Below are 56,207 nucleotides of genomic sequence, written 5' to 3'. Positions count from 1 at the left end.
GCCTAGGGGCAATTTACTCTTTGTTGCTCGGTTTTTACTTAGCCCACTAGGTTACAAACCTCACGCCGCGATTAAATCGCCCCTAGATTGAACAAATTTTAATCCTGAAAGGTCAACAGGCCCTAGAAAACTATTTTTTAGGACTTAACTTGTACATTTCCCACCAACATAGTTTTATCACATATTAAGTGGTTCAATTTTTGCATTCTAATTCGTATTATTCATTATTGTGTCAAAAAGCTGATGGAAACAAATCACCTCGATAAGCAAAACTTTTTTGATTTAGGTAACTTAGATTCTCTGCGTCGAGAAGCCTTAACGAGCGGTGATGCGTCAACGGATGCGTCTAAAGCTGCGCTCAAAAAAGCGGCGGCACAATTTGAAGCTATTTTTACGCAAATGTTGCTCAAAAGTATGCGCAAAGCAAACGAAGCATTTGAAGACAAAGAAAGTCCTTTTAATTCAAGTGGTGTTAAGTTTTTTGAAGAAATGCACGATCAGCAATTATCTACTGAGCTTTCATCTAATGGTTCATTGGGGTTGGCTGATTTAATTGTTCAACAGTTATCTCCGGACGGTAAGAGCTTTATGCCGGGGTCTGTACTTAGAACCACTAATGATATTTTTAGTGATAAACGAGCTGGTTCGACACTTCCTCATGAGCAAACAGCACAAGAAGCAACGTCTGCTCTTAATAACAATAAAGCAGAGGCTGAAAAATCAACAGTAACCACGCCTACGTTTGAAACCGCTGAAGAGTTTGTCAGTTCGGTTTGGGAACATGCTAAAACAGCCGCACAAAAAATTGGCTTGAATCCCGCTGTTATGGTTGCACAAGCTGCACTTGAAACGGGTTGGGGTAAACACATCATTAATAAAAGTGACGGTAATAGTTCATTCAACTTATTTAATATTAAGTCAGATAAAAGTTGGGAAGGCGAAAAAGCAAGCAAAGTAACACTCGAATTTGAGCAGGGCACGGCAGTAAAAAAACAAGCTAGCTTTAGAGCTTACGATTCAATAAAAGAAAGTGTTAATGATTTTGTTGATTTTTTAACACAAAACCCGCGTTACCAAGATGCACTACAAAATACTGCAAAACCGACTGAATTTTTAGATTCATTACAAAAAGCAGGTTATGCCACCGATCCAAACTATGCCAGCAAAATAAAGAAAGTGCTTAACAGTGATGAGCTAAAAGATATTGCGGCAAATGTAATCCGCCAAGGAGTAAAGTAACATGTCGTATGATTTATTTAATATTGCACGTTCAGGAGTCAGAGCTAATTCTGAATTGTTGCAAACGACAAGTAAAAACATTGCGAATGTGAATACTGAGGGCTACGTACGCGAGCGAACAGAATTTGCAACAACCTTTGATAATCAGGTGGGTAGGGATAAAACATACCGACTACTTAACGAATTTGCGCAGAAGCAATTAAATAGAGATACCTCTAATAAAACCTTTTTTGATCAATTTGTTGGTGAAGCGAACCGGATTGATACCTTGTTTTCGGAAGAGTCTAATAGCTTATCAACACGTATAAATTCCATGTTTAATAATGTGCAAGAGGCACTAAATCAGCCCTCGTCTTCGGTTGCTCGTTCATTAGTTATAAGCGACACAAAAAATTTACTCGATCAAATGAATAGACTTTCAGGAATTGTGTCAGAGCAAAAAGAAGTGGTGAATGAGCAGTTAGAAATATTTGCCGGTGAAGCCAATACGTTAATCCAAAGCATTAATACCTTGAATCAAGAAATTGCAGGGGTTAGCGGCACAAGCCAAGAGGCTAATGCGAGCTCTGCTTATAATGAACGTGATAAAGCAATTCGCGATTTATCTAAACTAATTGATATTGAAACGCTCGATGGCCCTAATGGCGAAAAGCAAGTTTTTATGGGCACGGGTGAAGCCGTAGTTATGCAAAATGGTTCATTTAATTTATTTTCAATAAGCAGTGATCCTGACGCCGATTTTAAAGAACTTCGTCTAGAGGTAAACGGTGGTAAAGCTGTGCCAATAGAAGTTGATGCGAGCAAATTAAAGGGCAAAATAGGCGGTTTACTCGCTTTTAGAGACGATATTTTAGTGCCTACTCAAAATCAAATTGGACAAATGGGAATTGCTCTAGCTGATTCATTCAACCAGCAGAACCGCCTTGGTATGGATGCCGATGGAGAGCTTGGCGGCGATATATTTAATATACCTACGGTTAACGGTTACGCCTATAAAGCGAACACAGGTACCGCAGGAATAACCGCAACGGTTGAAGCTGGAAAAGGAAGCGAGCTTCCAGCTAGTGATTTTATTATTACTTTTACTACAAACCCTAATGAAGTCAGTATTCAGCCTATTGATAACAAAGGGGAGCCCTTAGGTAATCCCTCTCTTGCAACTGTGCCTGCAAGTGGAATTGTCGATTCAGCCGCTATAACAAGTGGCGAATCGTTTGGTTTACAAATGAATATAGCGGGCGCGGGTGTTGCGGGGGATCAATTTCAAGTAAAACTAAACTCTGGAGCCGCCGGTAATATTACACTGACCACTGAAAGAGGTGAAGATTTAGCATTAGCATCGCCTGTAAGAACCAAAAATAATATTGATAATACTGGGAGCGCGGCTATTTCGGCGGGCGACGTAAGCAGTGTTACAGCCGGTGGATTTACCAATCTGCCTTTAGGGCTAACTAATGGTCCTATTACGCTAGTTAAAACAGCTAATACAAACGAGTATCAGGTAACAGATACGAGCGGTACGACCACATTCACTGTAACGCCACCGGCTAATAATATATTGGCGCAAGCTGGTGCACCTTATAGCACCTATGGTTTTGATTTTAATATAGATGGGGTTCCTGCAACGGGCGATACCTTTACATTAGAGTTTAACGAAGGGGGCTTTGACGATAACCGTAATGGTTTAAAACTTGCTGAACTTCAAAATGGCGAATTGGTTCGTCAAAATGTAGTCGCAAGTGCATCTGCAGATAACCACGGAACATTTAATCAAGCTTTTGCTGAGGTTGTTACAGATATTGGTGTGGTAACAGGTCAGGCGAAAACAAATGGGGCCGCGTTTGATGCGCTTGCCAAGCAATCTGAATCTTGGTACGAGTCGCTATCAGGTGTAAACCTTGATGAAGAGGCGGCAAATTTACTGCGTTTTCAACAATCTTATGCCGCCTCAGCACAAGTTTTAGCAGCAGCCCGTTCTATTTTTGAAACTTTACTTAGTGCCGCGAGGTAATTATGCGCTTATCAAATAACTTAATGTATCAAAACAGTATTAATAACATACTTAAAAATCAACAAGGTGTGGCAAGTGCTCAAGAGCGTGTAACTACCGGAGAAAAGTATTTAACGACTTCAGAAGCGCCAGCTGCGGTATCGCAAGGTATGCTGTACACCAATAAAATAGAAACAAATGAACAGTACACTAAAAATATTAATCAGCTCAAAGGTCGATTAGAGACTGAGCATAGTATTTTAAAAGGCATGAATGAAAACATTTTAGCTACGCAAGAATTAACCATTCGGGCGGGTAATGGTTCGCTTAGTAAAAGTGATTTGGCAGGAATTGCAGGTGAGCTACAAGAGTTACAAAAGTCATTGGTTAACTTAATGAACACCCAGTCAGAAGGTGGTAAATATATTTTCTCTGGGTATCAAGACAATATCCAAACTTATACTTTTAATAACGTCACTAAAAAATATGAGTATCAAGGCGATCAGGGCCAACATGAGGTGACTATTGCTAAAGGTGTTGAAATTAAATCCAGCGATAATGGATTTAACGCGTTTGAAAAAGTTGATGCCCGATTAGATGTAACCTCAAACAGAGGCACAGCTACAGGTACAATCACATCGGGCACTGTTTACGTTAGTAACCAAGGTGAGTTTGATAAGTTCCATAGCAATAATTACAACACGGACCCAGATCCTTTGGTTTCAGCAACTGTAAATACATACAACGTTAATGTATTACCAGGTGCAACAGCATCTTCCCCTGATACATACGAAATACTACGTGATGGTGTGCCACTTGTTCCTCCTGTTACAGGGGAGGTAACCGATGAGACAATTGAATTTGCTGGGATGGAAATTAAACTCGAAGGCGAAGCACCAGGGCAGTTAGATTTTAGTCTTGAGAAACCGCATAAAGAAAATGTACTCAATACTCTGCAAGGGCTTATAACAAGTTTAAAAGATGAAACGCTAGAAGGTGAAGACTTACAACAAGCGTTAGCTAGTGGCCTAATACAACTAAAAAATGCGAGTGAGCAAGTTGTATTTACGCAATCTAGTCTGGGTGGGCGAATGAATGTAGTTGATAAAGTAACTGATTCTAATAGTGCTGTAGATATAAATAACAAAGCGAGCAAATCAAGTTTAGTTGAAGTTGATATGGCAGAAGCTATTAGTGAATTAACTAAACAAGAAACTGGATTGCAGGCGTCGCAAGCCACGTTTGGCCGTTTGGCTAAACTAACATTATTTGATTATATATAAACCAAACTTATTCACGTTATTGCCCTTCATCAGTAAGGGTAATAACTTGCCCTTATTAAGCGGCAAAAAATTGTCACCCCTTTCTTCCTCTTTTATAAAATCAATTTAACTATTAACTAATACCCATTTTATTTTTGTTTTTCATGTTTAAAAACAATGCCTTAATGTTTTAATTTGAGTTGGCACAACAAATGCATTTACTTGATCATAGAAAAGTGTGGATTCTGCTAAAGAAAATTGAACCACATTCTTAATTAAAACTAGGAGATGGTAAAATGGCTTTAAGCGTAAATACAAATGTTGCATCACTTAATGGGCAACGAAATCTATCAAAATCTAGTATGGCACTAGAAACATCAATGCAGAGATTATCATCAGGCTTGCGAATCAATAGCGCTAAAGATGATGCGGCAGGTCTGCAAATTGCCAATCGCTTAACTTCACAAGTTAATGGCTTAACGGTTGCACAACGAAATGCAAATGATGGTATTTCAATGGCACAAACCGCAGAAGGTGCAATGCAAGAATCGGCAAACATACTACAGCGTATGCGTGACTTATCACTGCAATCAGCGAATGGCTCTAATAGTGCGGTTGACCGTGCTTCACTGCAAAAAGAAGTCAGTGCACTTCAACAAGAATTAACACGTATTTCAGATACCACTAAATTTGGTGGCACCAATTTATTAGATGGCACATTCGGTACAAAGCAATTTCAGGTTGGTGCTAATGCGAATGAAACAATTAATGTAAGCTTACGTAACGTAGCCGCAGATTCAATTGGCGCACATGAAATTAAAGGGCCTGCGACTGCCACTGCAGCAAATACTGCCTTGGGTGATGTACAAACTGTAAACTTAGCCACTAACCATGGCACCAGTGCTGATACGGTTAATATTAATGGTACAGATATTGTTGTTGCTGCTGGCTCTGGTGCGGCTGCTATCGCAGATACAATTAATAAGTCAGGCGCCGGTGTGGTAGCAGAGGCAAAAATTGTCACGACTTTCTCAAATATTACATCAGACAGTAAAGGCGTGATTGAAATTAAGAAAAATGGCGTGGTTGAGAAGTCATTTGACTTAGGTAATTATGGTGGTGAAAAAGAACGCTTGACTACCGATATGCAACAAGCTGGTTATGATGCTATTTATGACCCAGCAACTGAAGTGATTTCTTTTAAAGCAACTGACGTTGATGGTATTGATATCACAGGTACAGAGGTAGGTGATTTTACTTTAGGTGGAACGGCAGTAACAAGTACTGCTAACTCATTTAGTGTTTCTGCAGAGCTGAACTTATCATCGGCAAATAAAATAGGTATTTCAGGGACCACCGCGAATGAATTGTTTGGCACAGGGGCTGCTGCAATACAATCATCAGGCGGCTCTAGTTCATTAACAAGTATTGAAAGTGTTGATATTTCAGGTTCAACTTCAGAAGGCGCACAAGAAGCTATCAAAGCAATTGATGCAGCATTAGCACAAATTGATGCCCAACGTGCCGACTTAGGTGCGGTGCAAAACCGCTTTGGCTTTACTATTGCCAATCTTGCTAACGTATCTGAAAACGTATCAGCTTCGCGTAGTCGTATTCAAGATACCGATTACGCGCTTGAAACAGCGACATTGACTAAAAACCAAATAATGCAACAAGCAGGCACAACCATCCTGTCGCAAGCAAATCAGTTACCACAGGCAGCATTAAGCTTACTAGGTGGTTAAGTCACTGCCTTATAATAAGCATGAATCATTTAGCGCACCTACTTAGGTGCGTTTTTTGTAATTTAAAAAAACACCCTCAAAAAGCATTAAATTTAATAATCATAACCGCAATTAAATGTCAGTACTCTTACCATTCAATTAAATTACGCTATACACCTTGCTTTTCGAAAGCTATTGCATCTAATCTTTTGTACCTGTTTTATCAAGAAGTTGCTTGTTTTTTATCTAGTGATATTTTATAGTTTAATTTCAATTAACTAAGAAAAAGGAATTGTAATAATGAACAGTAAACTGAGTATACTTTGCGCAACGGTCTCTCTAGCTTTAACAAGCTTTAGCGCTGTAAGCGGTACGGGATTTTTTGTTGATTCGGGACAAGCGTTAGAGAGTCGAGGTGTGTTTTCACTAGCAATAGCTGATGTAGACAACGATGGTGATTTAGATATCGCTACCTCTATTCCTAGTGGTGCTCGTATTTTTTTGAATGATGGTTTAGGTAACTTTTCCGACTCAGGGCAAATAACTGATGTTAATGAACAAATGTATTCTTATTCTGTGAAGCTTGCTGACTTCAATGGAAATGGTTATGTAGATTTGGTTATTGGTAATGATAGCGGTGCAAACAAAGTTTTTTTTAATGATGGAGCGGGGGTTTTTACTGACTCAGGACAATCTTTAGGTGATAGTAAAACTCAAGCCCTTGCTGTAGGTGATATGGATAACGATGGTGATATAGACATAGTCGAGGGAAATTTTGGAAATTATAATCGAGTTTATGAAAATAATGGATCGGGCATATTTAATCGCTCCTTTAGCTTAAAAGAACCAAATAAGAGAAGCAGAACAAGAACACAAGCAATTGCAGTTGGAGATTTTAACGGCGATGGTCGGTTAGACATATATGCAGGTAATATAAATGAAGACACCGTGTATATGAGTAATGAATATGGGCAGTTTAGAGCGGTTAAAAAAACGGCTGGTGAATACCATGCTCCGGGTGTTGCTGTTGGTAATATTAATAATGACTCATATCAGGACGTTGTAACTGCGGGCTGGCTTACCCATAACAGAGCTAGAAAAGGCTCAGGGTTAGCTGTAAGCAGCAATATTGGAGAATATAATGATTATACTTGGGCTGTTGCCCTTGGTGATGTCAATGGCGATGGTTATGATGATTTAGTTGAGGCTAATGCTCTTGGTAATGCTAATAGAGTATATTTAAATAATGGTTCAGGTGCTTTTCGTGGCAATGGCCAATCGCTAGGTAATAATAACAGTAGAGCTATTGCTCTTGGTGATTTAGATGGTGATGGTGACCTTGATGTAGTGATAGGTCATCTAGATGCACCCGTTTCAATATATTTTAATAATAATTAAGTGCTAAAAAGCAAAATAAATTAAAATTGACTCCGCAAGTCACCAAAAGATATGCACTTATATTTATTTAAATGGTGACTTTGCGGAAATACTTTAGCGCTTGTGAGGTGCCTGCTGGTTTTCATCGCGTTGTTTTTAGTGCCGTAAGTAGATGCGGGATTAGCTCATTCAACAGCCCAATATTTTAAACTTAAAAGTAGGCGGTTAAACTTTGAGGTGAAAAATAACGTTAATCTTCTATTGTTTTAATTTCCTCTGAGCCTATAGCGCAATATCAAACAGATAACTTATGTAAAAATAACTAAAAATTAATTTTAAAAAAAGCTAAAGATAATTTTATAGCTGCCGTTAACTTAATCAGAACGGAGCTTGAACATATTTTATTGTGATGGCTCTTGGTGAAAATCAATTAGTTACATTACGAAAGTAATCAGGAGTTATAACATGGCTTTATCAGTAAATACAAATACAGCGTCTTTAAACGCACAAAGAAACTTGTCTAAATCAAGCGATGCACTAGGTACATCAATGCAACGTCTTTCATCTGGTATGAAAATTAACAGTGCAAAAGATGATGCGGCTGGTCTTCAAATAGCAAACCGTTTAACATCACAGGTAAATGGTTTAGGTGTTGCTCAACGTAACGCAAACGATGGTATTTCGATGGCACAAACCGCTGAGGGTGCGATGCAAGAATCATCGAACATCTTACAGCGTATGCGTGATTTATCACTACAATCAGCGAATGGTTCAAATGATGCGGATGCACGTGCAGCGCTACAAAAAGAAGTAGGCGCTCTTCAACAAGAGTTAACCCGTATTTCTGAAACCACTAAGTTTGGTGGTACAAGCTTGCTTGATGGTTCATTCGGTACCAAACAATTCCAAGTTGGTTCAAATGCAAATGAAACTATCAACGTAAGTTTACGTGATATGTCTGCTGATGCAATTGGTGCAAATGAAATCAAAGGGGCTGCAACATCAACTGTTTCTGCATTGGGAGACGCTCAGTCTACTAGTTTAGCTGCTAATACGGCCACTACAGCTCAAACAGTAAACTTAAACGGCGTAGATGTTGAAGTTGCGGCTAACTCTGGTGCAGCTGACATTGCTGCAACAATAAATGCTTCGGGCGCTGGTATTCAAGCTGAGGCTAAACTTGAAACTAAAATTACAGGCATTGATTCAGGGGCTAATGCCGTAATAACAGTAGGTGAAGATAAGTACGATTTAAGTAAAATTGGTGGTATGGAGAGTTTAGCCGAAAAGATGCAAGCTGATGGCCATGATGCTATATACGATGATAGTAGCAAAACCATTACTTTAAAAACCACAGGTGTAAATGGTGTTGATGTAGCGGGTGTTGCTGGCGGTGGTTCATTCACTGTGGGTGGTCAAACCATTAATTCGACTAAATTAACAGCGAGTGTTTCTTCAGAATTAAACTTAAGTTCAGCGGATAAAATAGGTATTTCAGGCAAAGCTGCGGATCAAATATTTGGTTCAGATGCAGGTACGGTTACATCTACCGGTGGTAGCAGTAAGTTAACAGCGATTGAAGATATCAATATTTCGGGTTCAACGTCGGCTGGTGCACAAAATGCGATAAAAACAATTGATGCGGCATTGGCTCAAATTGATGCGCAACGAGCCGATTTAGGTGCGGTGCAAAACAGATTTGGTCATACGATTAGCAACTTAGCGAATGTATCGGAGAATGTGTCAGCTTCAAGAAGTCGTATTCAAGACACCGACTATGCAGCTGAAACAGCTCAGTTGACTAAAAATCAGATAATGCAGCAGGCCGGAACGACTATTTTGGCTCAGTCTAACCAGTTACCACAAGCAGCCTTAAGTTTATTAGGCTAAACTAGAATAAAAGGGAGGTTTAACCTCCCTTTTATTTATTATTATAAAATTGTATCTCAGCTTTATGTTTAGGGGCGAGTTATGGAAACTTCAAACGTACCATCTCAAATTAATATTATTAATCACAAAGATATATCCAACCAGTCAGCTAACCAAGTTTCGCTTTATAATAATAATGGTAAGCAAAACGACACTGTTGAACAAGCAGAACAAACACAAACCGCTAGCAATGACGATTTATCTCCAGAGAAACTAGAAAAAGTGGCGCAACAATTGCAGACATTTATGAGTGATATGAATCGAAGTTTAGAGTTTCATGTTGACGAAGATTCTGGGCGTAACGTTATCAAAGTAATAGATAAAGAGAGTGGCGATTTAGTTAAGCAGTACCCTTCGGAAGAAGTTTTGCAAATTGTTTCTAATTTAGCTGAAGCAACAGGTGTATTAGTAGATTTTAAAGTATAACAAATTAAGTTTAATAGGAGGTTGAATTATGGCTCTTTCATTTACAGGTATTGGATCCGGTTTACAAGTTAACGATATTGTAGATGCATTGGTGAATTCACAAAAGGCCCCCTATCAAGCAAGAGTAACTCGTCAACAGGCGGCTCACACTACCGATATATCAGCGGTTGGTACGCTTAAGTCATCGCTTGAAGAGCTCAATAAATCTCTAGAGTCGCTAGGAACCACGGATAATTATCAAAAACGTTCTATCAGCGGTAACGATGACTTTATTTCTTTGAGTTCTGAAAAAGCGGCTCAAGTAAATAATTTTTCAATTAAAGTTAACAGCCTTGCAGATAACCATAAATTAGTAGCAGCAGCCGTACCGAGTGGAACTGCTGTTGGCGAAGGTAAATTAGCTATTAGCTCTGGTACTAATAAATTTGATATTGAGGTAAAAGCGACTGCTACGCTTACAGATATTAGAGATGCAATTAATGACTCTAATGATAATGACTCAGTAAGTGCAACCATTATTACCGATAGCACCGGTGAGCGTCTTGTTTTGTCTAGCAAAGAAACTGGAGAAGTTAATGCAATTAAGATTGTTGTTGATGACACTGGTGATGCAAATAATACAGATGCTAGCGGTTTATCTCGTTTTGCTTACGATCCAGATCCGGCCTCAACAACGTATGCTGAAAACTTAACAGAAGTAACTAAAGCTGCGGATGCATCGATAACAATTGATGGCCAATTAAATGCTACTAGCAGTACCAATGAGTTTGTAGATGTTATTGATGGCGTTACTATATCCGCTAAAAAAATACACGGTACTGATGACGATATAAGTAATGCTAAAATTACTGAAAATAATAATAATGTATCCGCTGGGCTTAAATCCTTTATAGATAAATTTAATTCATTTATTGATTTATCAAAGCAACTAGGTCGTTCAAGCAAAGAAGATGGAGTGGGGGCTTTAGCTGGTGATTCACTATTACGAGGCTCTGTAAATCAAGTGAGATCGATGCTAACCTCTGAATTTAATGTTACTGATGACAAAAAAGAATTTTTAGCTAACCTAGGGGTAAGAACTGAGCGTTCAGGAAAGTTAAGTTTAGATTCGGATGCATTAAAAGCTGCCATAGAAAAAGATCCAAATGCAGTCCAACGATTTTTTACTGGCGATGATGATAATGGCTTTGTTGCTAAATTTGATGATGTTATTAAAGGCTATACTGCGTCAGGCGGTATAATAGAAACTAGAATTGATGGCCGAGAAGCTCAAATAGATAAGCTTACAGATGAATCTGTTAGCTTTAATTTAAGAATGGCTGATTATGAAAAAAGGTTACTTAACCAGTATAATGCAATGGATTTACTCGTAGGTAATTTAAAAAACACGGGTAATTATTTAACCGCACAATTAGCTAACCTCCCAGGGGTAGTTAAGAAAAGTTAATGGAGTAAACCTTGAGCGTTAACCAACAAGAATTAACAAAAATGATGTTACAGGCTACGTTATTAGCTAATTTAGCGCTGATAAAAGAGCGTATGCCTGGTATTTATAAAGAATTTAAAGATTATCAACCTACTGATACCGGCGTTGCGATAGATGATCAAGGTCGTGCCAACCTATTTAATAAGAATAAATTTGTCTATGAGATAGACCCAAGAGAGTTTGCTAAGCAGCAAGTGACTCAGTTTCTAGAGCGCCCTCTTTATTTTAAATATACAGTAGAACATCAAGCAGATGAAGATATCTTTTTTAAGCATTCAGCCTTACTTAAATCTATTCATAATGTTCGGGTTGCTGAATCTGAAAACAAAATTGGCAACCCCGCAGATGAGGAACGAATTGATTTTATTTGTTTTTTTGGTGGTGGATTAGGTTATCAAATTGAAGAGCTACTAAATACGAAAGATGTCTTAAATGTTTTTTTATTTGAACCAAGTAAAGATAGCTTCTATGCCTTATTGCATTGTATTGAATTAAAACCTCTACTAGATAAGTGTACAAGTAAAGGCGGACAATTCTCTATTCGTATTTCGGGTAGTGAGGACGGGGTTGTAAATGATATTTCTAAATTTTTATTTCAACAAGGCCACTTTAACCTTAGCCAAGTGCTGTTTCTTAAGCATTACGATAGCCCATTAATAGAAAAAACAATTGCTAGAATAAAAGCAATTGGGCATCGCTGGTCTGGGGGCTGGGGATTTTTTGAAGATGAAGTTATTGGTATCTCGCATACACTCTCTAACTTAAGTGCCAAATTTCCGGTGGTAAAAAAGAGCAGTACATTTAAAAATCCCTTAGTAGATTACCCCGTATTTATTGTAGCAAATGGACCATCGTTAGATTTAGCAATTGATTTTTTGAAAGAAAACCAAAGTAATGTTGTTATTTTATCATGTGGTACTGCACTCAAAGCATTACTTATTAATGGGATAACTCCAGATATTCATATAGAAATGGAGCGTACTGCAGCATTACTAGACTGGGTAGAAGTTGTTGAACGCACTGAAGGTGTAACCACCCGATTAGACGAGCTTAATATAGTAGCACTTAATACGGTTTATGATGGAATATTAAAGCGCTTCAAGAGTGCTCATTTATTATCTAAAGTAAATGATGCCGGAGGACGTTTAATAAGTGCGATGGATGAAAAGCAGCTATATACCTATCCAGAAAGCAGTAACCCAAGTGTGTCTAATACTGGACTTGCCGTTGCCGCCGAATTGGGCTTTAAAGAGGTCTACTTAGTAGGGACTGACTTTGGTTTTGTATCGCAAGAACATCATCACTCTAAGCATAGTATTTATTTTGATAAAGATTTTAAGCATAAAGAGCTAATTAAAAAGAATATGCAAAGCGATATGGTTGTAAAAGGTAACTTTAGAGATGAAGTTCTTTCTACTCACATATTTGATTCCTCAAAAGGCAATGTTGAAATATTATTACAGAGTAACCCTCAAGTTACTGCGTTTAATACATCAGATGGAGCGTTTATTCGATTTACCACGCCTAAGCATATAGCTGATATTAGCCTTAAAAGTACGATAAAAAATAAGCAAAAAATGGTGAGTGAGTTACTCAAAAGAGCAGCCTCATTAGAGCAATTATCTTTAGGTAATATTAATAGTAAGATGACGACTATAAAAAGCGGCACTAAAGCTATTTTAGAGAAACTGCTGTTAATAACATCAACACACTTTAATACCAGAGAGTCTCTTGCTGATGCGTTCACTCTGCAAAATAAAATTTTGCTAATGCTGCGCGATGGGAACAGTAATGACCATGTTGTTTATTGGTTGATACAAGGAACATTCAGGTATTTTCAAGCTAACATAATGACTAACAGCTATTATTACCGTTGTTTAGAACAGCGAGCTGAATTTATGAATGCATGTATTGATGCATTTCACAGCCATGTAGAAGACTTGTATATAGAGTTTATTGAAAACTATAATAAACCTGCCAAAGTGTAATCAAAGTTAGTCGTTACTTATTTGTGACGACTAACTCAATAAAGTCATCCTGCGGTTTTTTGAATATTGACATGAACACTACATCAGATGGCTTACCATCTAAAATATAATGCTCTTTTAATATACACTCGCTCTCATACCCTGCTTTTACGAAGGCTTTTATACTCCCAATATTAGAGGTATATGCACTTGCAGTCAGCTTTCTTAGCCTCAACTTTTTAAAAGAGTACTGGCTTACAAGTTTTATTGCTTGACTAGCGTAGCCTTTACCCCAGAACTTTTTATCCCCTATAAAGAGGCTAACTTGGGCAACATTATGAATTGTATTGATGCTCCCTATTTTTATATTGCCAATATGCTCATTTTCACTTGTTCTTATTGTAAAAAGTTGTTCGAGGGGGGTTTTTAACTGTAAAGATATATAATTTTTAACAGAATCTATATCCTGCTTGTGAAAGCGTGTTTCTAAGTATTGGTTTACTTCTGAGTCATTTAACCAATTTACGTATGTATTTGTAACATCCTCCAACTGAATACTTTTAATAAATACATCTTGGATATTTCGACTTTTTATCGTTAATTGATTCATGAATTTCCTAAAATATAACTTTACCGAGCGCCTAGCTAGTGTATTTATTTTAAGGCATAAGGAGCGTGGATATTTCCTCTCCAACCTAGGGATGCCAACTCATGCTTTATTTCATCATGAAATGAAGATGAGATAATGATTGTTAGCTTTTTGTCTAAATCTTTATTTATGAGATCGTTAATTGTATCAATTGAATATTTAATCGTATAATTGAGGCCACAAAAGCGTTTCCCTGTTTTATTAGGGTTTCCATCAATAACAAACAGAGGCTTTAACCCTGTTAAAGCTAATATAGTTACAGCTCCAGTACCCGCTCCCCAGAAGATAAACTCTTTATCTTTACAGTAGCTTTTTAATGCTTGAATATCATTATCTATCTTTTGTTTTAGTTTGCCATTATCCGATGGTGCTAAAGGCAGTAAAGATTTTTGCTCTTTGTTTGTGAATGAAATAATTAAATTACCAGATGCAGTTACAGTGCTTTTATCTTTAAACCAGCCAAATTGATTTGCAAGGGTTACTAATGAACGCTCGGAGAAAACATGTATATGTTCAACATGAAAAGCTTGTGTTGAAGGCTGTGTGATAGACCAGTCTAAACTAGGTGTTTCTAAAATGAGCGTAGAAGTTGAGTGCCTTATCTTTGCTATGGCTTTGAAAAAACCTTTAAAATCAAAAATGTGTTCAATTACATGGCGAGAATAAATAAGGTCAGATTGAAAGCATAGGCTAGAGGCAATTTTTTCAGTGAAAAAGGCCTTCTCTACTATTAACTCTTTTTTTTCAGCTGCTATTGCAGTTTCTTCATTTGGCTCAATGCCATGGTACTCCACATTAGAGTAAATTGACTTTATTTCTGCTAGTACTTCTCCACTTGAACAGCCTATTTCTAAAATATTTAGCGTTTTTTCATCAATAATATTGTTTTTATTGATAAATTTTATAAAATCATGCCTAAATGATGCACCTATATTTTCAGGTGATGGCGTATAGTAATGATGCTTATATATAGCTTCTAGAATATCTTTATTGTAGTTTAACTGAAAAGCATGTGCGCACTGTTTACAGATTGAGTATTCAATATCAATAGCGTGTGGCAGAGGTATATTAGAGGTATCACTCATAGGATGCTGGTAAATAGGAAAGTTATTTAACTTAAGTAATAAAGTGTTTTTTTTATAATTACAAACAGGGCAATTCATAGCTATTCCTTCTTAACTAACTTTTCGTTTGAGCATAAAAGCTTCTGCATAATCAACACCGACAGTATTACCTCTCACTTTTGCCAGTGCTTCAATTGCATCAATAGAACGAGTGTGTGGTGGCTTACGCATTTCATTTTCATATATTAAAAGTAGCTTTTTCTTTTCTACTATATGTTCTGAGATATCGACAAAAAAAGTTGGTGAAAATGCAAATGCATTAATTGGAGTATTCCACTCTGTACTTGAATTAACTTCAAATGAATATATTGTTGGGGTTTTTACCAGAGGAATAGGTCTAAATGCAGTCATGACGGCTTGATGTACTATACGATGATCTATATTTAAATCGCCATAATGGTGTGTATAAATAATATCTGGCAATTCCTTTTTAGTGACAGACTCTATTGCTTGGATTACATCAATAAGTGCAACTGTGTCCATTTTGTTATCAGGGAAATTAAAAAAGTATTGCTTAGCAGACAAATACTCTCCCGCTTTTTTTGTCATTTTAAGGCGCTGTTCGCAATCTCCATCAGAGCTGTTTTTTCTTGCTGAAACGCCATTTGTCATATATACAATCGATATATGGTCACCTTGTTTTTGATGTTTTAATAAAGTACCACCACATCCAATAGCTTCATCATCAGCATGAGCCACAATAGCAAAAATATTTTTCTTCACTTATTAGTTTCCATTGTTAAATGTTTATTTGATAGTGCTGTTCCTCGGATGATGTCAGATGTAAATTTTTGTCCGATAACTAAATCATAATTATTAGGAGATAAGCCAAAACCAGGGCGTATTACTCTAATGTTTTCTGAGCTTACAGTATCTCCTTGCTTAACATTTTTTACAACGTAGATTGAGCGCCCATGCTCTTTACCTAATCTAGAACCCTTAGTTAGTATTTCGGTGCTACCTAATGCTTTCCATGTGTTGTGGCATGAAATTACTAAAGACTTTAATTCATCTGGTTCTATTGAGAATGTTGCATCAGGTCCGCCAAGTTTTCGATCTAGAATAAAATGTTTTTCTATTATTCTTCCACCCATAGCAATAGATGCGATTGCTGGGATATTTGAAAGACTATGATCAGATAAGCCCGTGATTATATTTAACCTTTTTAATTCGTTAAATGCGTTTAAATTCATCTGCTCAAATGATGCTGGGTATGAACTTGTACAGTGCAATACGGCTATTTGGCTACTGCCATGTTCTTTTAAATACTCAACACTTTCTCTGATTTCTTTAAAGTTAGATATACCGCTTGATAAAATTACAGGTTTACCAGTTTTTGCTATCGCTTTTAATAATTTAAAATCTTGCACCTCAAAGGAGGCAACCTTGTAAAGAGGGCAGTCAAATTTTTCTAATATCGAGACTGAGGCTTCATCAAATGGGGAGCTAAATAGGATAATATCATGCTCTTTTGCTTTTTGAAAAAGTGACTCTGTCCAGTCAAGTGGCATTGAGATTTCTTCATATAACTTATAATAACTTTGACCTTTCCAAGGCGGGCTTTTGATAATAAAGTCATCTCTATCGCAGTCAATAGTTAGCGAGTCAGCTGTATACGTCTGTATTTTTATCGCATCAACACCGCACTCAGATGCTACTTCGATCATTTTTAAAGCTAGCTCTTTATCTCTTAGGTGGTTGTTAGACATTTCGGCAATAATGAATGGCTTACTGTTTGATGAAATTTCTTTATGTAGTATTTTCATGTAGATAATCTTTGTAACTGAAATGAATGAAAGGAATTTTAGCATTTTTTGCAAAAAGTCCGTCTGTTTCTATTGTATCTCCAACCATTACAACAGAATTAAGATTATGGCGTTTGTTTAATAGATCAAAAGCATATCTGTTAGGTTTTAACCTGTTTGGAGATTTAGGCTCGCATAACACTATATCGCAAACATAATCATTTAACTGCAGCCTATCTATTTTAGTTTGTTGAACATTTCTTTGGCCATTGGTAACGACAAATAATCTTTTTTCATTAAATATCTCGACTAAAGTTGGGATTAAGCTTGCTTTTTGACTTATGTATTTTCCATCATGTTTATAGTAAATATTTAGCATTACATTCAGGTAATGATTCGGTAATTTATAGGCTGCTATCGCATCATTAAATAAATACGGATAAAGTACTCCCATTTTTAGCTTATGAGCATGTAGGGATATAGCTAGATCTTTAAGGGGAAGTTGAGTTATTTCGGAAAGTTTTTTTTCAATCTCTTTAAACGCACCTGTGTCATAATCACTTTGATCAAATAGTGTATTGTCTAGATCGAAAATAATGTCATCATATTTGCTTAACTGATGTGCCAATTTTTTTATTAGCATATGTGTTCTTGCCAATATCTTATTAAACGGTTATTGGAAATATTTTCTTCTAGCGGTATTTGATATGGCAACGACAACTTGCTTTTTATGCTCAAATCGATAATGTCGAATCCAGAATTTATTGAGAAAATTAAACTACCTGAAAGTCTAGGGTTGATTTCAATGATATATGCGTTCTTATTATTTTCATCTAGCATTATTTGTATATTTATGGGGCCATTAAAGCGAATATTTTCAACACATTTTTTAGCTAGTGCAAGTACTAAAGGGTGTTGATTTATTTCACCGACTCTCGATACTCCAGCTGTTTCAAGGCGCTTTCTCGCTAGCCCAAAAATCCAATCACCCTTTGAATCTACAAGTACGTCGACAGTATATTCTGTGCCCATTAATAAGGTTTGTATGACGCCTTTTTTATTTTTAAAAAAAGGAAATAACTCATCGTCTTCAATGATATAGATTCCTTTCCCACCCCTACCATACTCTGGTTTGAATATCGCTGGAGCAGATGTTGATGTCGGGGCTACGGGTAAGTTATTCTCTTCACAGAATAACTGAAAATTAATCTTACTTGTGCAAAGGCTTATTGCTGATTCACTATTAATTAGTATTTTTTTCGAGATACTTTTTAATAAGTCTGAACTTTGAGAAAGAACAATAAGTTCTTCATCAATAAACGGAATATATAAGTCAAACTTATCATCAAGTTGATTAATAAATGGAATAAATTCAGAACTACTGCATAAAGGCGCTAAGTAGAAGTCATCGCAGAAGTGCATTGCAATGCTTTTGCTATTCTCATTTGCGTCAATTCCTATCACTTTGTGGCCTAACGTTTGCAAGTGCTTAATAATAGATATGGCTGCAGCAGATGCCGCAGCACTCATCAAAATTCTCATAATAAAGGCGCCTATTGCTATTATTAACTAGTGAGCTCTTCAGCTCTATGTTTTTAAACTATATAAAGATGGTGTCAAAGCGGTAAACCCTGCATTTGTAAAAGCATTGGTAGACGCTAAATTATCAGGTCTAATCTTAGCAATAAACGTTCCATGTTCCTTTAATTCAGATATATTATTCAAAGCTACAACTCCAATACCTTTTCCCTGAGCTTTAGGTGAGATCAGAATCGAAACTTCATATTTATTTAATTCAATTTCATCTAAACGAAGAGTGCCAATATCGTTCCCATCATGATTAATTATATATAGGGTTCTATCGCCTCTCTTCAGTGTATCTTCGAACCATTTACAATGCTCTGCCCATGTTGGTATTGCAGTTTGCTTAAAGTATTTACGAGCACCACTACTTATTTGCCACTCAAAGACATTTTTTTTATCAGAATAAGTTGCTTTTTTTAGTTGTACTTTATGTATAAGATTAAAGTTTTTTTGCATTTACATTGTTCTCATTTGTATATGTTAGAGAGTCAAGTTTTTACTTATATCAACGACGAATTTTGTTTAATATGGTGAGCAATCCTATATTTTCCTTTACCATCACTAATAGCTTTTGCTTTTAATGCTAATGTTTTACTTTTATCTTCCATTGTTTGAATACAGCTATATATATTGGAGATGGTTGTTAATATAGCTGCTTTATTTAATTCAAATAACTCAATGTTACCATTTTGGTTTTCTGCTGTTTTTATCATTATAATCGATTTCCCCATTGATGCAGCTTCGAATAGCATTATACCTGGGGCAGTAATGATTACTTTTGATTGACGCATTAAGGAAGCTAAGTTTCTGGGAGCTTGGTGCCAAGTTATGTTTAAGTTTGTATTTTCAATGAGCTTTTTAAGCGTTTTACCGTGTTCATAACCCAAGCCTGTAATTAAACAGATTTTACCTTTGTATTGCTTTATACCAAGTTCAGATATTGAAGCAAAGCTATTGTTTAGAGGGTCTGAGGCGCCAAAACATATAAATATATCAAAAGATAATTGCTCATCGTTCAGTTTTTGAATGAATTCATCTCTTATAATTCCATACTTAGGACCTAATAAAAGTTCACAGTGCTTAGGCACAAGCTTTTTATAAGCAGGCAATCTAGATTCCGATGCTGTATCAATCAGTAAATTACAATAGTGTGCTCTATTCGCAAGGTCATCAATTATAATTACATAATCAGCAACAACTTTTTTTTCCCAATTAAGGCCGATTTCATAATGGTCAATTAAAATGTTTTTGATATTGTTTTCTTTAAGTATTTGATTAGTTTCTTCAAGGCCATTATTTAAAACTGACGGTTTTAAATAGGTAACAATTTGATTTACAAGTAGGTTTATTGCTAAGTCAGATTCTTTTACGATGAACCTTATTTGTATGTTTTTTACAGCTAAAGTTTTTGCTAGCTCTAAACAACGCATTAAATGACCGGCTCCAATTAATTCGTTAGCGTCAGTTCTGATTGCTAATTGCATTATCTAACCTTAAAAACCGGTTCTAGTAGATTACCTTTAAAAATAGTATAAAGGTTTTGTGTTTTTATGGTGTTAACTAAAATGGCGATAACTTCATCGTATGCATTGAGGAGCTTTTCAATATCGCACAAGGTATGCGCATAACTAAGGTTATGACTTCCTGCGATTAAAATACCTCTAGTGCACATCTCTTGAATAAATAATGACTTTAATTCTAGCGAGCTATAGTGTGCGGTATCTTTTATTACGATAAATGACCACGCAGGATGTCCTGCCGTACTTAGCCATTGTTGTGCATTGTGCTTTAAAATTAACGTGTCGAGTTCTGCTATTAATTTATCACCTAAGTGATGAATGTGAGTAAGCACATCCTTTTCCTGCATTTTTTTTAATGTCGCCTTGGTCGCAGCTAAAGACATTGTTTCACCTGCAAAGGTGCCTGAAAAAAAGATGTCTTCCATTAGCGACATTATTTTTTGTTTACCTACGACAGCCGAAATAGGGAACCCGTTTGCCATACCCTTGCCAAAAGTTGCTAAATCAGGAGTAACATTAAACAATCCCTGAGCGCCATGTAAATCAAATCGAAAACCTGTAATTGTTTCATCAAAAATGAGAACAGTGCCATATTTTTGACAAAGTGCTTGTACTCCTTCAAGAAATCCTTGCTTCGGGTAGGCAACGTTCATAGGTTCCATAATTACAGCAGCAAGCTGTTCAGGGTGCTCGTTGAAGAGTTTTTCTAATGAATCAAGGTCATTGTATGTAAAAGTATGGGTAAGCGCTCTAACACATTCAGGAACACCTAAGTTTCTGGTTGTGGAGCCAATATACCAATCTTGCCAACCGTGATAACCACAAACAGCAACATGCTCTCTTTTTGTATACGCTCTTGCTAATCGAATTGCTGCAGATGTTGCGTCACTGCCATTTTTACCAAAACGAACCATTTCTGCACAAGGGATTAGCTTTACTAGTTCTTCAGCAACTTCCATTTCGAGTTTATGAGGAAGAGAAAACGTAACACCTAAAGCAAGTTGATTGACAACTGCTTGGTTTATCTCAGCATCACAGTAGCCTAAAGATATTGACAGTAAACCATTAACAAAATCAATATATTCGTTGTTATCGGCATCCCATACTTTAGAGCCATAACCTCGCTCAATAAATAAAGGTGCAGCATTTTGGGGAAATGCAACTTTGCTTTTGCTGAAGGTTTGAGAACCAAGCGGGATCGTTTTTTCAGCTCTTTGTAGCCATTCCCCTGAGTTAGTATAATTATTCATAGCCTTCTTCTTTATCTTGTTTTAATGATTTTAGCATTCCCTCATTACGCGAGAATTGGGCATTGATAGAGCTCAGTTCTGGTTTCAAAGAGAGTAAATGAAGTATATCTTGATAATTAAAATAGTGATTTTGTGTATATAAATGATCATAAATTGCAGAGATTAGTGCAAAATCTTCAGGCTCATCAACGGTCCATCTGTGATTAGATAAATCAGTCTCACTTTGGATGTTTTGTAATTGATATTTTTGCGGATTATTACGTATAAATGGTGTTACATGCTCCAGCTCTGAGGGCTTTTTAGCGTATTTATAAGCATCTAGGAGTGCGTGTTTACTGATGACTTCCGTATCAAGACCATCTGGGAATGTGCTTTTCAAGCAGTTACTTGTGTAATCATTGCTATTAATTAGATGCGCATTAATAACATGATCTATAAGTGCAGAGTCTATAACTGGGCAGTCGGCGGTCACTCTAACTACGTGCTCGCATGGGTAAGCAAGTTGTGCATAATAATAGCGACTAAGTACGTTATTTAAATCGCCTCTAAAACACAACAAATTGTTTTCTTTACAAATAACTTCAAGTATATCGTCACTTTTTTCAGTACTTGTTATAACAATCAGTTTATCTATTTTTTTACATTGCTGTATTCGTTTCGCTTGCTGTACAAACATAGGTAAACCGTGAAGGTTTTTAAGTACTTTGCTTGGTAGGCGCGAAGAGCTAACTCTGGTTTGCATAAAGGCGTTTATCATATGTTTAATTCCGGCTGTATCTTAACTGACCCACAGAGAAGGGTTAATTAACGCTAATTCAGAGGTCGCTAAAGAGTTTAAAGCGTCATCAGAAGGGAGTTTTAGATTTTTAGCGTCGGCGTAGCGCTGAATTAATTGCGTTAATTGTTTTTTTGAGCAGCAACCTATTACGGCGCTTTCAATATGTGGTGCCTTTTGAGCAACAATGGCCATTGCGAATGTAAGATAATCACATTCTAACTCTTCAATAATTGCATTATATTTTGAAAAAAGATGACCGAACTGAGAAAAATAAGCACGCTTTTGAATTTCTGGTTGTAGTAACAGCCCTTGCAAAAAAATCGAACGAGCGTGTAACTTTATATTTTTCTTTATTAGTAAATTCGTTACTTCGGGTTGAATAAAACGCTGATCTAGCCAGTTCAATGGCGCTTGTACAATGTCTAAATTATACATGTCACTAAGTAAACTAAGTTGTTCAGGAGTGTAAACGGACACGCCGATACGTTTAATGATGCCAGTGTCTTTTAATGCTTCTAATTGCTTAAAGTGATTTTTACCTGCGTTATTTAATAAAGGGTCGATATCATGAAATAAAACAGCATCTAATTCTTCACGTTGTAGATTAGAAAGGCTGAGTTGTACTTGTTCTTCAATACTCAAATGGCTGCTAGCGGATATTTTTGTTATAACTGAAAAGTGATTGCTAAAACCAGACGTGCCAATGTTCTTTTCACTATTTCCGTATGCTAAAGCAGTATCAAGTGTAGTAATACAGGATGCTTTAGCCAGAGTGAGTATTTGCTTAATTTCATCAAAATTAACTTGGCCTTGGTCATTACTAATACCGTAATTTAAACCGAACTGTGCAGTTCCTAGGGCTAATTTCATACTAACTCATTAATCGTCTGAATAATAAACTCTTGTTCTGACTGCGTTAATCCGGGGTGCAGTGGGATGGTAAGTGACGTTTGGTAATATTCAATCGCGTTAGGAAAATCACTTTCTTTAAAACCAAGAGCAACATAATAGGGTTGAATATGTATAGGGATATAATGCAGATGACTCATTATTTTTCTATTACGCAATTCACAAATTAAGGTGTGATGAGCTGCTTTGTCCTCCAGCTGTAAAATATACAAATGATAGCTAGATAAACACGCATCTGATTGCGTTAAATGATTTAATGGTTGTGCTTTAAATGCTTGAGTGTAAATAGAGGCGATAGCATTTCTGGCTAAAATAAATTCATCTAGCCGCTGCATTTGACTAACACCTAACGCAGCTTGTAGTTCGGTCATCCGGTAATTAAAACCAAGTTCAATTTGTTGGTAATACCATGGACCATGGCTTGCCTCTGTCATTTCAGTAGGATCAGTTGTAATTCCGTGACTTCTTAAGCGTTTTAATCTTTTTGCTATGTATTCATTATTTGTTACAGCCATACCCCCTTCGGCAGAAGTGATAATTTTAACGGGGTGGAAACTAAATATGCAAATATCTGAAAACTGACAGTTTCCAACTGGCTTACCTAAGTACTGAGCGCCTATTGCATGGGATGCATCTTCAATTATTTTAAATCCGTATTGCGTTGCTAGCTTATGGATGGCGAGCATATCGCATGATTGACCAGCTAAATGAACAGGTATAACTACTTTTGGCAAACAGTTTTTTTGTTTTGCATTAATTAATTTTTTCTCAAGTGCGACAACTGACATATTACCTGTCGTTAAATCAATATCTACAAAGTCGATTTTTGCACCACAATATAAAGCGCAGTTAGCCGATGCAACGAATGAAATGGGTGACGTCCATACTATATCGTTTTTGCCAACATCCAATGCTAAACACGCAATATGCAACGCAGAGGTTGCACTATTTGTCGCACAAGCAAAGTCGACATTACAATAGTTTGTAATTGCCGATTCAAACATTGGCACTTTTGGCCCTTGGGTCAGCCAATCTGATTCCAATACACCAACGACAGCATCTATATCAGCTTGTGATATAGATTGTTTACCATAAGGGATCATGTTTACCTGCTGTTTAAAGGAGTGCTTGTGTATTAAACATTTTTATATCATCAATGCTCATATAATGATGATTATTTAATGAATTATACTCAAAGCCTTGAGGAACTTTATGTCCTTTTTCACCAATAGCATTTACAGTAAAGTCATTACTTCGGCTACTAAATTTAATACCCGGTGCTATAAGGTAATGATCATGATATTCATAGGTTTCAAAGCACAAATCGGCAGGGCACATAACTTCATGAAGCTTTTCTCCAGGTCGTATCCCTATGTCTTTTATAGGTAAGTCTGGTGCCATGGCTTTTGCTAGATCTATTATTCGGATTGAAGGTATTTTAGGAACAAAGATCTCACCGCCTAACATGCGCTCAAAATTGGTTAAAACAAAATCGACACCTTGCTGCAAGTTAATCCAAAAACGTGTCATTTCTAGGTGAGTAATCGGAATGTGATCACGACCCTCATCAATAAATTTTTGAAAAATAGGCACTACAGAGCCCCTCGAACACACAACATTACCGTAGCGCACGACAGAAAATGTAGTTCTATGACCGCCTGCGATATTATTTGCTGCAATAAATAATTTATCTGATGCTAATTTTGTGGCACCGTATAAATTAATAGGATTTGCAGCTTTGTCGGTAGATAGCGCGATGACTTTTTCAACATTGTTATCAAGTGCTGCATCAATTACATTTTCAGCCCCATTAATGTTGGTTTTTATGCATTCCATTGGGTTGTATTCTGCGGCAGGGACTTGCTTTAGTGCTGCTGCATGAATTACATAATCCACACCACGCATTGCTCTTTGTAAGCGAGCTTTATCTCTAACATCGCCGATAAAATATCGCATACAAGGTTGATCAAACTCTTGCTGCATTTCAAATTGTTTTAGTTCATCACGCGAGAATATTATGATTTTTTTTGGCTGATAACGCTCAAGTAACGTTTTAACGTACTTTTTACCGAATGAACCTGTGCCACCCGTTATGAAGACAACTTTTCCGTTAAACATTTTGTATATCTCCGTTGGATGCTTAGTTAATAGTTAGTAATACTCTAAATTAAGAGTTGGCTTTGTATTGATTGACCGCGTTATTGCTTTTTTGCTTACTTATTATTTTTTCTGCAACTTGTTGTTTAGCATATTCTATTTTAGCAGATAGTTTTCCAATTAGATCAATTATTAATTCAAGCTCTGCGGCGGAATAAAAGTTTTCATCTTTTGCGATAGATTCTTTCAAATGGCTATCTAAATCATTATGAGCGTGAGTAGCGCTTTCAACTTGCAGCACTTCGTCATCTGATAATAGTTCTATAAGTTTTAAACATAGTTCACGGGTGTGACAATCGTTTATTGATAGCTCAGTAATTGACTTTCCTAACATGGTTAATCCTAAGATCTATGCTCTAGAGGAATTGCTTCCCAACCTGATTTAATCTCTTTGATCAGCACGATAACTTCATCAAGCTTATCTATGTTATTTTCCATATTGGCCATCAAAAGCGTGCGCTGGCAATAGTCGTACAAAGAGTCTAAGTTTGTAGATACTGCATTATCACCTTCAAAATTCAGGACTTGCTGTAATGCCCCAAGCAATGTAATACAGTCTGAAATAGCAATTCCTTTCTTATCAAACTCTTTACGCTGGATGAAGCCTTTTGCTGCTGAAAGTTTACCAACAATATTTGCAAACACTAATTTGACTTGGTCGTAAGGCGTCATTTCTTTAACGCTACTTACAGTGACTTGACGGTATTTGTTTATCGACGCGTGTGCCATATAGGTAATTCCTAGAAATTTAATTACAATACTTAAACTTTAAGCAAGTTTAGTTCCAAAATGAACATAACGTTTACTTATCGGCAAATAAGTTTGTTTCTTTAAAAAATATGCATGCCATATTTCAAATATTTTACTCTTATTGATATAAAACTACTATTGCAAGTTATTTGCGTGTGTTGGGTCGTTAGGTATATTTACACTCTTAATGTAAATTAGCATTTTTTAGTACTTTAATGTGCATGCCTAGATTGTAAAGAGTTATTAATTAGTTATTAAGTACTGCTTTTTTGATTTATATGTCTGTTTTTTGGCGTTAATGTCAAAAAATTGCCGCTAGTGCTTGCATCCAAAATTTACTGGCTTACAATTTCATTAATAAATAAATTAGTGAAATTATGGCTCGCTATATATGATCTTGATTTTAGATAATAATAACAACCGCTCGATAGGGTTAAATGCATCACTTACTTTTATTGGTGAAGCAGTTCAACTTTTAGACGAAGCAAATTTTGAGCAAGAATGTGCGAAGTATCAACAAAAAGAATGCATTGTAATTTTAGGTGCCTTGCAATCACTCGATCATGAAAGCTTAATTAAGTGTTATCCAACACTGCCATTTTTGCTAATAGGCGAAACGCTAAAACCATTACTTAGTATCGCTAATGTAGTCGGACTTATTTGTGAGCCATTTAGTCATGAAGTAACAACGCAGTTGCTTCACGATTGTCAGCAATATCAGCGAATGCTTCCCAGTGACCATAAACACTCTAAACCGCATAAAACTTTTGATGGCCTTGTGGGTGAAACCGATGCAGTTAAGGATGTACGCTTTTTAATTGAGCAAGTTGCAAAAACTGACGCAAATGTTTTAATTTTAGGCGAATCGGGAACTGGCAAAGAAGTTGTTGCACGCAATGTACATTTGCTATCAAAAAGAAGCGCTGGGCCGTTTGTGCCAGTCAATTGTGGTGCGATCCCAGCTGAACTTTTAGAAAGTGAATTGTTTGGCCATGAAAAGGGCGCATTTACAGGGGCTATTTCGGCGCGTAAAGGCCGATTTGAACTAGCACAAGGTGGCACGCTATTTTTAGATGAAATAGGCGATATGCCATTGCAAATGCAAGTAAAGTTATTGCGTGTTTTACAAGAGCGCAGCTATGAACGTGTTGGTGGTACTAAGGCGATTCAGGCAGATGTACGTGTAATTGCTGCAACGCATCGTAACCTAGAAAATATGATTGAAGAAGGTAGTTTTCGTGAAGATTTATACTATCGCTTAAATGTATTTCCTATCGAAAATCCATCGCTTAGTGAGCGCGCTGATGATATTCCATTGCTGCTAAAAGAGTTAATGCGCCGTGTTAATGATCAAACAGGATCTACGGCTAAATTTACCGAGCGTGCAGTTGATAGTCTAAAAGAGCATGCGTGGCCTGGGAATATTCGTGAACTCGCTAATTTAGTTGAGCGCATGGTGATTATGTTCCCTGAAAAGGTAGTTGATATTCCTGATTTACCTAATAAATATCGTTATATTGAGGTTGAAGCATACGAGCCAGAATACCCAGAAGAGTTAATGGAAAAAGATGCGTTTAACGATATATTTAGTACTGGTTTTAGTGATTATGACGAAGAGCCTGAGCCTGAATTCAACCAATCTGGAGGTGGTTTACTACCCGGTGACGGGATCGAACTTAAAGAGTATTTAGCTGAGCTTGAAATTAGCTTAATTACCCAAGCACTAGAGCGTTTTGATTACGTCGTTGCTCGTGCTGCTGAAATATTAGGTGTACGCAGAACAACCTTAGTTGAAAAAATGAAAAAGTATAACCTATCGAGAGACTAGGGCGTGTTGACCTTTGTGGATTGAAATTTGTTCAATCTAGGGCGATTTAATCGCGGCTATTTTCTCATCGAAAATAACCGCATAAAATCAATATCTTCTTTTCTAAAAGCACATTACTTGGTAATCCCCAAAGAGTCGTTGCTTCTAATGCTTCATTAAATTTTTAGATTACTTAACCTGAACTCTGGATAATAAATCTATCTCGAGCAGCTATTTTAAGCGCTAACTGCGTTGAATTTACTTGCAATAGGCCAGCTATTGGCGCGTAAATTCGCCTTGTTTTCACAGAAAATCTCTGGCTAGAGAAAATAAATTTAAATATAACAATAATTCAATGCGTTAGTAAATCTCTTAACCAGATCTCAGGTTACTTAACGAATATTTCTTTGAACATATTAACTACTTTTGAAACGGTTTCAGGTTTTACATGTCGTGTATCAGAGTTCCAGGCATCTTCAGTGCATTCGGTCACCAACTCATAACTAGGAAGGTAATACATATCCTCATTATTATTGACCAACTCTTCAGCTGCAACTCTTAAAACGGCTTTTGAATGCGTATTTGCTGTAATTATATGATGAGTATCCGCTCTGCCTGTAGCTAAAAAAGGAATCGGCGAAAGACTAATTATCAGTTTAAAATCAGGATTATATTGTTTAATGATATCAAAAAAAGATTGAATATTATTTACGTTTTCTTCGACCGTTAGCGTTCGGTGTTTTACAAACTGATAGGTGTTATTTCTAGGGTTTCTAGACATAACAGTACCATCTGGAAGCTCCCAGCATTCATTTAACCCCAATGTAACGACAAACACTTTACAGCTTAAAAATGAATCTTTAACGGCTTGAATATGCTTATCGTAATCAGCTAGGTAGGCTTCTTTGGTGTTAAAAAATACATTTTCACGGTATGGATCTACGTAATGGCCAGTTTCTGATTGAAATAATAATTTATCAAACTTTTTAATACCAAATGCTTTTTCTGCTAACTGTTTAAAACTCGGCGTATTAAACAGTATTCCATAGTTTGCACAAAACTTGGCATACTTGTCCCCAGGTTGATAACCATCGATCACTAAGCCGCTCTGTGGATTATCATTTCGCTCTGTAATGACGTAGTTATAACCATCTTGTTGAAAAAATTTGGCTATCTCAAAGGCAAAGCAACTTCCTGCCGAACCTATGGGTGTATCCATATCCATAATCGGTACTTTATTAACATAAGGCAGCGCATTATATTTTGATAAAGGGCGGGTTGGGTGATCTGGATTCGGCCAAAAGACGGCGCTAGGGTCGGGTTTTTTATTTGCGTTGTAACGGGCGCAACTATCAATGTAATTTCGTTCATACTCACAAATATTAGTGAGTGCCTCAGACCATATTTCTTCTGTAATCGAATCGGCTTTAAATTGCTCAATGATAGATTGCTTAATAAACTTAATAAGGTCAAATAGCGTATTGTGGTATTTAAGCTCGGGGTCATTCGTTTGAATATGTTCAAGAAACATATTTTCGATGGCACTATTTTTAATAATCGCTTTTAAAAGGTAAGCCAAATGTCGCAAGTTAGTAACTTTATTATCTAACGCAATATCAATACAGTCATCGTCATTGCGTTTAATAAATGTTTTAGTTAATTCAGGGAACCCATCAAATGCGATAGAAGTTGTCCCAGGGGTAAAGTGTTCGTCGGCTACTTTCTTCCAGTGCAGTTCACTAGGTAAAAAACATAATGTTAAAGAATAGCGAGCTTTCCCTTTATTCGCAGGCATTGCTTTATGGGCAAGTTGATGGGGATTGAAAATAATTGAGTCCCCTTTATTTGGTTTAATCAAACTTGGCGAAAAATTGATGTCGTAATGTTTGCACAAAGGAGCAATGTCTATATTTCTCTTGTTTATATTATTAAATATATAGCCAATGTCTTTGAGTTTATCTGTGGATTCTTTGTCTAATACTGCGGTGCTACTGCCGTGTTCATCATAACCATTTAAGTAGGTTATAAGTTTTAAGTGATTTTTAGGACCGCCATCACAATGCCACTTTGAAAAGTAAGTATCTTTTTCTATGTCATCTTCAAGTTTATGCATTGCCCACCACAATACACAATATTCACTTTTAAAATAAGATCTTAGATGGTCATCTACTTCTTGCGTTAATATGTAAGGCAAAAATGACTTTAATATAGCGGGGTCTTTTAGTGCTTCTTTATCTTTATTATATTCAGAAATTAAAGTATCGCACAGAAGCTCAGGTACATTATTTTTTACGACATGTTTATGGGCATTTATTAATGGCGTGTTGATTATATCGCGTCGAAAAGCGTTGGTAGCCCTATAATTTAAATTGGTATAGCCTTGGTTTATTTCATAGTGATGCGCCGTATTAACATTAGAGCTTTTAAGCAAGCAGTAACGTATATCATCTATTTCTAATACTTCTTCCGTAGTTATCTGTACCATTATTCTAGCCTTGTTCTATTAATTATCTAATATGATAGACATTATGCATATTGCGAGCCAAAGCTTTATTGCTAAATTTGACTTTTAAAAGGGTCACTTCCTTTGGTATTAAATTCATTGAAGCGTTTTTATTGAGGTTACTGTAAGTTAGTGAGTTAAATTTTAATATAGTATAAAAATACTTTAGGACAACTAAATAGGTTCTAATACTCTGAAATTATTTCATTTTTTCTAAAGCAATCATTACTGTGATCGTTAACCATGCCGCAAGCTTGCATATAAGCGTATACCGTTGTTGGTCCTAAAAATTTAAATCCACGTTTTTTTAAATCTTTAGCAAATGCTGTAGATTCCTCTGTAATTGCAGGGTAATCATCAATATTATTTAACTGACTCACCAGCTGCTTATTGCTTACAAATTGCCATTGGTAATTGCTAAAACTAGCAAACTCTTTTTGTATCTCAATAAAGCGCTTTGCATTATTAACAGTCGCTGCGATTTTTAAACGATTTCGTACAATGTCTTTGTTAAGCATTAAGCGCTCTATGTCATCGTGTGTGAATGAAGCTACTTTTTCTACATCAAAATTAGCAAATGCTTTTTTATATCCATCACGTTTTTTTAAAATGGTATACCAACTCAACCCCGCCTGTGCTGATTCAAGTGTGATAAATTCAAATAGTGTTTGATCGTTATAAAGCGGCACGCCCCACTCTTGATCATGATAGGCCACATAGTCAGGTTTAGTGGTATCTAACCATGGACATCGGCACTTCTTTTGTTCTGTCATTAGTCACTCTTTATTTGTAGGCGTCATTTTTATGTCGCGCATTATTTTGTGTAACACGATGAAAATTATAAAATAAAACTTTGGTACAAATTGTGCATTTAGCTCTATATAGACATCAATTAGAGATTTGATTATGGCCCTTGCTACTGTGCTAAAACCACTGTTTATTTCTGCAAATCAGTATAACCCATGTTTACTTCAAGAGGAGTATGTTGGGGAATTAAGTGATCTGCGTAAGCAGGCGAGTTGGCTTTCACATTTGGTTGATACCATGCCTGCGGGTGTCGTGGTACTCGATGGCAAAGGGTTGATTGCTAAAGCGAATCAAATTGCTATGGATATGTTAGGTGAGCCGCTTGAAGGCGAAAAGTGGTTTAATGTTATCCAACGCTCTTTTAGACCACATCAAGATGATGGTCATGAAGTCTCTTTAAAAGATGGTCGATTAATTAAGCTCGACATCACCGCATTAGCTCCAGAGCCGGGGCAACTTATTTTAATGACAGATTTAACAGAAACGCGCCGTTTACAAAAGCGTGTTGCTCATATGCAACGATTGAGTGCGCTAGGTAAAATGGTGGCATCATTGGCGCATCAAGTGCGAACGCCATTGTCTGCGGCCATGCTTTACGCTGCTAATTTAGGGTCAAAGCGCTTACCAGAAGCCTCTCGTGATACCTTTCAAACTAAGTTGATGTCGCGATTAAAAGATTTAGAAACCCAAGTGAACGACATGTTGTTATTCGCTAAAAGTGGTGACCAGCATGTTGTAGAGCAAGTATCCATGCAGCAGCTACTTAGTGAAGTAAAAGTAGGAGCCGATGTAATGGTTACGCTAAATGAAAGCGAGCTAGACGTTAGCTTACCCGAGCCTGACATACAGATCACGGGTAATAAAACAGCAATTGCCAGCGCTATACAAAATTTAATACACAACAGTATTCAAGTGATTGGGGCAGGTGCCAAGGTTCATTTGAGCGCATCAACGGATAGAAAAGATCATGACTTTGTGCGTATTAGTGTCAGCGATAACGGCCCTGGTATTGATTTAGGGAAAGCCGATAAAATATTTGAACCATTTTTTACAACTAAAAGCCAAGGCACGGGTTTAGGTTTAGCGGTGGTTAGTTCTGTCGCTCATGCACACCAAGGACGTGTTGAAGTTGATAATAATACACACGGTGGGGCTTGCTTTAGTTTGCTTTTGCCAATTCGTACAGCATCTAAATTAGAGGAATCATTATGAGTAACACTATTTTAGTTGTAGAAGATGATGCAGGGCTACGAGAAGCCTTAATTGATACACTTGAAATGTCAGGTATTGACTGCGTAGCAGCGAATAGCGCTGAGCAAGCTATGTTATTGCTAAAAAAAGAGTCATTTTCATTGGTGGTGAGTGATGTACAAATGGGCGCAATGAGCGGCCTAGATTTACTTCGCAGTATAAAATTAAATCATCCAGACTTACCTGTTTTAATGATGACAGCTTATGCCACAATTGATGATGCCGTGGAAGCAATGCGCTTAGGGGCTATTGATTACATGGCAAAACCATTTGCACCAGAAGTGCTATTGAACATGGTGAGTCGCTATTTACCTGAAAAACCAAAAGAGACAGACGGTCCTATTGTTGCCGATCCAACCAGTATTCAGCTATTAGAACTTGCCAGTAAAGTTGCACGTTCTGAAGCCAGTGTCATGGTGCTTGGACCAAGCGGGTCTGGTAAAGAGGTTTTAGCACGTTATATTCACGATAAATCAAATCGCTGTAATGAACCATTTGTTGCTATTAACTGTGCAGCTATTCCTGAAAATATGCTTGAAGCCACTTTGTTTGGCTACGAAAAGGGCGCATTTACAGGTGCAATCCAGGCGTGTCCAGGAAAATTTGAACAAGCTCAAGGTGGTACGATTTTACTTGATGAAATTACCGAAATGGATTTAGCTTTACAAGCTAAACTACTGCGCGTGTTACAAGAGCGTGAAGTTGAGCGTTTAGGCGGTCGTAAAACAATTCAGCTTGATGTGCGAGTATTAGCAACCAGTAACCGCGATTTAAAAGAAGCGGTTGCTAAAAATCAATTTAGAGAAGATCTATATTATCGCCTCAATGTTTTTCCATTAATGTGGAGACCATTGTGTCAGCGCCCAGGTGATATTGTTATATTAGCTAAGCATTTAATTGAACGTCATATAACTAAAAGCAAAGAGCCGATGGCTTATTTGGATAAAGTAGCTGAAGAAAAGCTACTGGCCCATACTTGGCCTGGTAATGTTCGCGAACTTGATAACGTGATTCAGCGTGCTCTTATATTACGAACAGGCGACACCATAAACGAACATGCTATTTTCATTGAAAATTTAGCACCGAGTAATTTTGTTATGGACGCTACATCTACATCTGTCCTCGAAGCTGAAAAAGCATCAGAGATTTCAACAGAAAATAAAGAAAAAAGCACGTTAAGTTCAGCTTATTATGATAAGCAAAACGATGATGAAAAAAATATAACGGCTGATCAGCCAAAGCATGATTTACTCGCAGCTGAGACCGGAAGTTATAAAGATGAGCTTAAAGATAAAGAGCATCGCATCATTTTAGAAACACTTGCACGCTGCCAAGGTAAACGAAAAGATGTGGCAGAGACGCTGGGTATTAGCCCTCGTACTTTACGGTATAAATTAGCGCAAATGCGTGATCTAGGTATTTCTCTTCCAGCATAACCTTTCTTAAACCCTAAATTCAAGCCGTTGAATTTAGGGTTGTCAAAACTATGACTCACCAAATACCACCTAACTCTTTGTATTTTAACTTTAATTTATTTGGCATGTTTTATGCTTTATTGACTGTAATAGTAAACTGCATTGTCAGAGATAAATTATGAAAATTCAAAATAGCGCTGTATTTCAAGAAATGCAATCAATGGCCCTAGAAGCTGGCCGTAATGATCAACTTAATAAAATACCTACTCAGGTAAACTCTACATCTTCTGCACAATTTGGTGATATGTTGAGTAATGCGCTAAATACAGTGCATGAGCTACAACAAGACACAAGTAAAAAAGTAAAAGCAGTTGAAATGGGCGACCGAAGTGTATCACTCGCTGAGGCAATGATTGCTTCTCAAAAGTCTTCAGTTGCATTTGAAGCGACGGTACAAGTTCGTAATAAACTTGTTGAAGCTTACAAAGAAATTATGAATATGCCTGTTTAACTAGGTAGTGGAGAATAATTGTGGCGCAATCTAATCAATCTACAGATCTGGCACTCGCTGATGGCGATATCGGCATCGACCAAAGTGATAGTGATGATCAACAAGAACAAAAGTCGGGCTATTTAAGTGCTTTAAATGGTGTTGATATATTACGCCAAGTAACACTTGTTATTGCACTAGCCATTTGTTTGGCTATCGCGATATTTATCATTATTTGGGCTCGTCAGCCAGATATGCGCCCGCTTGGTAAAATGCAAACTGAAGAGCTTATTCAAACGCTTGATTTTTTAGATGCGCAAAAAATTGATTATCAACTTGATGGTAATGTGGTGTCAGTTGATGAAACTGAATACCAAAATATTAAATTGCTAATGACTCGAGAAGGCCTAGAGCAAGGTCCGACTTCAGGTTCAGATATTATAATGCAAGATATGGGCTTTGGTGTAAGCCAACGTCTTGAACGAGAGCGTTTAAAGCATGGTCGCGAACAGCAACTAGCACGCACAATCGAAGAACTTAATAACATTACTCGCGCTAAAGTATTGTTAGCTATTCCAAAAGAAAATGTATTTGCTCGCAGAGAAAAAAAGCCCTCAGCTACCGTTGTGTTAACACTAAAGCGTGGACGTTCACTCGATAGAGAAGAAGTCGATTCAGTTGTAGACATGATTGCTTCTGCAGTACAAGGCTTAGAGCCCTCACGTGTGACAGTTACAGATCAAAATGGTCGCTTATTAAATTCAGGTTCGCAAAACTTATTGGCAGCACGCTCGCGTAAAGAATACGATTTAGAGAGAAAGCGTGAACAAGAATACCTTGAAAAAATAGACAGTATTTTAATTCCAATCGTCGGGCTTGCAAACTATACGGCGCAAGTTGATTTGAGTATGGACTTTAGTGCGGTCGAAGAAACGCAAAAGCGTTACAATCCAGATTTACCCGCAGTGCGAAGTGAAACCACGTTTGAAGAAAATAATATTGGTGGTTTAGCTATCGGTATTCCAGGTGCACTGACCAATCAACCACCAGTTAATTCCGATATTCCTGAATCCGTGACTGAAGGTGGTGCCGGTACAGCAAGCTCACCAAGTCGCAGCCATAAAGAAGCAACGCGTAACTATGAACTTGATACGACTATTTCACACAGACGCCAACAAACAGGTGTTATACGCCGTATAAGTGTATCGGTTGCGGTTGATTATATAGCAAAAGTAGGCGAAAACGGTGAAACAACCATGACACCACGCTCTGTAGAAGCATTGTCAAATATTCGACGCTTATTACAAGGTGGTGTAGGCTTTGATATGCAACGTGGTGATGCACTGGAAGTGGTTACTGTTCCTTTTGTTCGTGAAGAAAGCGGTTTAAATCTTGAGTTGCCAATTTGGGAGCAGGATTGGTTCTTGAAAATGGTTCGCCTAGGGCTGGGTGCCTTGGTTATTATTGTGCTAATCATGGCTGTTGTTAAACCAATGCTTAAGCGCCTAATTTATCCAGACGACACGTTAGAGGATTACGATGACGATGCACTCAGTTCAGGTGTTGATATTGGCGACAGTACGCTAGATATGCTAAATAAAGACTTTGATTCTGCTTCAATTGGTTTCTCAAGCGATGGTACACTACAGTTACCAGACCTGCATGGTGACGAAGACTTACTTAAAGCGATTCGTGCCCTTGTTGCCAATGAACCAGAACTATCATCACAAGTAGTGAAAGCGTGGTTAACAGAAGATGACTGATCAAGAACAAAAACAACTACCAGCAGCATTTGATGTTGATAAGCTAGATGGTGTAGATAAAGCGGCTATATTACTTTTAAGTTTAACCGAGGAGGATGCCGCACAAATACTCAAACACCTTGAGCCTAAGCAAGTGCAAAAAGTAGGGATGGCAATGGCAAGTTTAGATGACTTGTCGCAAGCCAAAATAAGTGCTGTTCACAACTTATTTATAGAACAAATTCAAAGCTTTAGTACTATAGGTTTTCAATCAGAGGACTTTATTAAGAAGGCGCTTACTGCAGCACTAGGTGAAGATAAAGCGGCAAGTCTCATTGATCAAATTGTAATGGGCTCAGGCGCTAAAGGTCTTGATTCATTAAAGTGGATGGACTCAAAGCAAGTGGCGAACATTATTCGTAACGAACATCCGCAAATTCAAACGATTGTTTTATCCTACTTAGAACCGGAGCAATCAGCTGAAATACTCGCTCAATTCCCTGAAAAAGTACGTTTAGATTTAACAATGCGTATTGCTAATCTTGAAGAAGTACAACCAGCTGCATTGCAAGAACTTAATGAGATTATGGAAAAACAATTTGCCGGTCAAGCCGGTGCACAAGCGGCCAAAATGGGCGGCTTAAAAGCGGCAGCAGATATCATGAACTACCTAGACACTAACGTGGAAGGGCAGTTAATGGATTCAATTCGTGAGCACGATGAAGAAATGTCGCAGCAAATTCAAGACTTGATGTTTGTATTTGAAAATCTAATGGATGTTGATGATCGGGGTATTCAAGCAATACTGCGCGAAGTACAGCAAGATGTATTAATGAAAGCGATTAAAGGTACCGACGACGCACTTAAAGAAAAAATACTGGGTAATATGTCTAAACGTGCGGCAGAAATGCTTGCTGATGATTTAGAAGCAATGGCACCAGTGCGAATTAGTGAAGTTGAAGCCGCGCAAAAAGAGATATTATCAACAGCAAGGCGTTTATCTGACTCAGGCGAAATTCAGCTTGGTGGCGGCGGTGGTGAGGAGTTCTTGTAAACCATGAGTAAATTAAAAGGACGGCCACTGCATGCTGATGAAGCTGATGCACTGTTAAAAAATTGGCCGATACCAGATGTTGCGCCGGATGAAAAAAGTTTTGGCAATCGCTCTACAGCCTACGGTACGCCACTTTCAGAATTATACAGAAAAGAAATGGCACAAGAGATGCCAGAGGAAGAAGAGCCACAAGAACCTGAACTTCCTTCTCTTACGATGGCTGAGCTTGAACGAATTAGGCAAGATGCGTACGAAGAGGGAATAAAGCAAGGACATGAGCAAGGTTATATTGATGGTTTTGACAAAGGTGTTACTGAGGGTAAAGAAGCCGGCCACAAAGAAGGCTTAGAGCTTGGTAAAGCCCAAGGCCACGAAGATGTAAAGCCGCTAATTGAAGAGCAATTAACTAATTTACGTACAATGCTAGATAATTTAACAAACCCGTTAAATAAAGTCGATGAGCAAGCTGAAAAACAGCTTGTACAGTTAGCGGTTATGCTAGCTGAAGCATTAATTTACCAAGAGGTAAAAATGTCGCCTAGCATTATTTTACATACACTAAAGCAAAGTATTGATTCGCTTAATGTAGAGCAAGAAAAAGTAAAAATTCATTTGCACCCTGACGATCTTGATTTCATCAAAGAAAGTTATGGCGAGCAAGTAATCACAGATAATAATTGGCAGTTAATTTCGCAGCCAAGCCTCGAACGCGGTGGCTGTGAAGTTAAAACAACGCAATCATCACTTGATATGACACTAAAAACCCGTGTCAAAGAAACGTTGGATAGTTTTTTGCATAGTAGTGGTATATAACTATTATTTTGGCGCGCTATGTCAGCTCAAAATGCATCGTTAAGCGAACGCTTATCTAAATATCAACAACACATTAAAGCCCCTACACCTGCTGTCGCGGGTATTTTAACTCGAGTTGTAGGCCTTACACTTGAAGCTAAAGGCCTGCGTGCACCTGTTGGTAGCCAGTGTAAAATAGAAACTTTAAATGGGTTTGTTGATGCTGAAATAGTAGGTTTTAATGACCAAACACTCTATTTAATGCCAAATGATCATATCTCAGGCGTATTACCCGGGGCTCGTGTAATTCCTCAAGTCAATAATTTAGGCCTCCCTGTGGGCATGAGTTTACTAGGGCGTGTGGTTGATGGCTTAGGTCGTCCGCTTGATGGCCTAGGTAGTATTAATGCTGAACACCATTTAAAATTTGCACAAAATACAATAAATCCACTTTCGAGAAGACCAATAAGCCAGCCGATGGATGTAGGCGTGCGCGCAATAAATTCTGTCATTACCGTAGGTCAAGGCCAGCGAATGGGTTTGTTTGCAGGCTCTGGTGTGGGTAAATCTGTATTGCTTGGTATGATGACTCGTGGCAGTGAAGCTGATGTCATTGTGGTTGGACTTGTAGGCGAACGTGGCCGTGAAGTAAAAGAGTTTATTGAAGAAATACTCGGTGTTGAAGGGCGCAAACGCTCAGTTGTTGTTGCAGCACCTGCTGATTCATCCCCGCTAATGCGTTTAAAAGGCTGTGAAAGTGCCGTAACTATCGCTGAATACTTTCGTGATCAAGGTTTAAATGTACTGTTATTACTCGATTCGGTTACTCGCTACGCGATGGCTCAGCGTGAAATAGCGCTTGCTGTTGGCGAGCCGCCCGCAACAAAGGGCTATCCGCCATCGGTATTTGCTAAGCTACCTGCGCTGGTGGAACGAGCCGGTAATGGGGGGGAAGGGCAAGGTTCAATTACCGCCTTTTTTACGGTATTGAGCGAAGGCGATGATATGCAAGACCCTATTGCTGATGCTGCTCGAGCTATTTTAGATGGTCATATCGTATTGTCGCGAGATTTAGCCGACAGTGGTCATTACCCAGCAATTGACATTGAAAAATCAATCTCACGTGTCATGCCTCAAGTGGTTTCTGAGCGGCATATGCAGCAAGCGAGGGTGCTTAAACAAGTGTATTCTATGTACCAACAAAATAAAGATATGATTACTTTAGGTGCCTACCAAAAAGGAACTGATCAAATGCTTGATCAGGCTATTAACATGATGCCAAGAGTAAATGCTTTTTTACAACAAGGTATGCGAGACGTAATTAGTTACGATGACGGTCTCGAAGGTCTTGCGCAATTATTAGGGCAAGCATAATGGCAAAAAATAAATTGCACTTATTACTTAAACTTGAAAACGACAAAGAAGAAACGTTGAGAATGAGCTACTTGCAAGCTAATCAAAACTTGCAGGCTAATCAACAAAAATTAAGAGGTTTAAACGACTTTAGACTTGAATACACGCAGCAGCTACACCTAAAAGGTCAAGCGGGTTTATCGAGTGAAGGGTTTAGCCAATACCATGCTTTTATTGCAAAAATAGAAGAGGCGATACGCCAACAAGGAAGTACTGTTAATACAGCAAAACAAGTGGTAACCCAACGTAAAGCGATATGGTTAAAGCAACAAATTAAAGCTAAAGCGGTTGCAAAATTAATTGAGAAACAGAAATTAAAAGCAGATGTGTTGATTGCTAAAAACGAGCAGAAAATGCTAGATGAGTTCGCTTCTAATCAGTTTTTTCAAAGGCGTAAAGCATTATAAGTTAGGCATGTTAATTGCTTAGATATTAAGTAGGGTTTAATTTTTGGTAATGTGCGGTGTCGCATTGCCGCATATTATGGGTGATTTATGGCAATGAATAATATTTCAACTTTAGCAACATCTGAGCAAGACTCTTATTCAGCTTATCAAGACAAGACACCTGTTGATAAAGAGAGCACTTCAGACTCTGGTTTTTTAAACTTATTGCACCATGCCGAACAATCATCTAAACAGCCTAACAACACTGATGTTAACGCTCAAATAGACTCGCAAAACACGGTTGTGATCTCTTCTGAACAACAAAGGAGTGATGACAGTACGGTTAATAAAATCTCTGTTGATATAGAAAAAGATGATAAGAATAAGGGTGTTGAGGGCAATGATTTACTCAATAATGATTTACCCAATAAAGAGTTAACAGATAAAGAGTTAATAGATAAAGAGTTAACAGATAAGGAATTAATAGATGAGGGCGTTTTGTTACCTGGGGATTTACTGCTAGCTCAAATTAATTCGGCCCAAACAATTAATACATCGGTTAAAAAATATAGTTCTGCTATCGAAAAAATAGAAGTTGATTTAAAAGGGAACAATAAGCAACCGGTTGATGATGTAACACCTATAGATGCAACACCTGTAATAATTTCATCAAAAAAAGTAAATACTGATAACTTGCAAGATGAACAAGCTAGCAATATAAAAATAGCCGTTGAGAAAAAGCCTTTAACAGAGGTCGACTCTCCAATAAAAGCGTTAGTTAAAGGTAACAAAGAATTAGAGCTTATTGTTAATCAACATAAGCCAACGAGCGGGCTAGATAAATCAGTTGAAAGTTTGACGCCTAGTCAGCTTGATAAATTAAACGCGCAAATTCAATCGTTAGATAAGCCAAATAGTAATGTAGCTACATTAAAGCAAATGATAGAGCAGTATGTAAATGAAAGTGAGTCTATTGAACCTGAATCTAAGCCTAATTTTAATTTGGAAATTAACGCACTAACAAAATCTGAAAAGCAGGCGTTGGTTTCTCAGTTAAATAGTTATATTAAAAGTGTGCAACCTCAAGGCGAGGAATTAGCTTCGCTTAAACAAACGGTTAACGACTTAACGGCATCAATAGATGAAGCGCTGACGCAACCGGTAAAAGTAACATCAATAGCTGCTGGTGTAAGTGATAAGTTAAATACAGGCAGTAACTCTCAAACACACAGCGAAAAATTTGTAGTTGATGATAAAACTCAAGAATCAACAAAACCCGCTATCTCAGCTAAAAACGAAGAACTCGCCAAGCCATTAGAAGGCACTGCTAAAGAAGGTTCTCGCAACAACGCTAATACTGTGGAGCAATTAACCAACCGTGCTACGCAGCTGTTTACTCAGATCACCAATGCATTTAGTTCTGGACAAGCGAGCACGCTGAGTAGTTACAATACGTTGAGCTATGAGCAATCAATAACGGATATGCAAGCTTTGCAATCACAGCAATTGCAAAGTACCGCTCAAACCAAGCAGGTAAGTATTGATCCTGGTGTGATGCAGGCAATTAATATAGTTAAAAGTGATGCTGCAAAATTGCTTCAAGAGCGTGTGAGCTCTATGCTAAATATCAACAATAAAGAAGCTGAGATACGCCTTGATCCTCCCGAAATGGGCAGTATGCAAATACGTATTAGAAGTGATGCAGAACAAGCTCAAATAAATTTTGTTGTACAAAACCAGCAAGCAAAAGAGGCGTTAGAGCAATCTTTACCGCGTTTACGTGAAATGCTTGCGCAGCAAGGTATTGAAATGGGAGAGAGTACTATTTCTTATGGTGACTCAGGCAGTGGCGCAGATCAAAGCGAAGAGAATGGCCAAGGCAGATTGGCTAATAAAGATTCAGTTAATGACGAAAATGATGAACAAGTGGGCAATGGCGTTGAAACTTCTCGACAACAAACGTCATCATCAATAGATTACTATGCCTAAGTGCTGCTATTATAATAGTTAAAACAAGTAAATACCTTTGCGGATAAAGGAAATACAATGGCTGAAGACACTAATTTAGAAATAGAAGAAACAGGTAAAAGTAAAAAGAAACTCATAATAATCATCGCAGCCGCTTTACTTGTTGTCGGTGGCATTGCAGGTTATTTTTTAATGTCAGGTTCTGACGCTCCTGCAGAAGCAGTAAACAAAGAGACAGCTGCGGCCACTGATGCTCCTGCTGATACGGCTAGTTCATCAGCAGAGGTCGGGACTGCGTTATATGTCGCCATGCCAAGACCATTTGTATTTAATGTACCTGGTTCAAGTAGAGATAGAATAGTACAAGTTAAAGTACAACTTTTGGTACGTGGTAGTGTTAATGAAGAAACTGCAAAAAAACATATTCCACTTATTGAAGGAAAGCTACTTAGTATTTTTTCAACGACCACCGCTGATGAGTTAAGCACAAGTGCAGGTAAAGAAACACTTCGTTTTGCAGCTCTGGAAAAAGTGCAAGCTGCGTTAATCGATGTTGAAGGTAGCAAAGTAATAGAGCGGGTGTTATTTACCGGCTTTGTGATGCAATAAGGGGTTAGTGTGAGCGATTTATTATCCCAAGACGAAATTGATGCGCTATTACACGGTGTTGATGATGTTGAAGAGGAAGATATACACGACGGTGAAGATGGTGGAGGGGGTACACTTCAGTACGACTTTTCTTCCCAAGACCGGATCGTACGTGGTCGCATGCCGACACTCGAAATTGTTAATGAACGTTTTGCAAGGCATATGCGAATTAGCTTATTTAACATGATGCGCCGCACTGCTGAAGTGTCTATCAACGGCGTTCAAATGATTAAATTTGGTGAGTACGTCCATACGCTATTCGTACCTACTAGTTTAAATATGGTGCGTTTCAGACCACTAAAAGGAACTGGGCTTATCACCATGGAAGCACGTCTTGTGTTTATTTTGGTTGATAACTTTTTTGGTGGTGATGGACGCTATCACGCCAAAATAGAAGGGCGTGAATTTACGCCAACAGAACGTCGTATAGTGCAAATGCTACTTAAAATAATTTTTGAAGATTATAAAGAAGCATGGGCGCCGGTTATGGATGTCTCATTTGAGTATCTGGATTCTGAAGTAAATCCAGCAATGGCTAATATTGTAAGTCCAACCGAGGTTGTTGTTATTAGCTCTTTTCATATTGAGCTTGATGGCGGTGGCGGCGACTTTCATATTGCGCTTCCTTATTCAATGCTTGAGCCAATTAGAGAGCTATTGGATGCGGGTGTTCAATCAGACACTGAAGATACCGATCTACGCTGGAGCAAAGCGCTGCGTGATGAAATTATGGATGTAGAGGTTGGCTTATCGACTCAGTTACTAGAAGTCGATTTAACCTTAGCACAAATAATGGAGCTTAAAGCGGGCGACATAATTCCGGTTGAAATGCCAGAGCACATAACCGTATTTGTTGAAGAGTTACCTACATTTAGGGCGAAGATGGGTCGTTCTCGCGACAATGTTGCCCTACAAATTAGCGAAAAAATTAAACGTCCTGATTCAGTTAAGTCTGAGCTGCATGTATTTACCAAAGGCGGCAAGAAAATTGATTCGGATGCAGAATTAGCAGAACTAGAAGATGATTTACACCTCTCTGAGGGTGTAGACTTAGACTGGTAATTTACTAAAAGGCGAAAAGTATGAGTGATGACCAAGATACTATGGATGAATGGGCAGCAGCATTAGCTGAGGCTGAGATTCCAGAGGAGAGTGCAGATGAAGCACACGTTGCTGAACTCGATGAGTTAAGTGATGAACGACATGAGCTAAGTGGTGATGAAAAGCGTAAACTTGATACGATTTTAGATATCCCCGTTACTATTTCTATGGAAGTAGGGCGCTCTAAAATTAATATACGTAATTTATTGCAACTTAACCAAGGATCCGTTGTAGAACTAGATCGAGTCGCTGGTGAGCCTCTTGATGTACTTGTTAATGGCACACTAATAGCGCATGGTGAAGTTGTTGTTGTTAACGATAAATTTGGTATCAGATTGACAGATGTTGTTAGTCAAGTTGAACGGATTAAAAAGTTACGATGAGTAGTTTGATTGCATTAGCAAATTCAGTTTTTCCTGCCGCAGATACCGCAGCCCCATCTGGGGACATACTCTCGATGGTGCTTTCATTAGCTGCAGTGCTAGTACTTATACTCGTACTGGCTTATTTTGTAAAAAAACTAAATCCTAATTTAGTCAATAGTGATGAATTTAAAGTTATTCGGAGCTTACCACTGGGCTCGCGAGAGCGTTTACTGGTTATTGAAATAGATAATACGCAACATTTGCTAGGGGTTACCCCACAAAATATTAATTATTTGCATAAATTAGAAACACCTTTAACAGAAAAAGAATTACCAGAGCTCGCTAAGCGATTTGGCAAGCTTTTAAACCCACAAGTAAATCAAAATAAAAAGAAATAACACTATGATAAAATGGCTACTTATTTTTATTGCCATTGTGTTTGTTCCCAGTGCAAGTGCAGAAGGCCTTGATGCGCTAACAATTACAACAAACGCAGATGGCACGCAAGATTACTCAGTAACATTGCAAGTTTTAGCCATTATGACGGCGTTGAGTTTTATACCCGCTGCCATAATTATGATGACATCATTTACACGTATTATTGTTGTACTCGCTATTTTGCGCCAAGCTATTGGTTTGCAGCAAACACCATCAAATCAAGTTCTATTAGGTATGTCGCTTTTTTTAAGTATTTTTATCATGTCGCCCATTTATGAAAAAATTAATGAACGCGCCATAGAGCCATATTTAAGTGAGAAGGTAACCTCATTAGAGGCCTTAGAACTTGCTAAAGAGCCGATGAAAGCATTTATGCTTTCTCAAGTTCGTCTTAAAGACTTAGAAACATTTGCAAAAATAGCGGGGCACGATCAATTAGATTCACCAGAAGCAGCCCCATTAATTGTATTAATACCTGCATTTGTAACCAGTGAGTTGCAAACCGCCTTTATTATCGGTTTTATGTTTTTTATTCCTTTCCTAATTGTTGATTTAGTGGTCGCCTCAGTTTTAATGGCCATGGGTATGATGATGTTATCGCCAATGATTGTTTCTTTACCGTTTAAAATAATGCTATTTGTGCTAGTAGATGGCTGGAGTTTAGTAATGGGTACGTTAGCTAAAAGCTTTGGTTTAGGTACGTGAATACGCTTAATAAAAAGCAAATACAAAACTAGGAGTCAGCATGGAACCGGAAATTTTTGTTGATATTCTGAGTGATGCACTATTTTTAGTTATCAAACTGGTTTCTGCAATTGTGGTACCTGGTTTAATTATTGGTTTGGTGGTTGCTGTATTTCAGGCGGCGACGTCAATTAATGAACAAACGCTGAGCTTTTTACCTCGTTTGCTAATAACTATCAGCGCACTCATTGTTGGAGGTCACTGGCTTACGCAGGAACTCATGGACTTTTTTACTCGATTAGTCATGATCATCCCTGAAATTGCAGGCTAACTATGGAGCTGCCATTTTCAGTAATCATTCAATGGTTGAGTGACTTTTTATTACCGCTAGTACGAATAAGCTCAATGATAATGGTGATGGCGGGTTTAGGCGCTAAAAATGTACCCACACGAATAAAAGTGGGTTTAGCGGTTGTCGTTACTCTTGTTGCTTTGCCTAACCTTCCTCCTGCGACATTTACCAATTTATTTTCTTTTGAAATGATTTTAGTTGTGATCCAGCAACTGCTGATTGGTGTGGCGATTGGGTTTGCATCTACGCTATTATTAAATACATTTGTTTTAGCAGGACAAATATTAGCAATGCAAACGGGCCTTGGTTTCGCCTCAGTTGTTGATCCCTCCAATGGTATGAGTGTACCTGCTGTTGGACAATTTTATTTGATTTTAGCGACTTTATTATTTTTTGTATTTAATGGTCATTTAATGATGATCCAAATGGTTATCCATAGTTTCGAAGTGTTACCTGTTGATGGTAATTGGTGGGCTGTTGATCACTATTGGGATATTGTAACGTGGGGTGGCTGGATGTTTAGCACGGCCTTGGTACTATCGCTTGCCCCCTTAACTGCAATGCTGGTTATTAATATGTCGTTTGGCATTATGACGCGTGCGGCACCACAATTGAATATCTTTTCTATTGGCTTTCCACTAACGCTTGTGGCGGGGCTTATTATTATTTGGGCTACGTTAGGTAACTTTATTTTTCAGTTCGAATATCAATGGCTCAAAATGATTGAGTTAATGTGTACTTTAGTTGGCTGTTCGCCATAGGAGAGCCTAATGTCTGAAGATTCAGGACAAGAAAAAACAGAAGAACCCACATCGAAAAAAATTGATGAGTCGAAAAAAAAGGGCCAAATAGCACGCTCTAAAGAACTCGGAACCATGTTTGTTTTAATTTTCTCTGCAATTTCGTTATTAATGTACGGACCAGAAATAGGCAAAGGTTTGTACAATATAATGGGACGCATGCTTAGTTTGAATCGAAATGAAACATACGATACAACTAAAATGTTTGCTGTATGGGGGGAGGTTTCGGATGCTTTAATTTTCCCGATGGGCATGTTTGTATTTATAATTGTCTTAGCTGCATTTATTGGTAACACCTTGTTAGGTGGCTTTAATTTCAGTTGGGGCGCGGCGGCACCTAAAGCAAGTAAAATGTCGCCTATGAAAGGTTTTAAACGCATGTTTGGGTCGCAAGCGGCTGTTGAACTTGTAAAATCACTTTTAAAATTCGGTTTAGTAGCCAGCTTTGCTGTGTTTTTAATTAATACATTTTTTGATGAAATACTACATTTAAGCGTAGAGAATACGCCAGGTAATATTATTCATGCTCTGGAAATTTTGGCATGGATGTTTTTGGGTCTATCGTGCACTTTAATTATTATTGCAGCTATTGATGCGCCATTTCAAAGCTACAATCATAACAAACAACTAAAAATGACGTTGCAAGAAGTTAAAGACGAATATAAAAATTCAGAAGGTGATCCTCAAATAAAAGCACGCATAAGGCAAACGCAAAGACAAATGTCGCAAAAGCGAATGATGCAAGACGTACCTGACGCTGATGTTATTGTTACCAACCCAACACATTATTCTGTGGCGCTAAAATACGACACAGAGCGTGCAGGAGCGCCCATTGTGCTAGCCAAAGGCATTGATGAAATGGCGATGCAGATTCGTAAGGTCGCAATCGGCAACGAAGTACCCATTGTAGAGTCCCCTATGCTCACTCGAGCTCTTTATCATACAGCTGAGGTAGGCGATCAAATCCCCGATCAATTATTTACCGCTGTAGCTCAAGTCTTAGCGTATGTTTTTCAACTTAAGCGCTTTAATAAAGGGCGTGGAAAACGTCCAACCAAACTCAATAATAAACTGCCTATCCCCGATGCCTATAGGTATTAAAATAGCTGGTTGAGATAGATTTATTATCCAGAGCTCAGGTTAACTTGGTAACTTGGAATAGTTATTGCTAATTCTATGCAGTGTCAATTTTTTGAAATTGTAGAATTATGAGTTTTAAAGCGGTATTACAACAACTTAACAAAGATAAAAAAGAATATGCTAAAGGGGTAGGTACCCCTTTGCTTGTACTTGCTGCTTTGGGAATGGTGATTTTACCCTTACCGCCATTTTTACTTGATATTCTTTTTTCGTTCAACATAGCGCTCGCTTTGGTTGTATTGCTGGTTACAGTTTATACGATGAAACCAGTTGAGTTTGGTATGTTTCCAGCCGTACTCCTAATCGCAACAATTATGCGCTTAGCACTCAATGTCGCCAGTACGCGGGTAGTACTACTTGAAGGTCACAATGGCGGCGATGCTGCAGGTAAAGTAATTGAGGCCTTTGGCTCTGTTGTTATTGGTGGTAATTACGCGGTTGGTTTGGTTGTATTCTTAATTCTAATTATTATTAACTTTGTCGTAATTACCAAAGGTGCAGGGCGTATCTCTGAGGTATCGGCACGTTTTACCCTTGATGCAATGCCAGGTAAACAAATGGCGATTGACGCGGATTTAAATGCGGGTTTTATTAGCGCAGAGCAAGCACGAGATCGCCGCGAAGAAGTCACACGAGAAGCCGATTTTTACGGTTCAATGGATGGTGCGAGTAAGTTTGTAAAAGGTGATGCTATTGCGGGTATCATCATTTTGATTATTAATATTGTTGGTGGTTTATTTGTTGGTATGATCCAGCATAATTTAAGCTTTAGTAACGCAATGGAAGTGTATACGTTACTTACCATCGGGGATGGATTAGTAGCTCAACTTCCTTCTTTATTACTCTCAATTGGTACTGCAATTGTTGTAACACGTCAAAATGAGTCGCTCAATATGGGCGATCAATTTAAGAAACAACTCGGTAATGAAAAGTCATTATTTATCGCCTCAGGTATATTAATAATAATGGGCTTAGTACCTGGCATGCCACATTTTGCTTTTTTAAGCTTAGGCGCGCTTTTAGGGTACTTAGCTTATTACACACAACAAAGTAAACTAAAAGCGGCTGCCGCTATAGAGGAAGAGGCTGTAAATGGTGCTGCTGGTACTGGCATTGCCAATAAACAAGAGCAAAAAGAACTTGGTTGGGATGATGTTCAGCAAGTTGACGTAATTGGCTTAGAAGTTGGCTATAGACTTATTCCACTCGTTGATCAATCACAAGGTGGTGAGCTGCTCAATCGTATAAAAGGTGTACGTAAAAAGCTATCTCAAGAATTGGGCTTTTTAGTTCCACCAGTTCATATACGCGATAACTTGGAGCTTGACCCTAATGCATACAGAATAACGTTGATGGGGGTTTCGACAGGTGAGGGTGAGCTCAAGCATGGTGATGAGTTAGCGATTAACCCAGGGCAAGTATTTGGCCCTATTAAAGGCGTTGAGACTAAAGACCCTGCATTTGGACTCGATGCTGTTTGGATCAAGCCAGATCAAAAAGATGAAGCACAATCGTTAGGCTATACCGTGGTTGACTCAGCGACAGTAGTGGCAACACATATAAGTCAATTACTAACAAACAGTGCGGCATTGTTATTAGGTCACGAAGAAGTTCAAAACCTACTAGATATGTTGGGCAAGAGCCACCCTCGTTTAGTTGAAGGGCTTGTGCCTGACGTACTGCCATTAACCGTTATTGTAAAAGTATTACAAAATTTATTAAATGAAGGAGTCGCAATACGCGATATGCGTTCAATTGTACAAACCCTTGTAGAGTATGGTCCTCGTAGCCAAGACCCTGATGTATTAACGGCTGCGGTGCGTATTTCGTTACGTAGACTTATCGTTCAAGATGCGGTGGGTATGTCTTCAGAGATCCCTGTCATAACCTTGGCGCCGGAGTTGGAACAGATGTTGCATCAGTCATTGCAGAATGCAGGTGACGAAGGTGCCGGAATAGAACCAGGTCTTGCTGAGCGACTTCAAATTTCATTAAATGAAGCGCATCAAAATCAAGAAATGGCTGGTGAACCTTCAATATTGCTAACGTCAGGAATGTTACGCACTGTGTTATCTCGTTTTGTTAAGTACACCATTCCAGGATTGAGAGTGATGTCTTATCAAGAGGTACCAGATGAAAGACAGATTAAGATTGTTAGCTCGGTAGGCCAACAATAAGATTTAAACAGGGGTTAAACCATGAAAATTAAACGTTTTTTTGCTAAAGATATGCGCACAGTACTTAAAGAAGTTAAAGATGAACTCGGTGTTGATGCGGTTATCATGTCAAATAAAAAACTAGCTAACGGTGTCGAAATTGTGGCAGCTGTTGATTATGAAAAAACGGCCCCAAAACCAGTTGCTCAGTCTCAAAATACAGCAACAGAGCGCTCTAATCATTTAGCGCAATCGCAAAATACGCACAATTTTATAAAACCGGAACCACAGCGTGCACAGCCTTCACCACAGGCTAAAGTTGCAGATAGTTTAGAAGCATTATTGGAACGCCAATCACCTCGACCTCGTTCACCTGAGCTAGCTTCAATGTTTTCACAATCGGGAATTGATACTACCGAAAATTATCAAGAACCTGTAGCTAAACAACGTCCTAAAAATATGTTTTCACATGAAAATACAGCGCCGATACGCCCTCAAACACAAGCTGATAGCTTAGGTTTTGATGATTTAGAAAGTGATTTTGATGACCTTGAAAGCCCGATAGCACCTCGTCAGCAAGCTAAAAATAATGAAAGCTTAGAGATGACATCTATGCGTGAAGAAATGAATGCAATTCGTCAGCTATTAGAGCACCAAGTCTCAGGTTTAATGCAACAAGATATGGCGCGACGTGATCCAACGCGTGCATGCATGATTGATCGTTTAATTGGCATGGGAATAGGCAAAGATGTTGCTGAGCAAATGGCGTGTTTTGTACCTGATGATGTTTCTCGCCAGCAAGGTTGGAAAGCTTTATTAGCGATGGTTGAAGATCAAATGCAAACCACGAACAACGAAATACTGCGTCAAGGTGGAGTTTACGCATTAGTCGGCCCAACGGGAGTGGGTAAAACAACAACTGTCGCAAAACTTGCTGCACTTGGTGCGCAAAAGTATGGCGCTGATAAAGTTGCGTTAATCACTACGGACACCTACAGAATTGGTGCATACGAGCAACTAGCAACATATGGCCGAATTATAGGGTGTAGCGTAAAGCAAGTTAAAGATGCTAATGAATTGGCTGAAGTTTTATATCATTTACGAAATAAACGTCTAGTATTAATTGACACCGCAGGAATGAGCCAGCGTGATTTGCGTTTAACCGAGCAATTAAATACGTTAATGCGTAATCAACGTGTCGATATTCGTAATTATTTAGTATTAAGTGCCACAGCACAAATTAATGTATTACAAGAAACGGTAAGACATTTCAAAAAAGTACAGTTAAGTGGTTGTATTTTTACTAAATTAGATGAATCGTTAAGTTTAGGTGAGATTATTAGTATTGCGATTCAAAATCGTCTTCCAATAGGTTATCTTACTAATGGTCAGCGAGTACCAGAGGACATTCGCGTTGCGAATTCAGAAAAACTAGTAAAAAAAGCTGAGCAATTATATTTAAAAAGAATAAAATCACAACATTCACGACATCAATCAGTGGCGTCGAACACAGTAGGGATGTATGATTAACACAGTATTAGATCAAGCAAGCGGCCTGCGAAAAATGAGTCAAAACAATAATAACGGCGTAAAAGTTATCGCTGTGACCGGTGGTAAAGGTGGAGTAGGTAAAACAAATGTTTCACTAAATACTGCAATTGCATTAGGTCAACAAGGTAAGCGAGTTTTAGTTCTTGATGCCGACTTAGGTTTAGCAAATTGTGATGTGATGCTTGGGCTTCGTGTTGAGCGCAATTTATCGCATGTATTATCTGGTGAATGCGAACTGGATGAGATTTTAGTTGAAGGTCCTGCTGGGATTAAAATTGTCCCTGCAACGTCGGGTTCGCAAAACATGGTTGAATTATCACCTTCTGAACACGCGGGTCTTATTCGTGCCTTTAGCGAATTAAATACCGAATTTGATATATTGATAGTAGACACCGCCGCCGGCATTTCCGATATGGTGCTGAGCTTTTCTCGTGCAGCACAAGATGTAATGGTCGTCGTGTGTGACGAACCAACATCAATAACAGATGCGTATGCACTTATTAAAGTATTAAGCCGTGAGCACGGTGTGTATAAATTTAAAATTGTTGCAAATATGGTTCGCAGCCTTCGCGAAGGCCAAGAATTGTTTGCAAAGTTATCTAAAGTAACAGATCGTTTCCTAGATATTTCTATGGAGCTAGCTGCAACGATACCTTACGATGAAAATATGCGTAAAGCGACACGTCGGCAGAAAGTTATTGTGGAGTTGTTTCCAAGCTCTCCAGCTTCAGTGGCTTTTCGAGCTCTGGCAACAAAAGCGGTCAAATGGCCAATACCGAATCAACCGTCAGGGCATTTAGAGTTTTTCATTGAGAAGCTGGTTAACGGCTAATTATGACAACATTGGTAAATAGAGCTATGGGATATCAATCAACACAAAATTTAAATGTGATTGTTGAGAAACATGCGTCACTGGTTAAAAAAGTGGCATGTCACTTAATTGCTCGTCTACCTCCAAGTGTACAACTCGATGATTTAATTCAATCGGGTATGATAGGACTGATTGAAGCGTCAAAAAACTTTGATGCAACTAAAGGCGCAAGCTTTGAAACGTTTGCAGGTATTCGCATCCGTGGCGCTATGCTAGATGAAATGCGCCGTGGTGACTGGGCTCCGCGTTCTGTGCATCGCAAAAGTCGTCTTGTTGCTGAAACGATAAACGAATTAGAAAAAAACTTAAATCGTGAACCTACAGATATAGAAGTTGCTGAAAAACTTGATATTTCGTTAAATGAGTACCATCATATTTTAAACGATGTAAATGCAAGTAAAGTGTTGGGTATAGAAGACCTTGGAATTGATGAAGATGTCATAACTCCAGCGGGTCAAGATTTAACACTAGACAAACCTTTTAATAATGTTAAAAATGAACGATTTAATGAGTCTTTATTAAGTGCAATAAAATCATTACCAGAGCGAGATGCTATGGTGTTATCTTTGTACTATAACGATGAAATGAATTTAAAAGAGATTGGGCATATACTCGATGTTAGTGAGTCGCGTGTGAGTCAGATACATGGTCAGGCGATGATTAAGCTAAAAGCAAAAATCAATGACTGGATAAACTAGTAGTAAGTAAATAAAGGTTAAGACCTCACTGGAGGATGTTTTGGATAAAAACATGAAAATTCTTGTTGTTGACGATTTTTCAACAATGAGACGTATTATTAAGAATTTATTGCGTGATTTAGGCTTTACGAATGTTCAAGAAGCAGATGATGGTTCGACTGCTTTACCAATGCTACAAAATCAGTCTTTTGATTTTGTCGTGACGGATTGGAACATGCCAGGTATGCAGGGTATTGACCTTTTAAGGGCAATTAGGGCGGATGACAAGTTAAAACATCTCCCTGTTTTAATGGTAACGGCTGAAGCTAAAAAAGAACAGATAATAGCTGCTGCTCAAGCTGGTGTTAATGGCTATATTGTAAAACCATTTACAGCTGGCACATTGAAGACCAAATTAGAAAAAGTGTTTGAACGCTTAGGTTAATTATAGGGAGAGGCTTATGTCAGCACCTGCTGCGCCTCGAATAACTTTAGAACAAGCGCGTCAACTCGTTGTTTTTTTAGAAAACGACGAGCAAGATAAAGCTGATCAATTAATTTTAGATACAGCGTCTAAAGAGCAGTCAGAGATATTTGCTGAAGTTGGCAAGTTAACGCGTCAGTTACATGAAGCTCTAAAAGGCTTTGAACTAGATTCGCGTTTAACAAACTTAACAAACGATGCAATTCCTGATGCTAAAAAACGACTTAGTTATGTCATGGAGTTGACAGAGAATGCTGCAAATAAAACCATGGATGCGGTTGAGGCAAGTCTCCCTATAACTCAGGAGTTAGCGGGTGAGATAGCAGCCATTAAACCGACATGGGATCGGTTAATGAGTCGGGATATAGAGCTTGGTGAGTTTAAAACTCTGTGCCACAGCATAGATAAGTTTATGAGTAACTCACACAATAAAACAGATGAATTACAAAATTTAATGACAAATGTTTTAATGGCGCAAGATTATCAAGATTTGACTGGTCAAGTTATTCGTCGAGTAATTGAGCTTGTAAGAGAAGTAGAAGAAAGCTTACTTCATCTACTCACTGCGTTTTCTGCGCAGGATGTGGGTACAGTTAATATAGTAGAACAACAAAAAACAGAAGAACCGATTGCCGTACAAACATTAGCAGGTCCCGAGGGCCCTATTATTGATAAAGAATCGCGTAATGATGTTGTGTCTGATCAAGATGAAGTCGATGATCTTTTATCAAGTTTGGGCTTCTAAGAGGAGAGTAACTGCATGTTTGAAGTCGATGAAGATATTTTACAAGACTTTCTTGTAGAAGCAGGAGAAATTCTTGAACTTCTATCCGAACAGTTAGTTGAACTGGAAAATAATCCAGAAGATACCGAACTATTAAATGCTATATTTCGAGGCTTTCATACAGTAAAAGGCGGTGCCGGATTTTTAGCTATGACAGAGCTTGTTGATGCTTGTCATGGTGCAGAAAATGTATTTGATTTGCTCAGACAGGGCGTTCGAACTGTAAACTCTGAATTAATGGATGTTATCTTACAAGCATTAGACACCATTAATGAAATGTTTGCGACAATTCAAAACCGTGATAAGCCTGAGCCTGCAGATCCTCAATTACTTGAAGTCCTACATAAATTAGGGTTACCTCCAACGGAAGATGAGTTATCTGGAGCTTCTTCTGAAATTACAGCAGGCGAACCTGAACAGGCTGATGTCGTTGCCACAGAAAACGGTGACAATAACACTATCAGCTCACAAAGCCCTGACGACGACCCATTTGCATTCGATGAATTATTTAGTAGTTCGGCTTCGCCAGCTGCTGAGTCACAAATTGATGAAATTACAGAAGATGAATTCGAAAACTTACTTGATGAACTGCATGGTAATAACCAAAGCTCTGAGACTAAGAAACCTGTAAGTACTACTTCTAGTAGTGACATCACTGACGACGAGTTTGATAATTTATTAGATGAGCTACATGGTGTTGGTAGTTTTGGCACTGTTGATGTACAAAAAAATGAACCAGTTGCTTCGCATACACCGCAAGAAACAGCGCCAGTCGCCAATAACTCAGGCTCTTCTGATGATGATATTAGCGACGCAGAATTTGAATCTCTATTAGATGAATTACATGGCAAAGGCAGCGCACCTAAATCTGTAGAAAGTAATCAGCCCGTTGCTGCAAAACCTGCACCTCCAAAACCGGCTGTTCAGGCAAAGAAAGTTGAGCCTGCCCCTGTTAGTAAGCCCGCTAATAAGCCTGAAGCAAAAGCACCAAGTCCTGCAGTCCCAAGCCCAGCCGCAGCTCCGAAGAAGGCAGTCGCGCCCGCAGCTGAAACTACCGTACGCGTAGATACTAAGCGCCTTGACCAAATTATGAATATGGTTGGTGAGCTAGTGCTCGTGAGAAATCGCCTCGTTAGTTTGGCCACCAATTCTGAAAGTGAAGCGATGGGTAAAGCAATATCAAATTTAGATGTTGTAACCGCCGATATTCAAGGTGCGGTTATGCAAACCCGCATGCAACCGATCAAAAAAGTATTTGGACGTTTTCCTCGAGTTGTTCGTGACTTGGCAAGAAGCTTAAATAAAGATATCAATTTATTACTGGTCGGCGAAGAAACTGATTTAGATAAAAACTTGGTTGAAGCGTTAGCCGATCCGCTCGTGCATTTGGTCAGAAACTCAGTCGATCACGGCATTGAAATGCCAGATGTACGTGAAGCATCTGGAAAATCAAGAACAGGTACTGTTACGTTATCAGCGTCTCAACAAGGCGACCATATTTTGCTTACTATCAAAGATGATGGTGCAGGTATGGATGCTGAGAAACTCAAGAAAATAGCAATAGCTAAAGGTGTACTTGATCATGACCAAGCAAGTCGGCTTTCAAACACTGAAGCTTACAACTTAATTTTTGCACCAGGCTTTTCAACAAAAGAAGAAATTTCGGATATTTCCGGACGTGGTGTTGGAATGGATGTTGTAAAAACAAAAATCACCCAGCTTAACGGTTCTGTAAGTATTGAATCAGAGTTAGGTGTTGGTACAACATTAGAGATTAAAGTACCGTTAACGCTCGCAATACTTCCAACGTTAATGGTTGTTGTTGGTGCACAGACATTTGCATTACCACTTGCTGGTGTTAGTGAAATATTCCACTTTGATTTAACTAAAACAAATGTTGTTAATGGCCAGTTAACCGTTATTGTCCGCAAAAAAGCGGTTCCATTGTTCTACTTGGAACATTGGCTTGTAAAAGGGGCCGATCGTTCTCTACGTAAAGATCAAGGTCATGTCGTTATTGTTCAAATAGGCACGCAGCAAGTTGGTTTTGTAGTGGACTCGTTAATAGGGCAAGAAGAGGTTGTAATCAAACCACTTGACGCTTTATTACAAGGCACTCCCGGAATGGCTGGCGCTACAATAACGTCTGATGGTGGCATTGCATTAATTTTAGATGTTCCAAGTATGCTAAAACATTACGCGAACTGACAATAAGTAGGTGTAGTATGCACTACACCTACGTCTAAACTAAATAAGAGAGCTCAATGGTTGTTAAAGTCTTAGTTGTTGATGATTCAAGCTTTTTTCGCCGTAGAGTAAGCGAAATTCTCGAACAAGATAACGATATTAAAGTAATTGGCTTTGCTGTAAATGGTCGAGAAGCTGTTGAAAAAACTGAGCAATTACGCCCTGATATGATCACAATGGATGTTGAGATGCCGGTTTTAGATGGTATCAGTGCTGTTAAAGAAATAATGGCAAGCAATCCAACCCCTATTTTAATGTTTTCATCGCTAACGCGTGATGGTGCTACAGCAACACTCGATGCGCTAGATGCTGGAGCAATGGACTTTTTACCTAAAAAGTTTGAAGACATTGCTCGTAATAATGATGATGCAATAAAGCTTTTACAAACAAAAGTAAAAGAGATTGGCCGTCGTCG

General features: G+C 38.1%; 52 protein-coding genes and 1 pseudogene (1 of these 53 only partly in view). 36 read left to right on the top strand and 17 right to left on the bottom strand.

What is annotated here, in order from left to right; genetic code table 11:
* The first annotated feature begins 243 nt into the window (after positions 1-243).
* From flgJ to H5119_RS01565, 10 genes and pseudogenes are all read left to right on the top strand, one after another.
* Positions 244-1,239: a flagellar assembly peptidoglycan hydrolase FlgJ gene (gene flgJ / locus H5119_RS01605; protein ID WP_182700956.1), complete on the top strand. Its 996-nt coding sequence runs from the start codon at positions 244-246 to the stop codon at positions 1,237-1,239.
* 1 nt (position 1,240) lies between these two features.
* Positions 1,241-3,250: a flagellar hook-associated protein FlgK gene (gene flgK / locus H5119_RS01600; protein WP_182700955.1), complete on the top strand. Its 2,010-nt coding sequence runs from the start codon at positions 1,241-1,243 to the stop codon at positions 3,248-3,250.
* Between the two features lie 2 nt (positions 3,251-3,252).
* A complete protein-coding gene (gene flgL / locus H5119_RS01595) occupies positions 3,253-4,512 on the top strand; it encodes a flagellar hook-associated protein FlgL (RefSeq protein WP_182700954.1) in 1,260 nt (419 codons plus the stop codon).
* Positions 4,513-4,787: 275 nt separating this feature from the next.
* A pseudogene (locus H5119_RS20755) lies at positions 4,788-5,198 on the top strand (flagellin); the annotation flags it as partial.
* Positions 5,199-5,636: 438 nt separating this feature from the next.
* Positions 5,637-6,236 (top strand): flagellin, encoded by a 600-nt coding sequence (locus H5119_RS20750; protein WP_404936258.1) that lies wholly within the window; start codon positions 5,637-5,639, stop codon positions 6,234-6,236.
* 279 nt (positions 6,237-6,515) lie between these two features.
* Positions 6,516-7,613 carry a VCBS repeat-containing protein gene (locus H5119_RS01585; protein WP_182700952.1) on the top strand — a complete coding sequence of 366 codons (1,098 nt, stop codon included), beginning with the start codon at positions 6,516-6,518 and terminating at the stop codon, positions 7,611-7,613.
* Positions 7,614-8,057: 444 nt separating this feature from the next.
* Positions 8,058-9,482 (top strand): flagellin, encoded by a 1,425-nt coding sequence (locus tag H5119_RS01580; RefSeq protein ID WP_182700951.1) that lies wholly within the window; start codon positions 8,058-8,060, stop codon positions 9,480-9,482.
* An 81-nt stretch (positions 9,483-9,563) separates the two neighbouring features.
* Positions 9,564-9,947 (top strand): flagellar protein FlaG, encoded by a 384-nt coding sequence (locus H5119_RS01575; protein ID WP_182700950.1) that lies wholly within the window; start codon positions 9,564-9,566, stop codon positions 9,945-9,947.
* Positions 9,948-9,975: 28 nt separating this feature from the next.
* On the top strand, positions 9,976-11,394 hold the full coding sequence (gene fliD, locus H5119_RS01570) for a flagellar filament capping protein FliD (RefSeq protein WP_182700949.1): 1,419 nt from the start codon (positions 9,976-9,978) through the stop codon (positions 11,392-11,394).
* An 11-nt stretch (positions 11,395-11,405) separates the two neighbouring features.
* Positions 11,406-13,421 carry a 6-hydroxymethylpterin diphosphokinase MptE-like protein gene (locus H5119_RS01565; protein ID WP_182700948.1) on the top strand — a complete coding sequence of 672 codons (2,016 nt, stop codon included), beginning with the start codon at positions 11,406-11,408 and terminating at the stop codon, positions 13,419-13,421.
* Positions 13,422-13,434: 13 nt separating this feature from the next.
* Here the strand turns inward: H5119_RS01565 and H5119_RS01560 are convergent, their stop codons facing one another.
* From H5119_RS01560 to fliS, 15 genes are read right to left on the bottom strand one after another with little or no spacing between them, the layout of a single operon-like run.
* Positions 13,435-14,010: a GNAT family N-acetyltransferase gene (locus H5119_RS01560; protein ID WP_182700947.1), complete on the bottom strand. Its 576-nt coding sequence runs from the start codon at positions 14,008-14,010 to the stop codon at positions 13,435-13,437.
* Positions 14,011-14,054: 44 nt separating this feature from the next.
* The gene (locus tag H5119_RS01555; protein WP_182700946.1) at positions 14,055-15,212 is read right to left on the bottom strand and encodes a class I SAM-dependent methyltransferase; all 1,158 of its coding nucleotides are present in this window, start codon (positions 15,210-15,212) and stop codon (positions 14,055-14,057) included.
* A 12-nt stretch (positions 15,213-15,224) separates the two neighbouring features.
* Positions 15,225-15,896, bottom strand: coding sequence for a PIG-L deacetylase family protein (locus H5119_RS01550; protein WP_182700945.1), 672 nt, complete (start codon positions 15,894-15,896; stop codon positions 15,225-15,227).
* Entirely contained in the window at positions 15,893-16,939 is a 1,047-nt protein-coding gene (pseI, locus tag H5119_RS01545) for a pseudaminic acid synthase (RefSeq protein ID WP_182700944.1), read from the bottom strand. The genes H5119_RS01550 and pseI overlap by 4 nt, the downstream gene beginning before the upstream one ends.
* Complete coding sequence (locus H5119_RS01540) at positions 16,923-17,561, bottom strand: HAD family hydrolase (protein ID WP_182700943.1); 639 nt, start codon at positions 17,559-17,561, stop codon at positions 16,923-16,925. Before H5119_RS01540 ends, pseI begins: the two co-directional genes overlap by 17 nt.
* Positions 17,555-18,460 (bottom strand): ATP-grasp domain-containing protein, encoded by a 906-nt coding sequence (locus H5119_RS01535; protein WP_182700942.1) that lies wholly within the window; start codon positions 18,458-18,460, stop codon positions 17,555-17,557. The genes H5119_RS01540 and H5119_RS01535 overlap by 7 nt, the downstream gene beginning before the upstream one ends.
* 45 nt (positions 18,461-18,505) lie before the next feature.
* Positions 18,506-18,958, bottom strand: coding sequence for a GNAT family N-acetyltransferase (locus H5119_RS01530; protein WP_182700941.1), 453 nt, complete (start codon positions 18,956-18,958; stop codon positions 18,506-18,508).
* A gap of 44 nt (positions 18,959-19,002) precedes the next feature.
* A complete protein-coding gene (gene pseG / locus H5119_RS01525) occupies positions 19,003-19,986 on the bottom strand; it encodes a UDP-2,4-diacetamido-2,4,6-trideoxy-beta-L-altropyranose hydrolase (RefSeq protein ID WP_182700940.1) in 984 nt (327 codons plus the stop codon).
* Positions 19,986-21,272 (bottom strand): aminotransferase class III-fold pyridoxal phosphate-dependent enzyme, encoded by a 1,287-nt coding sequence (locus H5119_RS01520; protein WP_182700939.1) that lies wholly within the window; start codon positions 21,270-21,272, stop codon positions 19,986-19,988. The genes pseG and H5119_RS01520 overlap by 1 nt, the downstream gene beginning before the upstream one ends.
* Positions 21,265-22,029 carry a cytidylyltransferase domain-containing protein gene (locus H5119_RS01515; protein ID WP_182700938.1) on the bottom strand — a complete coding sequence of 255 codons (765 nt, stop codon included), beginning with the start codon at positions 22,027-22,029 and terminating at the stop codon, positions 21,265-21,267. The genes H5119_RS01520 and H5119_RS01515 overlap by 8 nt, the downstream gene beginning before the upstream one ends.
* 21 nt (positions 22,030-22,050) lie before the next feature.
* On the bottom strand, positions 22,051-22,920 hold the full coding sequence (locus H5119_RS01510) for an aldo/keto reductase (RefSeq protein ID WP_182700937.1): 870 nt from the start codon (positions 22,918-22,920) through the stop codon (positions 22,051-22,053).
* A complete protein-coding gene (gene pseC / locus H5119_RS01505) occupies positions 22,917-24,062 on the bottom strand; it encodes a UDP-4-amino-4,6-dideoxy-N-acetyl-beta-L-altrosamine transaminase (protein ID WP_182700936.1) in 1,146 nt (381 codons plus the stop codon). Before pseC ends, H5119_RS01510 begins: the two co-directional genes overlap by 4 nt.
* 13 nt (positions 24,063-24,075) lie before the next feature.
* The gene (gene pseB / locus H5119_RS01500) at positions 24,076-25,077 is read right to left on the bottom strand and encodes a UDP-N-acetylglucosamine 4,6-dehydratase (inverting) (protein ID WP_077537232.1); all 1,002 of its coding nucleotides are present in this window, start codon (positions 25,075-25,077) and stop codon (positions 24,076-24,078) included.
* Positions 25,078-25,126: 49 nt separating this feature from the next.
* Entirely contained in the window at positions 25,127-25,450 is a 324-nt protein-coding gene (locus H5119_RS01495; RefSeq protein ID WP_077537233.1) for a hypothetical protein, read from the bottom strand.
* An 8-nt stretch (positions 25,451-25,458) separates the two neighbouring features.
* Entirely contained in the window at positions 25,459-25,845 is a 387-nt protein-coding gene (fliS, locus tag H5119_RS01490; protein ID WP_077537234.1) for a flagellar export chaperone FliS, read from the bottom strand.
* Between the two features lie 412 nt (positions 25,846-26,257).
* Between fliS and H5119_RS01485 the strand changes: the two genes are divergently transcribed.
* On the top strand, positions 26,258-27,694 hold the full coding sequence (locus H5119_RS01485; protein ID WP_182700935.1) for a sigma-54-dependent Fis family transcriptional regulator: 1,437 nt from the start codon (positions 26,258-26,260) through the stop codon (positions 27,692-27,694).
* Positions 27,695-28,061: 367 nt separating this feature from the next.
* Here the strand turns inward: H5119_RS01485 and H5119_RS01480 are convergent, their stop codons facing one another.
* Both H5119_RS01480 and H5119_RS01475 read right to left on the bottom strand, forming a co-directional pair.
* Complete coding sequence (locus H5119_RS01480) at positions 28,062-30,158, bottom strand: GSCFA domain-containing protein (protein ID WP_182700934.1); 2,097 nt, start codon at positions 30,156-30,158, stop codon at positions 28,062-28,064.
* Between the two features lie 203 nt (positions 30,159-30,361).
* The gene (locus H5119_RS01475; protein WP_182700933.1) at positions 30,362-30,949 is read right to left on the bottom strand and encodes a DNA-3-methyladenine glycosylase I; all 588 of its coding nucleotides are present in this window, start codon (positions 30,947-30,949) and stop codon (positions 30,362-30,364) included.
* Positions 30,950-31,082: 133 nt separating this feature from the next.
* Between H5119_RS01475 and H5119_RS01470 the strand changes: the two genes are divergently transcribed.
* From H5119_RS01470 to H5119_RS01350, 25 genes are all read left to right on the top strand, one after another.
* Complete coding sequence (locus tag H5119_RS01470; protein WP_077537238.1) at positions 31,083-32,195, top strand: PAS domain-containing sensor histidine kinase; 1,113 nt, start codon at positions 31,083-31,085, stop codon at positions 32,193-32,195.
* Positions 32,192-33,670, top strand: coding sequence for a sigma-54 dependent transcriptional regulator (locus H5119_RS01465; protein ID WP_138585398.1), 1,479 nt, complete (start codon positions 32,192-32,194; stop codon positions 33,668-33,670). The genes H5119_RS01470 and H5119_RS01465 overlap by 4 nt, the downstream gene beginning before the upstream one ends.
* 157 nt (positions 33,671-33,827) lie before the next feature.
* Complete coding sequence (fliE, locus tag H5119_RS01460; protein ID WP_077537240.1) at positions 33,828-34,160, top strand: flagellar hook-basal body complex protein FliE; 333 nt, start codon at positions 33,828-33,830, stop codon at positions 34,158-34,160.
* 20 nt (positions 34,161-34,180) lie between these two features.
* Positions 34,181-35,902: a flagellar basal-body MS-ring/collar protein FliF gene (gene fliF, locus H5119_RS01455; protein ID WP_182700932.1), complete on the top strand. Its 1,722-nt coding sequence runs from the start codon at positions 34,181-34,183 to the stop codon at positions 35,900-35,902.
* Positions 35,895-36,935 (top strand): flagellar motor switch protein FliG, encoded by a 1,041-nt coding sequence (fliG, locus tag H5119_RS01450; RefSeq protein WP_182700931.1) that lies wholly within the window; start codon positions 35,895-35,897, stop codon positions 36,933-36,935. The genes fliF and fliG overlap by 8 nt, the downstream gene beginning before the upstream one ends.
* Before the next feature lie 3 nt (positions 36,936-36,938).
* Positions 36,939-37,748 (top strand): flagellar assembly protein FliH, encoded by an 810-nt coding sequence (fliH, locus tag H5119_RS01445; RefSeq protein ID WP_182700930.1) that lies wholly within the window; start codon positions 36,939-36,941, stop codon positions 37,746-37,748.
* An 18-nt stretch (positions 37,749-37,766) separates the two neighbouring features.
* Entirely contained in the window at positions 37,767-39,101 is a 1,335-nt protein-coding gene (gene fliI / locus H5119_RS01440) for a flagellar protein export ATPase FliI (RefSeq protein WP_077537244.1), read from the top strand.
* Positions 39,101-39,547, top strand: coding sequence for a flagellar export protein FliJ (gene fliJ / locus H5119_RS01435; protein WP_077537245.1), 447 nt, complete (start codon positions 39,101-39,103; stop codon positions 39,545-39,547). The genes fliI and fliJ overlap by 1 nt, the downstream gene beginning before the upstream one ends.
* Positions 39,548-39,634: 87 nt before the next feature.
* Positions 39,635-41,515 (top strand): flagellar hook-length control protein FliK, encoded by a 1,881-nt coding sequence (locus H5119_RS01430; RefSeq protein WP_220496088.1) that lies wholly within the window; start codon positions 39,635-39,637, stop codon positions 41,513-41,515.
* 57 nt (positions 41,516-41,572) lie between these two features.
* The gene (fliL, locus tag H5119_RS01425) at positions 41,573-42,103 is read left to right on the top strand and encodes a flagellar basal body-associated protein FliL (RefSeq protein ID WP_138585395.1); all 531 of its coding nucleotides are present in this window, start codon (positions 41,573-41,575) and stop codon (positions 42,101-42,103) included.
* Positions 42,104-42,112: 9 nt separating this feature from the next.
* Positions 42,113-43,204, top strand: coding sequence for a flagellar motor switch protein FliM (fliM, locus tag H5119_RS01420; RefSeq protein WP_182700928.1), 1,092 nt, complete (start codon positions 42,113-42,115; stop codon positions 43,202-43,204).
* Between the two features lie 20 nt (positions 43,205-43,224).
* Positions 43,225-43,626, top strand: coding sequence for a flagellar motor switch protein FliN (fliN, locus tag H5119_RS01415; protein WP_138585394.1), 402 nt, complete (start codon positions 43,225-43,227; stop codon positions 43,624-43,626).
* Complete coding sequence (gene fliO, locus H5119_RS01410; protein WP_077537250.1) at positions 43,623-44,006, top strand: flagellar biosynthetic protein FliO; 384 nt, start codon at positions 43,623-43,625, stop codon at positions 44,004-44,006. Before fliN ends, fliO begins: the two co-directional genes overlap by 4 nt.
* 4 nt (positions 44,007-44,010) lie before the next feature.
* Positions 44,011-44,751, top strand: coding sequence for a flagellar type III secretion system pore protein FliP (gene fliP, locus H5119_RS01405; protein ID WP_182700927.1), 741 nt, complete (start codon positions 44,011-44,013; stop codon positions 44,749-44,751).
* 40 nt (positions 44,752-44,791) lie between these two features.
* Positions 44,792-45,061 carry a flagellar biosynthesis protein FliQ gene (gene fliQ / locus H5119_RS01400; protein ID WP_077537252.1) on the top strand — a complete coding sequence of 90 codons (270 nt, stop codon included), beginning with the start codon at positions 44,792-44,794 and terminating at the stop codon, positions 45,059-45,061.
* 2 nt (positions 45,062-45,063) lie between these two features.
* A complete protein-coding gene (gene fliR, locus H5119_RS01395) occupies positions 45,064-45,843 on the top strand; it encodes a flagellar biosynthetic protein FliR (protein ID WP_138585393.1) in 780 nt (259 codons plus the stop codon).
* A 9-nt stretch (positions 45,844-45,852) separates the two neighbouring features.
* Positions 45,853-46,983, top strand: a complete 1,131-nt coding sequence (flhB, locus tag H5119_RS01390; protein ID WP_182700926.1) for a flagellar biosynthesis protein FlhB — start codon at positions 45,853-45,855, stop codon at positions 46,981-46,983.
* Between the two features lie 107 nt (positions 46,984-47,090).
* Positions 47,091-49,199, top strand: a complete 2,109-nt coding sequence (gene flhA, locus H5119_RS01385; protein WP_182700925.1) for a flagellar biosynthesis protein FlhA — start codon at positions 47,091-47,093, stop codon at positions 49,197-49,199.
* A 21-nt stretch (positions 49,200-49,220) separates the two neighbouring features.
* Positions 49,221-50,708, top strand: a complete 1,488-nt coding sequence (flhF, locus tag H5119_RS01380) for a flagellar biosynthesis protein FlhF (RefSeq protein WP_182700924.1) — start codon at positions 49,221-49,223, stop codon at positions 50,706-50,708.
* Positions 50,701-51,561 (top strand): MinD/ParA family protein, encoded by an 861-nt coding sequence (locus H5119_RS01375; protein WP_077537257.1) that lies wholly within the window; start codon positions 50,701-50,703, stop codon positions 51,559-51,561. Before flhF ends, H5119_RS01375 begins: the two co-directional genes overlap by 8 nt.
* A 26-nt stretch (positions 51,562-51,587) precedes the next feature.
* Positions 51,588-52,298: an RNA polymerase sigma factor FliA gene (locus H5119_RS01370; RefSeq protein WP_077538953.1), complete on the top strand. Its 711-nt coding sequence runs from the start codon at positions 51,588-51,590 to the stop codon at positions 52,296-52,298.
* A 40-nt stretch (positions 52,299-52,338) separates the two neighbouring features.
* Complete coding sequence (cheY, locus tag H5119_RS01365) at positions 52,339-52,722, top strand: chemotaxis response regulator CheY (protein WP_024610547.1); 384 nt, start codon at positions 52,339-52,341, stop codon at positions 52,720-52,722.
* A 16-nt stretch (positions 52,723-52,738) separates the two neighbouring features.
* Positions 52,739-53,506 (top strand): protein phosphatase CheZ, encoded by a 768-nt coding sequence (locus H5119_RS01360; protein WP_077537258.1) that lies wholly within the window; start codon positions 52,739-52,741, stop codon positions 53,504-53,506.
* 15 nt (positions 53,507-53,521) lie between these two features.
* Complete coding sequence (locus H5119_RS01355) at positions 53,522-55,753, top strand: chemotaxis protein CheA (protein WP_182700923.1); 2,232 nt, start codon at positions 53,522-53,524, stop codon at positions 55,751-55,753.
* Positions 55,754-55,809: 56 nt separating this feature from the next.
* Positions 55,810-56,207 carry the 5' portion of a chemotaxis response regulator protein-glutamate methylesterase gene (locus H5119_RS01350; RefSeq protein ID WP_182700922.1) on the top strand. 763 nt of this gene lie beyond the right edge of the window, so 398 of the gene's 1,161 nt are visible here — the first part of the coding sequence; it begins with the start codon at positions 55,810-55,812; its stop codon lies beyond the right edge, outside the window.

Origin of the sequence: Pseudoalteromonas sp. SG45-5 (assembly GCF_014164085.1) — a bacterium.
Lineage (GTDB): Bacteria > Pseudomonadota > Gammaproteobacteria > Enterobacterales > Alteromonadaceae > Pseudoalteromonas > Pseudoalteromonas aliena.
Note: the sequence above shows the minus strand (reverse complement) of the source record. Positions and strands in the feature narration are given on the sequence as shown.

Coding starts and splice junctions, on each gene's coding strand:
- H5119_RS01470 (WP_077537238.1), top strand. CDS start 31,083: ATGGCCCTTGCTACTGTGCTAAAACCACTGTTTATTTCTGCAAATCAG.
- pseG (WP_182700940.1), bottom strand. CDS start 19,986: ATGCAATTAGCAATCAGAACTGACGCTAACGAATTAATTGGAGCCGGT.
- H5119_RS01430 (WP_220496088.1), top strand. CDS start 39,635: ATGGCAATGAATAATATTTCAACTTTAGCAACATCTGAGCAAGACTCT.
- pseB (WP_077537232.1), bottom strand. CDS start 25,077: ATGTTTAACGGAAAAGTTGTCTTCATAACGGGTGGCACAGGTTCATTC.
- flhF (WP_182700924.1), top strand. CDS start 49,221: ATGAAAATTAAACGTTTTTTTGCTAAAGATATGCGCACAGTACTTAAA.
- H5119_RS01360 (WP_077537258.1), top strand. CDS start 52,739: ATGTCAGCACCTGCTGCGCCTCGAATAACTTTAGAACAAGCGCGTCAA.
- fliO (WP_077537250.1), top strand. CDS start 43,623: ATGAGTAGTTTGATTGCATTAGCAAATTCAGTTTTTCCTGCCGCAGAT.
- flhB (WP_182700926.1), top strand. CDS start 45,853: ATGTCTGAAGATTCAGGACAAGAAAAAACAGAAGAACCCACATCGAAA.
- fliD (WP_182700949.1), top strand. CDS start 9,976: ATGGCTCTTTCATTTACAGGTATTGGATCCGGTTTACAAGTTAACGAT.
- H5119_RS01355 (WP_182700923.1), top strand. CDS start 53,522: ATGTTTGAAGTCGATGAAGATATTTTACAAGACTTTCTTGTAGAAGCA.
- fliJ (WP_077537245.1), top strand. CDS start 39,101: ATGGCAAAAAATAAATTGCACTTATTACTTAAACTTGAAAACGACAAA.
- fliR (WP_138585393.1), top strand. CDS start 45,064: ATGGAGCTGCCATTTTCAGTAATCATTCAATGGTTGAGTGACTTTTTA.
- H5119_RS01580 (WP_182700951.1), top strand. CDS start 8,058: ATGGCTTTATCAGTAAATACAAATACAGCGTCTTTAAACGCACAAAGA.
- H5119_RS01370 (WP_077538953.1), top strand. CDS start 51,588: ATGGGATATCAATCAACACAAAATTTAAATGTGATTGTTGAGAAACAT.
- H5119_RS01530 (WP_182700941.1), bottom strand. CDS start 18,958: ATGCAAAAAAACTTTAATCTTATACATAAAGTACAACTAAAAAAAGCA.
- H5119_RS01495 (WP_077537233.1), bottom strand. CDS start 25,450: ATGTTAGGAAAGTCAATTACTGAGCTATCAATAAACGATTGTCACACC.
- flgJ (WP_182700956.1), top strand. CDS start 244: ATGGAAACAAATCACCTCGATAAGCAAAACTTTTTTGATTTAGGTAAC.
- fliE (WP_077537240.1), top strand. CDS start 33,828: ATGAAAATTCAAAATAGCGCTGTATTTCAAGAAATGCAATCAATGGCC.
- H5119_RS01475 (WP_182700933.1), bottom strand. CDS start 30,949: ATGACAGAACAAAAGAAGTGCCGATGTCCATGGTTAGATACCACTAAA.
- fliH (WP_182700930.1), top strand. CDS start 36,939: ATGAGTAAATTAAAAGGACGGCCACTGCATGCTGATGAAGCTGATGCA.
- fliP (WP_182700927.1), top strand. CDS start 44,011: ATGATAAAATGGCTACTTATTTTTATTGCCATTGTGTTTGTTCCCAGT.
- H5119_RS01510 (WP_182700937.1), bottom strand. CDS start 22,920: ATGAAATTAGCCCTAGGAACTGCACAGTTCGGTTTAAATTACGGTATT.
- fliL (WP_138585395.1), top strand. CDS start 41,573: ATGGCTGAAGACACTAATTTAGAAATAGAAGAAACAGGTAAAAGTAAA.
- flgK (WP_182700955.1), top strand. CDS start 1,241: ATGTCGTATGATTTATTTAATATTGCACGTTCAGGAGTCAGAGCTAAT.
- fliQ (WP_077537252.1), top strand. CDS start 44,792: ATGGAACCGGAAATTTTTGTTGATATTCTGAGTGATGCACTATTTTTA.
- H5119_RS01480 (WP_182700934.1), bottom strand. CDS start 30,158: ATGGTACAGATAACTACGGAAGAAGTATTAGAAATAGATGATATACGT.
- H5119_RS01540 (WP_182700943.1), bottom strand. CDS start 17,561: ATGCTAATAAAAAAATTGGCACATCAGTTAAGCAAATATGATGACATT.
- flgL (WP_182700954.1), top strand. CDS start 3,253: ATGCGCTTATCAAATAACTTAATGTATCAAAACAGTATTAATAACATA.
- H5119_RS01535 (WP_182700942.1), bottom strand. CDS start 18,460: ATGAGAATTTTGATGAGTGCTGCGGCATCTGCTGCAGCCATATCTATT.
- H5119_RS01585 (WP_182700952.1), top strand. CDS start 6,516: ATGAACAGTAAACTGAGTATACTTTGCGCAACGGTCTCTCTAGCTTTA.
- H5119_RS01560 (WP_182700947.1), bottom strand. CDS start 14,010: ATGAATCAATTAACGATAAAAAGTCGAAATATCCAAGATGTATTTATT.
- H5119_RS01515 (WP_182700938.1), bottom strand. CDS start 22,029: ATGATAAACGCCTTTATGCAAACCAGAGTTAGCTCTTCGCGCCTACCA.
- H5119_RS01555 (WP_182700946.1), bottom strand. CDS start 15,212: ATGAATTGCCCTGTTTGTAATTATAAAAAAAACACTTTATTACTTAAG.
- pseI (WP_182700944.1), bottom strand. CDS start 16,939: ATGAAAATACTACATAAAGAAATTTCATCAAACAGTAAGCCATTCATT.
- pseC (WP_182700936.1), bottom strand. CDS start 24,062: ATGATCCCTTATGGTAAACAATCTATATCACAAGCTGATATAGATGCT.
- H5119_RS01375 (WP_077537257.1), top strand. CDS start 50,701: ATGATTAACACAGTATTAGATCAAGCAAGCGGCCTGCGAAAAATGAGT.
- fliS (WP_077537234.1), bottom strand. CDS start 25,845: ATGGCACACGCGTCGATAAACAAATACCGTCAAGTCACTGTAAGTAGC.
- fliN (WP_138585394.1), top strand. CDS start 43,225: ATGAGTGATGACCAAGATACTATGGATGAATGGGCAGCAGCATTAGCT.
- H5119_RS01575 (WP_182700950.1), top strand. CDS start 9,564: ATGGAAACTTCAAACGTACCATCTCAAATTAATATTATTAATCACAAA.
- flhA (WP_182700925.1), top strand. CDS start 47,091: ATGAGTTTTAAAGCGGTATTACAACAACTTAACAAAGATAAAAAAGAA.
- fliI (WP_077537244.1), top strand. CDS start 37,767: ATGTCAGCTCAAAATGCATCGTTAAGCGAACGCTTATCTAAATATCAA.
- fliG (WP_182700931.1), top strand. CDS start 35,895: ATGACTGATCAAGAACAAAAACAACTACCAGCAGCATTTGATGTTGAT.
- H5119_RS20750 (WP_404936258.1), top strand. CDS start 5,637: ATGCAACAAGCTGGTTATGATGCTATTTATGACCCAGCAACTGAAGTG.
- H5119_RS01485 (WP_182700935.1), top strand. CDS start 26,258: ATGATCTTGATTTTAGATAATAATAACAACCGCTCGATAGGGTTAAAT.
- H5119_RS01520 (WP_182700939.1), bottom strand. CDS start 21,272: ATGAATAATTATACTAACTCAGGGGAATGGCTACAAAGAGCTGAAAAA.
- H5119_RS01465 (WP_138585398.1), top strand. CDS start 32,192: ATGAGTAACACTATTTTAGTTGTAGAAGATGATGCAGGGCTACGAGAA.